At 27.2% G+C, this 57,671-nt stretch carries 46 protein-coding genes, 1 tRNA gene and 1 other RNA gene (1 of these 48 running past the window's edge); 7 read left to right on the top strand and 41 right to left on the bottom strand.

Annotation, left to right across the window (positions count from 1 at the left end; genetic code table 4):
- A protein-coding gene (locus CJJ23_RS01760; RefSeq protein ID WP_084232842.1) for a chromate transporter crosses the window boundary here: on the top strand, positions 1 to 251 show its 3' end. The gene continues 424 nt to the left of window position 1, outside the view; the window shows 251 of its 675 coding nt (coding positions 425-675); its start codon lies beyond the left edge, outside the window; the stop codon is at positions 249 to 251.
- Positions 252 to 617: 366 nt separating this feature from the next.
- On the opposite strand, the gene CJJ23_RS01755 is transcribed toward CJJ23_RS01760, so the two are convergent.
- From CJJ23_RS01755 to CJJ23_RS01725, 7 genes are all read right to left on the bottom strand, one after another.
- A complete protein-coding gene (locus CJJ23_RS01755) occupies positions 618 to 3,122 on the bottom strand; it encodes a PTS transporter subunit IIABC (RefSeq protein ID WP_095334666.1) in 2,505 nt (834 codons plus the stop codon).
- 546 nt (positions 3,123 to 3,668) lie between these two features.
- Complete coding sequence (locus CJJ23_RS01750) at positions 3,669 to 6,191, bottom strand: PTS transporter subunit IIABC (RefSeq protein ID WP_234805543.1); 2,523 nt, start codon at positions 6,189 to 6,191, stop codon at positions 3,669 to 3,671.
- Positions 6,192 to 6,357: 166 nt separating this feature from the next.
- Entirely contained in the window at positions 6,358 to 6,801 is a 444-nt protein-coding gene (locus CJJ23_RS01745) for a hypothetical protein (RefSeq protein ID WP_095334665.1), read from the bottom strand.
- 143 nt (positions 6,802 to 6,944) lie between these two features.
- The gene (locus CJJ23_RS01740) at positions 6,945 to 7,763 is read right to left on the bottom strand and encodes a carbohydrate ABC transporter permease (protein ID WP_095334664.1); all 819 of its coding nucleotides are present in this window, start codon (positions 7,761 to 7,763) and stop codon (positions 6,945 to 6,947) included.
- Positions 7,756 to 8,751 (bottom strand): sugar ABC transporter permease, encoded by a 996-nt coding sequence (locus tag CJJ23_RS01735; protein WP_095334663.1) that lies wholly within the window; start codon positions 8,749 to 8,751, stop codon positions 7,756 to 7,758. The genes CJJ23_RS01740 and CJJ23_RS01735 overlap by 8 nt, the downstream gene beginning before the upstream one ends.
- Positions 8,744 to 9,937, bottom strand: a complete 1,194-nt coding sequence (locus tag CJJ23_RS01730; RefSeq protein ID WP_095334662.1) for an ABC transporter ATP-binding protein — start codon at positions 9,935 to 9,937, stop codon at positions 8,744 to 8,746. Before CJJ23_RS01730 ends, CJJ23_RS01735 begins: the two co-directional genes overlap by 8 nt.
- Positions 9,937 to 10,488 carry a hypothetical protein gene (locus CJJ23_RS01725; RefSeq protein WP_095334661.1) on the bottom strand — a complete coding sequence of 184 codons (552 nt, stop codon included), beginning with the start codon at positions 10,486 to 10,488 and terminating at the stop codon, positions 9,937 to 9,939. The genes CJJ23_RS01730 and CJJ23_RS01725 overlap by 1 nt, the downstream gene beginning before the upstream one ends.
- Positions 10,489 to 10,543: 55 nt before the next feature.
- On the opposite strand from CJJ23_RS01725, the gene coaD reads away from it, so the two are divergent.
- Entirely contained in the window at positions 10,544 to 11,002 is a 459-nt protein-coding gene (coaD, locus tag CJJ23_RS01720) for a pantetheine-phosphate adenylyltransferase (RefSeq protein ID WP_095334660.1), read from the top strand.
- Between the two features lie 28 nt (positions 11,003 to 11,030).
- On the opposite strand, the gene CJJ23_RS01715 is transcribed toward coaD, so the two are convergent.
- Both CJJ23_RS01715 and secA read right to left on the bottom strand, forming a co-directional pair.
- A complete protein-coding gene (locus tag CJJ23_RS01715; RefSeq protein ID WP_095334659.1) occupies positions 11,031 to 11,729 on the bottom strand; it encodes a hypothetical protein in 699 nt (232 codons plus the stop codon).
- 70 nt (positions 11,730 to 11,799) lie between these two features.
- Positions 11,800 to 14,373, bottom strand: a complete 2,574-nt coding sequence (gene secA, locus CJJ23_RS01710; RefSeq protein WP_095334658.1) for a preprotein translocase subunit SecA — start codon at positions 14,371 to 14,373, stop codon at positions 11,800 to 11,802.
- A gap of 59 nt (positions 14,374 to 14,432) precedes the next feature.
- On the opposite strand from secA, the gene CJJ23_RS01705 reads away from it, so the two are divergent.
- Positions 14,433 to 14,744 (top strand): hypothetical protein, encoded by a 312-nt coding sequence (locus tag CJJ23_RS01705; RefSeq protein ID WP_095334657.1) that lies wholly within the window; start codon positions 14,433 to 14,435, stop codon positions 14,742 to 14,744.
- Positions 14,745 to 14,813: 69 nt separating this feature from the next.
- Here CJJ23_RS01705 and tig read toward each other — a convergent pair whose 3' ends face one another.
- The 12 genes from tig to ffs all read right to left on the bottom strand — a co-directional run bounded on the left by tig (position 14,814) and on the right by ffs (position 25,474).
- Positions 14,814 to 16,268 (bottom strand): trigger factor, encoded by a 1,455-nt coding sequence (tig, locus tag CJJ23_RS01700; RefSeq protein WP_180738005.1) that lies wholly within the window; start codon positions 16,266 to 16,268, stop codon positions 14,814 to 14,816.
- 69 nt (positions 16,269 to 16,337) lie between these two features.
- Complete coding sequence (locus tag CJJ23_RS01695) at positions 16,338 to 16,949, bottom strand: hypothetical protein (RefSeq protein ID WP_095334655.1); 612 nt, start codon at positions 16,947 to 16,949, stop codon at positions 16,338 to 16,340.
- 21 nt (positions 16,950 to 16,970) lie between these two features.
- Positions 16,971 to 17,047 (bottom strand) — tRNA-Arg (locus CJJ23_RS01690).
- Positions 17,048 to 17,257: 210 nt separating this feature from the next.
- The gene (locus CJJ23_RS01685) at positions 17,258 to 18,016 is read right to left on the bottom strand and encodes a hypothetical protein (RefSeq protein WP_180738004.1); all 759 of its coding nucleotides are present in this window, start codon (positions 18,014 to 18,016) and stop codon (positions 17,258 to 17,260) included.
- Positions 18,017 to 18,255: 239 nt separating this feature from the next.
- Positions 18,256 to 19,233, bottom strand: a complete 978-nt coding sequence (locus tag CJJ23_RS01680) for an IS30 family transposase (RefSeq protein WP_095334653.1) — start codon at positions 19,231 to 19,233, stop codon at positions 18,256 to 18,258.
- A 471-nt stretch (positions 19,234 to 19,704) separates the two neighbouring features.
- Entirely contained in the window at positions 19,705 to 20,157 is a 453-nt protein-coding gene (locus CJJ23_RS01675) for a hypothetical protein (RefSeq protein WP_095334652.1), read from the bottom strand.
- A gap of 341 nt (positions 20,158 to 20,498) precedes the next feature.
- On the bottom strand, positions 20,499 to 21,248 hold the full coding sequence (locus CJJ23_RS01670; protein WP_095334651.1) for a hypothetical protein: 750 nt from the start codon (positions 21,246 to 21,248) through the stop codon (positions 20,499 to 20,501).
- A 97-nt stretch (positions 21,249 to 21,345) separates the two neighbouring features.
- A complete protein-coding gene (locus CJJ23_RS01665) occupies positions 21,346 to 22,107 on the bottom strand; it encodes a hypothetical protein (RefSeq protein ID WP_095334650.1) in 762 nt (253 codons plus the stop codon).
- A complete protein-coding gene (locus CJJ23_RS01660) occupies positions 22,108 to 23,280 on the bottom strand; it encodes a hypothetical protein (RefSeq protein WP_095334649.1) in 1,173 nt (390 codons plus the stop codon).
- A gap of 505 nt (positions 23,281 to 23,785) precedes the next feature.
- Positions 23,786 to 24,271: a hypothetical protein gene (locus CJJ23_RS01655; protein WP_143823607.1), complete on the bottom strand. Its 486-nt coding sequence runs from the start codon at positions 24,269 to 24,271 to the stop codon at positions 23,786 to 23,788.
- Between the two features lie 158 nt (positions 24,272 to 24,429).
- Entirely contained in the window at positions 24,430 to 25,242 is an 813-nt protein-coding gene (locus CJJ23_RS01650; protein ID WP_095334647.1) for a hypothetical protein, read from the bottom strand.
- A 147-nt stretch (positions 25,243 to 25,389) separates the two neighbouring features.
- Positions 25,390 to 25,474, bottom strand: an RNA gene (ffs, locus tag CJJ23_RS01645) — signal recognition particle sRNA small type.
- Between the two features lie 137 nt (positions 25,475 to 25,611).
- Here ffs and CJJ23_RS01640 point away from each other — a divergent pair.
- Together CJJ23_RS01640 and CJJ23_RS01635 are read left to right on the top strand one after the other, a co-directional pair.
- Positions 25,612 to 25,953, top strand: coding sequence for a S1 RNA-binding domain-containing protein (locus tag CJJ23_RS01640; RefSeq protein WP_143823606.1), 342 nt, complete (start codon positions 25,612 to 25,614; stop codon positions 25,951 to 25,953).
- On the top strand, positions 25,935 to 27,218 hold the full coding sequence (locus CJJ23_RS01635) for a glucose-6-phosphate isomerase (RefSeq protein ID WP_095334645.1): 1,284 nt from the start codon (positions 25,935 to 25,937) through the stop codon (positions 27,216 to 27,218). The genes CJJ23_RS01640 and CJJ23_RS01635 overlap by 19 nt, the downstream gene beginning before the upstream one ends.
- A 28-nt stretch (positions 27,219 to 27,246) precedes the next feature.
- Here CJJ23_RS01635 and CJJ23_RS01630 read toward each other — a convergent pair whose 3' ends face one another.
- From CJJ23_RS01630 to CJJ23_RS01595, 8 genes are read right to left on the bottom strand one after another with little or no spacing between them, the layout of a single operon-like run.
- A complete protein-coding gene (locus CJJ23_RS01630) occupies positions 27,247 to 28,167 on the bottom strand; it encodes a hypothetical protein (protein WP_095334644.1) in 921 nt (306 codons plus the stop codon).
- A gap of 2 nt (positions 28,168 to 28,169) precedes the next feature.
- Entirely contained in the window at positions 28,170 to 29,159 is a 990-nt protein-coding gene (locus CJJ23_RS01625) for a DnaD domain protein (protein ID WP_095334643.1), read from the bottom strand.
- A gap of 54 nt (positions 29,160 to 29,213) precedes the next feature.
- Entirely contained in the window at positions 29,214 to 29,750 is a 537-nt protein-coding gene (gene coaE, locus CJJ23_RS01620; RefSeq protein ID WP_095334642.1) for a dephospho-CoA kinase, read from the bottom strand.
- The gene (locus CJJ23_RS01615) at positions 29,731 to 30,603 is read right to left on the bottom strand and encodes a 5'-3' exonuclease (RefSeq protein ID WP_180738003.1); all 873 of its coding nucleotides are present in this window, start codon (positions 30,601 to 30,603) and stop codon (positions 29,731 to 29,733) included. Before CJJ23_RS01615 ends, coaE begins: the two co-directional genes overlap by 20 nt.
- Complete coding sequence (dnaE, locus tag CJJ23_RS01610) at positions 30,596 to 33,625, bottom strand: DNA polymerase III subunit alpha (protein ID WP_095334640.1); 3,030 nt, start codon at positions 33,623 to 33,625, stop codon at positions 30,596 to 30,598. Before dnaE ends, CJJ23_RS01615 begins: the two co-directional genes overlap by 8 nt.
- Before the next feature lie 25 nt (positions 33,626 to 33,650).
- The gene (locus tag CJJ23_RS01605) at positions 33,651 to 34,631 is read right to left on the bottom strand and encodes an MAGa3780 family membrane protein (RefSeq protein ID WP_095334639.1); all 981 of its coding nucleotides are present in this window, start codon (positions 34,629 to 34,631) and stop codon (positions 33,651 to 33,653) included.
- Between the two features lie 17 nt (positions 34,632 to 34,648).
- Positions 34,649 to 35,785 carry a tRNA uracil 4-sulfurtransferase ThiI gene (thiI, locus tag CJJ23_RS01600; RefSeq protein WP_095334638.1) on the bottom strand — a complete coding sequence of 379 codons (1,137 nt, stop codon included), beginning with the start codon at positions 35,783 to 35,785 and terminating at the stop codon, positions 34,649 to 34,651.
- Positions 35,785 to 37,542 (bottom strand): hypothetical protein, encoded by a 1,758-nt coding sequence (locus CJJ23_RS01595; protein ID WP_143823605.1) that lies wholly within the window; start codon positions 37,540 to 37,542, stop codon positions 35,785 to 35,787. The genes thiI and CJJ23_RS01595 overlap by 1 nt, the downstream gene beginning before the upstream one ends.
- Positions 37,543 to 37,818: 276 nt before the next feature.
- Here CJJ23_RS01595 and rpsD point away from each other — a divergent pair, with 276 nt between their 5' ends.
- Positions 37,819 to 38,418, top strand: a complete 600-nt coding sequence (gene rpsD / locus CJJ23_RS01590) for a 30S ribosomal protein S4 (RefSeq protein ID WP_095334636.1) — start codon at positions 37,819 to 37,821, stop codon at positions 38,416 to 38,418.
- Between the two features lie 15 nt (positions 38,419 to 38,433).
- On the opposite strand, the gene CJJ23_RS01585 is transcribed toward rpsD, so the two are convergent.
- The 7 genes from CJJ23_RS01585 to gyrB form a co-directional block, all read right to left on the bottom strand.
- Positions 38,434 to 39,441, bottom strand: a complete 1,008-nt coding sequence (locus CJJ23_RS01585) for a DHH family phosphoesterase (protein ID WP_180738002.1) — start codon at positions 39,439 to 39,441, stop codon at positions 38,434 to 38,436.
- An 823-nt stretch (positions 39,442 to 40,264) separates the two neighbouring features.
- Positions 40,265 to 42,976, bottom strand: a complete 2,712-nt coding sequence (locus CJJ23_RS01580; RefSeq protein ID WP_095334634.1) for a lipoprotein 17-related variable surface protein — start codon at positions 42,974 to 42,976, stop codon at positions 40,265 to 40,267.
- Between the two features lie 159 nt (positions 42,977 to 43,135).
- Positions 43,136 to 44,740, bottom strand: a complete 1,605-nt coding sequence (locus CJJ23_RS01575; RefSeq protein WP_095334633.1) for a hypothetical protein — start codon at positions 44,738 to 44,740, stop codon at positions 43,136 to 43,138.
- Positions 44,741 to 45,062: 322 nt separating this feature from the next.
- A complete protein-coding gene (locus CJJ23_RS01570; RefSeq protein WP_095334632.1) occupies positions 45,063 to 45,488 on the bottom strand; it encodes a PTS sugar transporter subunit IIA in 426 nt (141 codons plus the stop codon).
- 1 nt (position 45,489) lies between these two features.
- On the bottom strand, positions 45,490 to 46,602 hold the full coding sequence (locus tag CJJ23_RS01565; RefSeq protein ID WP_095334631.1) for a mannitol-1-phosphate 5-dehydrogenase: 1,113 nt from the start codon (positions 46,600 to 46,602) through the stop codon (positions 45,490 to 45,492).
- 2 nt (positions 46,603 to 46,604) lie between these two features.
- A complete protein-coding gene (locus CJJ23_RS01560) occupies positions 46,605 to 48,383 on the bottom strand; it encodes a PTS mannitol transporter subunit IICB (protein ID WP_095334630.1) in 1,779 nt (592 codons plus the stop codon).
- A gap of 254 nt (positions 48,384 to 48,637) precedes the next feature.
- Entirely contained in the window at positions 48,638 to 50,575 is a 1,938-nt protein-coding gene (gyrB, locus tag CJJ23_RS01555; RefSeq protein WP_084231958.1) for a DNA topoisomerase (ATP-hydrolyzing) subunit B, read from the bottom strand.
- A gap of 95 nt (positions 50,576 to 50,670) precedes the next feature.
- Between gyrB and CJJ23_RS01550 the strand changes: the two genes are divergently transcribed.
- Complete coding sequence (locus CJJ23_RS01550; protein ID WP_095334629.1) at positions 50,671 to 51,411, top strand: phosphotransferase; 741 nt, start codon at positions 50,671 to 50,673, stop codon at positions 51,409 to 51,411.
- A gap of 56 nt (positions 51,412 to 51,467) precedes the next feature.
- On the opposite strand, the gene CJJ23_RS01545 is transcribed toward CJJ23_RS01550, so the two are convergent.
- The 5 genes from CJJ23_RS01545 to CJJ23_RS01520 form a co-directional block, all read right to left on the bottom strand.
- Positions 51,468 to 52,613 (bottom strand): hypothetical protein, encoded by a 1,146-nt coding sequence (locus tag CJJ23_RS01545; protein WP_095334628.1) that lies wholly within the window; start codon positions 52,611 to 52,613, stop codon positions 51,468 to 51,470.
- A 131-nt stretch (positions 52,614 to 52,744) separates the two neighbouring features.
- A complete protein-coding gene (locus CJJ23_RS01540; RefSeq protein ID WP_095334627.1) occupies positions 52,745 to 53,863 on the bottom strand; it encodes a hypothetical protein in 1,119 nt (372 codons plus the stop codon).
- A gap of 81 nt (positions 53,864 to 53,944) precedes the next feature.
- Positions 53,945 to 55,057 (bottom strand): hypothetical protein, encoded by a 1,113-nt coding sequence (locus tag CJJ23_RS01535; RefSeq protein ID WP_180738001.1) that lies wholly within the window; start codon positions 55,055 to 55,057, stop codon positions 53,945 to 53,947.
- Positions 55,044 to 55,958, bottom strand: coding sequence for a hypothetical protein (locus CJJ23_RS01525; RefSeq protein WP_095334624.1), 915 nt, complete (start codon positions 55,956 to 55,958; stop codon positions 55,044 to 55,046). The genes CJJ23_RS01535 and CJJ23_RS01525 overlap by 14 nt, the downstream gene beginning before the upstream one ends.
- Before the next feature lie 708 nt (positions 55,959 to 56,666).
- Positions 56,667 to 57,491 carry a hypothetical protein gene (locus CJJ23_RS01520; RefSeq protein WP_095334623.1) on the bottom strand — a complete coding sequence of 275 codons (825 nt, stop codon included), beginning with the start codon at positions 57,489 to 57,491 and terminating at the stop codon, positions 56,667 to 56,669.
- Positions 57,492 to 57,671 lie beyond the last annotated feature (180 nt).

Below are 57,671 nucleotides of genomic sequence, written 5' to 3'. Positions count from 1 at the left end.
TCGGTTTATTATTACCATTTGTTTCATTCAACAAAAGCATTGATCAATATATAGTTTATAAAGATCCTAGCAATTTAAATAGTGATGCTAGTTTTTTTGTTGGTTGAAGACTTTATGTTTTACCTGTTTATTTAATCCTAGCAATTGGTGGTTCATTATTGATAAGTGGTAAATATAAAAAGCACTTATTAATTAGTATTTTTTATTCACTAGCATTAGCCTTTTTATTTTTCCAACCATGGCTCGCCTAGTTATTGAAATCGGTTTTCATTTTAATAAGTATAATTTTTAGTTAGCATTTTAAATTTTAAATTTCAAAATTTGGTATAATTATATAGCATAGGTTATTTTAAACAAAACTTATTTCTTAACTATATGCAAAAAATTTGATCCCCCGCATTAGTGTTAAAGCTATCACCTAGTACGCCCCATTGCAGTGATAGAAGTTGCTAAAGGCATAAGATATGAGAAAGAGTTAAATTTAATTTAACTGTCTAACTAGTATGTCCTCAAGTGATCGGATTGGGCTGTCAGTAAGCGGCAGAGAAAAAGACCCTTCGGGGTCTTTTTTATTTGATTATAAACTGAAATTTTTAAAAACTATGCACACTTATTTTTTAATCAACTTTAAAAATTTGATCTTTGGGATTAACAAATTTATATTCTAAATCCAAAATATTTTTGTATTTTGACTCATCAAGTAAGATTAAAATTAAATCAGTTTTTTCAACTTTAGATTTTAAATAATCTAAACTATATGCACCAAGTAGTTGACCTTGTTTAACACGATCTCCTTGCTTTACAATAGTTTTAAAGCCTTTACCTTTTAAATTAACTGTGTCAATTCCAATGTGTAATAAAAATTTAATTTCATCTTTCGTAGTAATTCCATAAGCATGTTTTGAATCCATAACTGTTTCTAAAATTCCATTTACAGGTGAATAAATTTTTACCACTCCACTTTTTTCTGAAGGTGTAATTACAATTCCTTGACCAAGTAAACCCTTTGAAAAAACACCATCATTAATTTCATTTAAGTGTCGAATATGCCCTAAAATAGGGCTTTTTACTACTAATGGAGTTTCTAATTTTTCAATTTTATTTAATTGATTTTCTGATTTAGTAATTTCGATTTTTTCACTAATTTCTGACTTTTGGAATTTATCAGGATTAGTTTTATATTCATCTTTATATTTAGATATTTGTGCATTCAGTGGCGCAGCACTAGGTCCAAAAATTGCTTGCACATGATTATCACCAATTATTTGAACACCAAATGCTCCTGCCTCTTTTAATTTATCTTGTGAAATTTTTGATGTATCTTTAACATCATAACGAAGTCTTGAAGCACAATTTTCATAAACCAAAATATTTTCAAAACCACCCATACCATCAATTATTTTCATTAATTTAGGATCTAATTTTTCAGAATCATTTTTAGATTTTTTATTCTTGAAATCAACCTTAGAAAATAATTTAATGTTATCTCCTCTTCCTGGAGTTGCAAGGTCTTTTCATTTTATATAATAATAGAAAATGAAATAATATAAAGGACCATAACATAAACCAACAACATATGCTCATCAAAAATTTGTACCCTTTTGAACAGGTATAATTCCATAAACAATCATGTCAATTATGCCACCTGAAAATGATCTAGCTAAATGAACTGATAAGACATTCATTAATAAAAATGATAAGCCTTCTAAGAAGGCATGTACACCTCAAAATAGGAATGAACTTAAGAATAAAAAGGTGAATTCAATTGATTCAGTTATACCTGTTAAAAAACTTGTAAAAGCTGCAGGTAATGTTGCTGAAATAGCAATTTTACGTTTATCTTTTGGAGCAGCCATTACCATGGCAAAAGCTGCTGCAGGTAAGCCTACTTGCATAACTGTAAAACTACCTTGCAAAAATCTTCCGACCCTTGTATTAAAATGATTTTGAATAAAAGCATAAATTTCTAAGGTCTGATTTTCACCATTTGCTCCTATTCTAAAAGTAACATCATTAAATGTTTGCTTAACAACTTGCAAGGAAATAGTTGAATCACCTTGTCAAACATTTTGCTCATTTTCTAATGATCAAATTCAATGTTGAACGCCACTACCATTTTGTTGAGAAATCACAGGAGCATTAGTTAAAGGGTCAATAATGACATTGCCTGCATTAAGAAAATTAGCATATTGAGCTGATAAGTCACCACCAACTTGTGTATATCAAAGTGCTGAATAGAAAACGTGATGAAGTCCAAAAGGAACTAACGATCGAGCAACATATCCATAGATAAAACTATCGATATAAACAGCTTTTGATAATGCATCTCCAAAAACTGCTAACCCTTGACCTAGTCAAGGTCAAAAAATCAAAAATAAGAATGCTAAAGGCACCATTGCTAGAACAGAAATAATTGGTATAAATCTTTTTCCTGCAAAAAAATTAAAGACTGCTCAAAATTTAATTGCATTGAATTTACGATATAAAAATGCAACAATTAGACCTACAATAATTCCACCAAAAACTGAAGTTTGAAGTGACTTAAATCCTAGCGAATCTCCAACAATTCCCTTCATTGCAGAAGGGTCTCTTCCTGATAAAGCTCCATTAGTTCATAAGATGTCGTAACCAATTAAAGTTTTAATTGTATGAGTTTTAATTGTGCCATCTGTTAATGTTTCAATCGCTTTTGTTTCCGTATTTATAGGATAAATAAACGCCTGCTGAATATTGACAAAAACTAGATAAGCAATGATCACACTAAAGACAGCAACGCCTGCATCATCTGCAAAAGCAATTACAAAACCTGCAGCAAATAATAATGGTAATGCACCAAAAACAGGATTACCAATTGCTTGTAAAAAATTACCGAAAATTTTTAATCCATTAATGCCATTTGCATTAGATGCAATTGCTGCTCCTATTCCTAAAAATAGTCCTGCAACAGACATGATTGCAATAGGTAATAAAAAAGCTCCCGAAAGTTTAGATAATAGTCTGCGACCTTTGCCACTATTATGATTCGCCTTGCCTTTTGGTCTTGCAAATAGTTTTCACTTATGATCTTTTAATTTACTTTTTAGTGAAAGCAAATTAATTTTATTAACTTGTAAAAATTGCAATTTTTACTCCTTTCTAAATTAGATAGAAAATGAAAATTAGATTTTAAGTCATGTTAAAACTACCATTTTTAGTAAACAGAAAACCAATTTGTAGAGTAAGTTTTTTAAAGTTAAAAGTAATGAAATTCCCTATCATAATAATTATATTAATTTGTCAAAAATTAATGAAGTAATTACTGTTTTTTTAGTGGCTAAATTTGTTCAATGAATTAAAATAATATTTACAATTTAACTGATTAATTTTCAAAATTAAAACATCCTTAATTTTGAAAAGATGACTTCATGTTTTACAAATACTAACATATTTAATACCTAGTTTCTATTTAATAAAATAACGTTCAAAAATATATTCGCACGATCTGTAAATGACCCAAAACGGGCGTTTTTAGGGCTTTCTAGACACTATTTTAAAATACAAAGCATTTCATTATTAGCTTTAATTTATTCCTTCAAAATTTTAAAAAATTAAAAAGATAATTACCTAATCTGAAAATAAAAAAAACGAACCCTATTAAAAAGATTCGTTTTATGTTTTAAAATTAAAATTTATTCCACTTTAAAAATTTCATCATTTTGGTTTACGTTTTCAAGTTTTAAATCTTTCATTTCTTTGTGTTGTGATTCATCAAGCAGAATCATGATTAAATCAGTTTTTGCAACTTTAGTTTTTAAAAAGTCAACATTGTAAGCACCAAGCAATTGGCCTTGTTTAACTTGATCACCTTGTTTTACAACTGTTTTAAATCCTTGCCCTTTTAAGTTGACTGTATCAATACCAACATGTAGCAAGAATTTAACTCCATCTTTTGTAGTAATTCCATAAGCATGTAATGAATCCATAACAGTTTCTAAAGTACCATCAACTGGTGAATAAAGTTTAATTACACCCTTATCTTCACTAGGGGTAATTACAACTCCATTACCAAGAAGACCTGCAGAAAAGACACCATCATCAATATATCCTAGATCATGAATAGTTCCTGAAATAGGTGCTTTAACTGATAAAGCAGGCACTAATTTATTAGTAGTTGCACTTGGTGTTTCTGCTTTAGTTTCTTCAACAACTGGAGCAGATTCTGCTGCATAGTTTTTGAATTTATCAGGGTTAGTTGTGTATTCTTCTTTGTATTTATGAATTTGTGCATTAATAGGTGAAGCGCTAGGTCCAAAGATCGCTTGTACGTGAGTTGAGCCTGTAATTTGGACTCCAAAAGCTCCTGCTGCCTTAAGTTTTTCTTGTGAAACTTTAGATGTATCTTTAACATCATAACGTAGTCTTGAAGCACAGTTTTCATAAACCATGATGTTTTCAAAACCACCCATTCCTTCGATGATTAACATCAATTTAGGATCTAAATCACCTTTAGCAACTTTTGCTCCTTTTGCTTTGTAATCATCTTTTGAGAATAACTTAACAGTATCTCCACGACCTGGTGTTGCTAGATTTTTTCATTTAATGTAGTAGTAGAAAATGAAGAAGTAAGCAGGAGCATAACCTAAACCAACAACATATGCTCATCAGAAGTTAGTTCCTTTTTGTACAGGTAACATTCCGTAAATAATCATGTCGATTAATCCACCTGAAAATGACATCGCTAAGTGAACTGATAAAACATTTAGTAGTAAGAAGGCAACAGCACATAAGAAAGCATGCACACCTCAGAATAAGAACGGACTTAAAAATAAGAAAGTAAATTCAATTGGTTCTGTTATTCCTGTTAAAAAACTTGTGAAAGCAGCAGGTAAAACTGCTGACATTGCTAATTTACGTTTATCTTTGGGAGCAGCCATTACCATCGCTAAGGCTGCAAAAGGAAGCCCCATCTGCATGAAGGTATATTTACCTTGCATAAACCTTCCGACCCTTGTTGCGAATTGGTCCTGAATGAAGGCATATAGCGGCAATGTCTGATTCTCAGTGTTTCCACTTAATCTGAAAGTTACATCATTAAATGTTTGTTTGACGACTTGCAAGGAAATAGTTGAATCACCTTGTCAAATATCTTGTTTGTTCAGTAGTGAATAAACTCAATTTGCCACTCCACTTGCTGTGTTTGCTTCTGAAGCAACAACAGCTGCATTAGTTGCAGGGTCAATAATTATATGACCTGCATTTGTAAAGTTAGTGTAAGCAGATGATAAGTCTCCACCAACTTGTGTATATCAAAGTGCTGAATAGAAAACGTGGTGTAATCCAAAAGGCACTAATGATCTTTCAACATAACCAAAGATAAAACTATCTCCATATGTTGCTTTACCTAGGGCTTCTCCAAAAGCGGCAAGCCCTTGACCTACTCATGGTCAAAATATTAGAAACAGAAACGCTAAAGGTACCATTGCTAATACTGAAATAATTGGAATAAATCTTTTTCCTGCGAAGAAGTTAAAGACAGATCAGAATTTAATTGCATTAAACTTACGATAAAGAAAAGCAACAATTAATCCGATAATAATACCTCCAAAAACAGAGGTTTGTAGTGATTTAAAACCTAATGAATCTCCTACTAACCCTTTCATGGCGACAGGGTCACGACCACTAAGTCCCCCGTTATATCATAAGATATCGTAACCCGTTAAGGTTTTGATTGTATGTTCTTTGGTTGTGCCATCTGCTAGTGTTTCAATTGCTTTTGCTTCAGTATTTATTGGGTAAATAAAAGCTTGTTGTATATTGACAAATACTAAATAAGCAATGATGACACTAAAGACGGCGACACCAGCTTCATCCGTGAAGGCGATGACAAAACCAGCTGCGAATAATAGTGGTAAAGCACCAAAAACTGGGTTACCTATAGCCTGAATAAAGTTACCAAATGTTTTTAAACCAGCGTTATCACCAGCATTTGAAGCAATCGCTGCTCCAACACCTAGAAAAATTCCTGCAACTGACATAATGGCAATAGGTAGTAAAAAAGCACCTGATAATTTAGACAAAATCTTACGACCACGACCACTATTATGGTTTGCCTTGCCTTTAGGACGTGAAAATCATTTTCGTTTTTCTTTAGCAGGTTTTTCTGCTTGAGAAATCGAAGTTGACTTCATTCTTAAAGTTTGCATAATTTGCATTTTAATCCTTTCGTTTTTATTAAAAAACTTCTAAGTTGTTAGAAGTGAATCCATTTTATCATAAATTCAGACCTTTTGTCACTGGTTCTTGACAATGTGAAAAATTTTGCAGAAATTTTTAATAAAAAAAATAGAGAAAAACAGCAAGTGAAACACCTGCTGTTTATTATGCTATTTTTTTAGCTTTAAAGGTCGTCTTATCAATGGCAATTCGAATATTTTCGATCGTGTCTTGATCCTTCAATTTGTGATGCAAATTGATGATCAAGGTTTCACTATTATCGTCAACAATTGTTGCTAGACTGTTGTGACTAACAAGGTATTGTTGATTCAAGAAAGTTACTCACTGTTCATCAATAAGACTATTTTTATTAACCAATATTTTTTGCAGAGTTTTAGAATGCAATGCGTTGTTGATTAATGCTAAAAGGTCATCTTCTTGCGAAAATGAAGCATCGCTTTGACTGCTTTTAATAATTGCATATTGATTCTGACTAGCAGTTATTTCTTTATCAAAGTGGTCGCTAATTGCAACCGATGAAGCTACTAGTGAAGCAGAAGCAACTACTATGACAGCAAGTGTTATAAATAATTTTGTTCTGGCTCGCATGTTAATTTCTTGGTTAATTAGCTCTCGCCTTTTTCTCTTATCTTAATTATCTTAACACTAAAAAAGCACTCTTTTTTGAAATATATTAAATATCTTTTTAGCCTATTTAAAAACTGTTAAAAAAGCAACTTTTTATTTTACTTTTATCTACCAGAAATTGCTCGATTAATTTTTTTAGAAAAAATTAAGTAAATTCCAAGGGGAATGATTGTAGCAATAACTGAACCTGCTGCTTGTAAGTTGATTAATTTAGAAAAACCTGTATCACCTAGGCTAAGAAATCAAATTGAAATGGTCTGATTATCAAAACTGCTTAGTACAAATCTAGGCCATAAATAGTCATTTCAGGATTGCACTGAAGTAAAAACTGCGATTAAAAATCAAGCAAATTTTATTGAAGGAAAATAAACATAGGCAAATGATTCATATCATTTTAAGTTATCCATTTTGGCTAACTTAATTTTTTTCTCTGAAATATTTTTGACTGCTGAATATAAATAATTAATTAAAAAGAAAGAAAAAAAGCCGTTAATCATTAATGAAAAAATAAAGGGAAAGTTAATCAGATTAAACTGATTAGCAAAAGTTTTTAAAGATAAATAAATTGTTATATCAGGGACTAAACTGATAAATATTAAAATCATAATAAAAGATTTTCTAGTAAGGTTTGTTACATTATTTAAACCAAAAGCAGCCAAAGTATAAATCAATAATCTTACTAAAACTAAGGAAACCAAAACAGCCACTGATAAACCAAAAGCATCTAAAAATTCTTGGTTCATTATGTCTGCAAAATTTCTCCAATTTGCACCATCAGGAGTTAAAGAAACTATGCCACTAGTAACAAATGAATTACTTGATAAAGCTAGCACGATTAAATAATAAAGTGGGAACAAAATTAGAATTACGATTGCAATTATTAAAATATATTTAATAATTTCTTTTGAATAAAACTTAAACATGTTTCATGCCTTTTTTATTCGTATTTCATTTATGTTTTAAAAACATAAATGATTTTTTTAATAAAATAAAAATAAATTTTTTACGAATTATATAAATCAAAAAGATGATCATTAAAATATAAACAAAAGCAATAAATGAAGCAGCATAAGCAATTTCAAAATTTATATTTATACTCCCATTCATAGGTAAAAATAAATTATAAATAAAACTTGTAATCGTATGACCTCTAACAAGATCTAGATCACTAAAATCAACAATTGCAGCAGGATACATTAAAGCTGCAAAAATAAAATTAGTGTAAATAATATTGAAAAAATTCTTCTTAATTTGAAAAATATAAACATTGAAAAATTTATCCACGATAGTTAGTTTATCGTTTTTAAAATTCTTAAAATGAATTTCATTGACACGGTTAAAAGTGAAAGTAAATAAAACAATATTAAATGGCAATGACCTTCATATTTGAAAAATTAAATACACTCAAAGAATTGAAACTGAATTATCAGCAGTTCCAAAAGAGATATCTAAATTTAAAATGCTTGCAAGCACATTTTTCTCTCCAAAAAGCATAATAAATGATGCGCCGATTGCAAACGAAGAAATAAAAAATTGTGAATATATAATAGTTGTAAAAACATTAATTGCAATTTTAATAATTATCGAAGATAAAACTAGAGCAAAGACAATTCCTAAAAAAAGTGATATAGGTGTCGCAACAAACATTAAAAATGTTGAATTTTTAATGGCATCATTAAAACTTTGACTTTCAACTACATCTTGAAAATTTTCTATTCCAACAAATGATTCTAATCTTGTGTGTGGTGGGTAAACATTAAAAGAATTTGAAAAAGTTACAAAAATTGGAACTATTGTAAAAACAATTAAAAGAATAAGTAAGGGTGCTAATAAAATAAAACCTTTTCAATTGTTTAAAAAGTAATTTTTAATTGCTTGCTTAAAAAAATTAGAATTAAATTTTTTAAGCATACACTCTATCACCTTTTTCATCAAAAACTAAAATTGCTTCATTATCAATAAATAAATTTACCTTCTCACCTGCATTAAATAGTCTTTTTTTATCAAGAACGACTAGTGGCTTTTTATATTGATTTGAAAAAACTTCATAGTAAACATTTTCACCAATTTCTTTTTTAATAGTTACTAAATCACTAGGATTTTCGCTATTTGAAATATGAATATTGTTTGATCGGATGAAATATTTTTTATCTCTTTCTTCCTTTAAGAAATTAATTTCTGGATATCCAATAAATTTAGCAACGAATAAATTTAACGGGTTTGAATATAAATTTTGTGGTGTATCAAATTGTTGAACAACACCATCTTTTAAAACTAAAACATAATCTCCAACTATCATTGCATCTTGCTGGTCGTGAGTTACAAGCACAATACTTAAGTTAAATTGTTTTTGAATTTTAGTTAATCAGATTCTTGTTTTTTCTTTAATCTTAGCATCAAGTGCAGCGAAAGGTTCATCCATTAAAATAATGGATGAATTTTTTATAATTGCTTTTGCAAATGCAACTCTTTGTCTTTGGCCACCTGAAAGTTGCCCTGCATTTTTATTTAAGAATTCATCTATTTCTAACTTTTCAGTAATTTTCTTAATTTCTTTTTTAGCTACATTCTTGATTGAAAATTGTTTATAAATCGGTCTAAACTTTTTTATATCTTTGAAGAAAATTAAAATTCATAATGCCTTATAAATTAATCCTAATTTATAGGTTGTTCTTGACATTTGTTTTTTGTTCAAATTAGTAATATTTACTAAATTATCATATAAACTTTTTAAAAAATGATTTAGATATTGTTTGTGTGTTTCAATAAAGTTCTTATACTTTGAAATTAATCATGATTCAGAGTTTTTAGCTGATAAAAAAATATTTCTGAAAGTGCTAACTTGATCATATAAAACTGACTCTTGAGTTATAAAACTTAGGTCTTGATTACTGTTTAAATTTATGTCACCATTTTTATTTTTTAGAAAACCTGCAATTAGATTTAGAAGGGTGGTTTTTCCTGATCCAGAAGGACCAAGCATTACTGAAATTTTATTTTTTGGAAATTTCAATTTATTGATTTTCAAAACAATTTCCTTCTTGTAAGAAAATTCCAGATTTTGAATTTCAATAATTGAATCAGAAATATTTTTCATTATTTAATTATGCTACTAAAATCGTTTTTATGGATTATAAAATTTGCAAATTGACCTATCGATAAATCAATTCCAGTAAGTGATAATTTTTTGTCTGAATTAAGTATATTTTTAATTTCATGGTTGTAAAAACCATCTTCAAAATTTAAAAAAATTGTTGTTGATTTTTTTATTAAATGTTGAGTTAAAGATAACTTAATTTCAAATTCAATATCAACAAAAGCATAATCAATATTCACGTTTTTATACTTTTCAAGGTCACTGATTTGACTTAAATAAAAAATATTTTTGAAATCATTTTGATTTAAAAAAACATTATCTAGTTTCTTTGAATTGGAATTACTATCATCAACAAAAATATTGAATTTACCTCAATCTAAACTTTCTTCATTAGATAATATATTTAGAAAAAAATATAAATCTTGAAGATTATCAGTTGATGATATTAATAAATTACCTGTACCTTTTACTCTTAAAATATTTAAAACTGATTGCGCAGTTTTAATGTAAGCTTCTTTTTTGTCATCATAAATACTTAAATTAAAAAACATATAAACACCTCACAATAATATTTTTAATTTGCACTTTTTGAATTATAATTCAGCAATGACAGAAAAAAGAAAAATAGCTATTTTTCCTGGTTCCTTTAATCCCTTTCATAGGGGTCACTTTTTGATTTTAAAAAAGGCATTAAAACTTTTTGATTTCATTTATGTAGTTATAACTCAAAATCCAGATAAAACTAATTCTGATTATTTTGATCAAGCACAAAAAAATATTAAAAAACTAATTACTGATCAAAATCTTGAAAACGTAAAAGTTCTAATAAATAAAAATAAATTTACAGCACATTTAGCAAAAGAGTTAGGCGCAACTTTTTTAATTAGAAGTGCACGAAATGTAATCGATTATAATTATGAAACAGAGTTAGCTGCTGGAAATAAAATGCTTAATAATGATTTAGAAACAATTATTATTTTTCCTGATTTTGAAGGAATTACTTTTTCTTCGACACTTGAGAGACACCAAAAATATTTAGACAAAAAAAATACGAAAAAGCCCTAAAACAGGCTCTTTTCGTATCATTTATTAATTATTTTTGTGGAGAAAATTCTTCATATTTTCTTTTGAAAAAGTCTTGAACATCTTCCATAGATAAAACTTCTTCAACTAAATAATCATCAAGTGGAACTAGTTTTTCAGCTTCAAGGGAAACACTAATCAAAGTTTTTTTACTCCTGTCTGAAAAACGCAATTTAACGCTTTTTGAATCAAAAGGAATGGATAGTTTTTTAAAAACATCTTTAACAAAACTTAGGGCACTATTGTCTTTTTCCCCAACAATAAAGCCACCGTTATATTGCTCTTTTATTAAATAATTAGCATATTGAACTGCTAGTCATTTTATTTGATAATAGTCAAGCGCTCTTTCAAGGTCTTCAATTCAGTCAATTCTTTGTACTAAAAGAACAAGTAAGAATTCTTTTAAATCTGCTCCTTGGCTAATAAATTCAATAAATTTTCTAGGTGAAAGAATTTCTTTCAAGGTGTCCATATTATTAATAAAGTCATTAATCTGCAGGTTTTCCTTAACTTGAGCAAGGTTTCAATATTGATAAAAATGATATAAAAACGATGAACATAAAAAATTGATTAGTTCATCCATATCAAAATTCTCATCTTCAGTATAGGTTGCCCACTCCATTAAAGAAATTCTTTGCATCGTATAAGTTGATGCGTGTAAAGCAAGAATTTTGACTTCTGCTTCATGGCTTAATTTATTTTTCTTCACTACTAGAATCTTTCTATCTTTAAAATAATTTTAAAAGTTTAAAACTTTTGACTTGGATAATTAAAAAAATCTAACTATCTTTTTTAGCATTAATTTCCGATGCTGCTTGTTCAATATTTTTGATTAATTGTTTCATCTGATCTTCATTTAAAAATGATAATGATTGTCTTACATTCTCATTTAATGATTCAAGATCGAATCTTTTTAAGGCTTCAAGATCTTCAACAGATAAAGTTAAAGTATTACCTGCTTGAATTTCTTGTGAAAGAACATTTCTTTCTCTATAAACTGCTTGCGGATTATTGAATAAATCGACACAAGCATTTAAAGCAATTTGAATGATTAATGCATCAAATTTCTTTGTCCCTTCTTGGGTGTAAATTTGATATGGATTTTTTTGAGCATATTGTGCTAGATTTGAATTTGTTCTCAATTTATCCATAGCATTTATATGGTTTTGTCATAGGTGATCAAGTTGTTTTAAGATCTTACTTCTTTCTTCAACTAGAACGTAACCTGCTCCATAATTTTCTGCAATATTAACTCTTAATTCTTCATATTCATCTTTTAAAATGTCGCTTAAATATTCAGCCATATCATCGATATGCATTGATCTTAATTTAGCTTCTTCAAATTTGAATTTACTTAAATTCAAAAATTGATTATTAATGTAATTAGTCAATTCAGAATAATTAATTTGACCTGTTTTTAAATAAAAAATAGGTAGCTTCAAAATGTGATTTACACTGCGATTAATCATTGCTTCAATTGTTTTTAATAAATCATCTTGAGAAAGAATTAAATCACGCTGCGAATAAATTAAATCACGTTGTTGTCTAATAACATCATCGTAGTTTAAAACTGTTTTTCGAGAGTCAAAATTGAATCCTTCAATTTTGCGTTGTGCACGTTGTACAACTTGTAAAAGTTGCTTGTCATCTATTGGCTTTGTACCTGCTTTTGCAAACATTGCTTTTCATTTATCTTGCACAGCAAAACGTAAAATTAATTGATCATCTAATGATAAGAAAAATCTTGAATAACCAACATCACCTTGGCGACCACTACGACCACGAAGCTGATTATCAATTCTTCTGCTTTCTGCCTTTTCAGTTCCTAAAACATAAAGCCCACCTGCTTGCAATGACTTTTCATCAGGCTTAATGTCAGTTCCTCTTCCTGCCATATTGGTTGCAATTGTGATTGCACCAAAGCGACCTGCTTGCGAAACAATGTCTGCTTCAGAAGCATTTTGTTTTGCATTTAAGACTGTATGAGGTAATCCTGCTTTTTTAAAAATTTCATGCAAAATTTCAGATTGCTCAATTTGTTGAGTACCAATTAAAAGTGGTTGTCCTGTTTTATGAACTCTTTGAACCTCTTCTAAAATACCTTGATTTTTACTTGCCATGTCAAGGTAAATTACATCATCATCATCCTTGCGGACAATTGGTTTATTAGTAGGAATTACATTAACACGCATGTTATAAATATCAATAAATTCTTGTTCTTCAGTTTTACCTGTTCCAGTCATACCTGATAATTTATTAAACATTCTGAAAAAGTTCTGATAAGTAATTGTTGCCAAAGTTTTAGTTTCGGGCTCAATTTCTATTCTTTCTTTGGCTTGGATTGCTTGCTGTAATCCTTCTGAATAAGCACGACCTTCCATCACACGACCTGTAAAAGCATCGACTAATTCGATTTTTTCATCACGAACAATGTATTCAACATTAAGTGACATAATTTTATGAGCACGCAAGGCATTTTGAATGCGATGCACAAGTTCTGAATTAGCAATGTCAAATAAATTATTTAAATTAAAAAATTTATTTGCTTTATCAATTCCTGATTCAGTTAACTTAATAGTTTTTGATTCTTCATCAATTTCATAATCTTCTTGAGAAATAGTTCTAACAAATTGATCAGTTGATAAATACATTGAAGATTGATTTTTTTCTCCACCTGAAATAATTAAAGGAGTTTTAGCTTCATCAATTAAAATTGAATCAACTTCATCAATTAAAATGTAGTTAAGCCCACGCTGTACTTTTTCTTCTAAACTACCAACCATGTTATCTCTTAAATAATCAAAACCTAGTTCAGAGTGAATTGAATAAGTAACATCACAAGCATAAGCCTGTCTTTTTAAAGTGGGATTCATTTGTGGTTTATTAACACAAACACTAATTCCTAAAAAGTTATGTACCTCACCCATTTCTAAAGCATCACGTTCTGCTAAGTATTCATTAACTGTTGAAACAATTACGCCTTTTTTAGAAAGGGCGTTTAAATAAACAGGTGCAATTGAAGTAATGGTTTTTCCTTCACCAGTTTTCATTTCAGCAACTGAACCTAGATCTAAAATAACTCCACCTAGCATTTGCACATCATAAGGGAATTTTCCTAAAATTCTTTTTGTTGCTTCACGAGCAGTTGCAAAAACTTCTGCTCTAATATGTTCTAGTGTTTCACCTTTTTCAAGGCGTTCTAGAAAAATAGCAGTTTGTCCTTTTAATTCATCGTCATTCATGGATGCAAATTTTTCTTTATATGAATTAATTCTCATTAATTCATTTTCAGCCACACGCATTTCGGTTGATTTAAAAATTTTGTTAAATGATTTTTTTAGATTTTCAAGCATATTAGTATTTTACTTTATAAAGAAAAAAGCAACCTGATTATTTCAGATAAAATTAAATTATGTATAACGCTGATTTAGAAAAATTAAAACTGGATTTTATTAATTATTTATACGAGAAAAAAATCGAGTATAAATTAAATGATAATGCCGACATAAAAGCAATTGATTTAACTTTTTGATTAAAAAATACCTTGTTTAAAATCATGTTTAAACAAGTAGAAAAATCTGATCAAGAAATCGATTTAGAAGCAATTGAAGAAGACATAATTTTTATGTCTAATTCAGTTTTAGATGATCAAGAATTATGATTAATTTCAAATCATGAACAACTTGAAGAAATTAAAAAATATCTTGATGAACTATTAAAATAGTTAATTCAAAGTATTTTTGAATTAACAAATAAAAAAATAGAACCTGTTAAATCAAGTTCTAAATTTAAATTATTTTTTGGTTGTTTTTTTAGCACTTGTTGACTTTTTAGGTTCTGCTTTAGTTTCAGAATCTTTTTCAGTTTTAGGTTTTTCTGCTTCTAAAGATTTAAGAATTTCATCGTATTTTTTAGATTGCTCTTCACGATATTTAGTTAATTCTTCAAAACCTTTTTTGTCATTTAATTCAATTAATTTATCTGCTACTAATAAGTTAACAATGGTTGCTTGAAGTTGTTCTTTTGTTAAAGCACCTGTAACAGTTTCTAATGACATTTTGTATGTTGCTGCTAATTTTTTATAGTGTGCATCATAATCTTTTTGTGCTGCATTAATTTTTTCACGACGTGAAATTTCAACATAAATTAATTGATCAGTTAAAGAATTTTTAGCTTCAGTTCTAATTTGTTCTGCTAGTTTTTCATCTGAAGATTTTAGGTATTCTAGATACTCTGCTCTAGTTAATCCTTGTTGTTTTAAAGTATCTTCAAAACGGTTATTAATTGCTGACATTTCACGTAAAACTAGGGCTCTTGGATATAAAATTTCACTACCTTTTTTGATTTCAGCAAATGCTTCTGCTCTGAATTTTTCAATTGCTTTATCAGCAATTTCTGATTCAAGATTTTTCTTTAAATATTCTTTTAAAGATTTTTCATCAGTTACATCTTTAAGACTAATTTTGTCAAAAAATTCTTTGTTTAATTCAATGGTACCTGGCTTTTTAACATCTTTAACATTAATAGCGAAAACTGCTTCTTTTCCTGCATATTCAGATACATAATAGTCAGTTGGGAAGCTAACTTTGATATCTTTTTTATCACCAGTTTTTAATCCAACAAGTTGCTCTTCAAAACCAGGGATAAATGTTTTACCGCCGATTTTTAATGAGTGATCTTCTGCAGATCCACCATCAAATTCAACTCCATCAATTGAACCCACAAAATCAAAAACCATTTCATCACCTTCACTAGCTTTTTCAGTTGTTGATTCTCATTTTGCATGTCTTCTAGTGAAGTCTTGTAATGCTTCTTCAATGTCTTTTTTATCAGGAGATAAGTGTCCTAATTTTACTTTTAAACCTGTGTAATTAAATTTCTCCATTTCAGGATAAATTGGATATAGAAATTTAATTTCTAATTGTTCATCACTAATTTTTGAAATTGTATAGTTAGGTGAATCTAAAATTGTATCTTTTGAAGGATCGATTTTTTCATTAGCAACTTGTAAATATTTATTTAAAAATTTTTCATTAATTGCTTTTTCTCATTTAGCCTGAGAAGAGATTCTTCTACTTGCTTGTTCTCTAAAAGCAGGGCTTTTTGAGCCAGGTCTAAAACCATCGATTCTTACACTTTTTAATAGTTCGTTGAATGCTTTTTCTTGTGCAGATTTTCATTCTGCAGAAGGTACAGAAACTTCAACAACGATTTCACTATTTTCTTTGTCTATAGTTCTTTTTGTCATGATTTCCTCTTTCATAATTTTTTGAAATTTTAAAAATTATTTATATTATATTAAATAACTGAATATTTTTTATTTAATCTTATCTAAAAAAATCATTGCTGTTTCAATGATTTTTTGTTGGTACTTTTCATCCAAAAAATAATCAACAATTAAAACCTTTTCATTAAAAATAATTTTTAATAAATCCTGAATATGTTCTTCACTTAAATTATTACTTTGCAGTAACTGACTAACCTTGACATATGCTAAAGATTTTTTAAAAGGTAAAATATCTTTTGTATTAAAGATTTTTTGATTATAAAAAAAATCAAAATTTTCTTCTAATCTGATCAGTTTATCTAGCGCATGAAATTTTAATGAAGGCTTGTGAGCTGAATAAAAAATTTGTTTGATTTTATCTATTTCAGATGTTTCATTTTTTAGTATTCCGTTAATTGAATCAATTACTAATTCATCTGGATAACTTTGAAAATTAGATAAAATTTCTTGATAGTTATAATAATTATCTTCCAACTTATCAAGTTTAACTTTTTCAATTGCTTCATCAATTAAATCTTGTTCATGTTGAAAAACAAATTGAAACTTTAATTTTTCAAGCAGAAAAATTTTAGTTTTTACTTCTTCATTAAGTCCTAAAATAGTTTCAATTTCAGACTGAAGTTCTTTTGATGAATTGTCCATATGTTTATTAAATAAAAAAAATGGCGATCGCGAGAGGATTCGAACCTCCGACCACAAGCTTAGAAGGCTCGTGCTCTATCCAACTGAGCTACGCAATCAACCGTTTTTTTATTATAGTAAATTTTTAGTATCTTTTGTTAAAAAATATCTAGAAAATTATACTAATTTTTAAAGTCAATTTTAGCTTACTTTGTGTTTTAAAAACTGACTAAAATATAATTTTGTTAGCATTAATTTCCTAAATAAAAAATATTGATGACTTTTAAATGGAACCAATATTCTAATAAGTAGTTAAAAATATTTTTAGATTAATCTAAGTAAATTTTTCAGTGTTTTATTTCATCTTCAAAAATATAATAAAACATTTTCTTTGAATAAGCACTTAAGTAATCTTTATTACTTACACCTGTATTTTTAAGTGGTGTTTGTAAAATCGCCTGAGTAGCATAATTCATTGACTGAAAATAAAAGTTGTACTTGTCATATATATTTTCATCTTTTCTTAAAAAAATTGACTTTGCAAATCTTAAATTTTGAATATCTAGGGCTCGATATTTTACACCTAACGATTTTGTATCTAATTGTATTGAACTTATAGTTTTAAATAGGTCTATTAGTTTTTGCTTTGTTAGCAAGTCAGCATTATCCATTATTGTCTTCTTATTAATTTTGTAATTTTTAGAAGTGTTTACTGATTCTAGAATTCAAAAAATAATTGTTGCTAAACCAGTTAATCCATAAATAATTTTTTCGGTGATGATTGAATTTTGATCCGAGATTAATTCTAGTGAAATAAAATAAGCTATTGAAAAATAGGATAATGGAATAGTAGAAAGAAAAATAGCTAAAAACATTTCTGTAAAAGCTCATGCTATGTTATTGCTTTTAGAAATTTTTCCATTAACAAAAGGCGTAATATATGAAATATTAAATCATTTTAAGCGTGTTTCAATCATTTTATTATTCTTTTGTGCTCTATTTCTAAACAATTTTAGGCTGGCTAAAATTGCTAGTAAGGGAAATAAAAAAGTAAATCCAAAAAATACTCATACAACTATTTCAATCATGCTTAATACTCTACTTTTAATGCCAAATTTATATCATTTATCTTGAATTGTAATATTTAATTCAATGTTTATAATGATATTATAATCAATTTTTATTCTTAAAATAAAACATTCATCAATTTTCAAATAAAAATTTTTTAAATTCATTTTTAGTGCTTATTTAAACAAATTATTTTAGATTTTGCATTATGAAAATAGTCTTTAGAGAACTAAAAACTGTTTGCTGCGCAATCATTAATTTACTTCATTAAATTCATATAATAGTCATAGACTTTGTTGCTAGATTTTCACCCTAAAATTTCTCTAGGCATGCTGTTGATTTCATCTTCAACAATCTTCAATTCATTTTTTGAAACAAAACTAAAATCTGTACCTTTTTTGTAAAACCTTCTAATTAATCCATTTCAATTTTCGTTGGAGCCTCTTTGAAAAGAAGCATACGGCCCACAATAATAAATCATTATTTTTAGTTCTTGAACTACTTCATTTAGCTTTGAAAATTCTAAGCCATTATCAACAGTAATTGATTTTACAAACAAATTTTCTTCATTTATAAGTATTGAGAGTTTTTCATTAATTTCTTGTGGTTTCTTAGAATCAACATGAATAACAAAAGATTTTCTACTTAATCTTTCTGTCAAATTCATTAAATTTTTGCTATTTGAGTCTTTTTTACCAATAATTAAATCAATTTCTCAATGACCGAATTTCCTTCTGTCATTGATATAATCAGGTCTTAACCATATGGGCAAAACTCATAAATGTTTAAATTTCGAGTAGTAAGAAATTTTAGGTTTTTTTCTATGTTTGTATTCATTTCTTAAGAGATTGTCTCTTTTAATGAACCAATTACCTGAGTTAGCTCAGTTGTAAACAGTCTTTCAGCATGGCACAGGTTCATTTGGCTGTTTATCTTTAAAACTATGAATAATGACTTTTATGCTCTTAGTCTCAGGTTTATAATTGTCTATTAAATATTTAGCAAACACCTTATACTTGCCCTCAAATGTTTGAAAATTTTTATGTTTTCTTTCATTGGCTTTTTGTTCAGCTTTAGCAGAATCATACTCACCGTGACTTGAATTTATTCTTATTTCTCTAGATATTGTAGATTTATCTTTATCTAGTTTTCTAGATATTTCTGTAATGTTATTTCCTTCTCTCAAAAGTATTTGAATTGCAAATCTTTCTTGAATACCTAATCGTTTATACAACATACTATATGATATTATAAAAAAATATCTTCCCAACCTTTCTGATTGAGCTAGATATTACAATTCAGCAGATATTTCTTTAATTATACATTTTTCACTAAATTTTAAACATGAAAATAAGGTAACATCATTGCTACCCTATTTTTGGTTAATTATTAATATTTCTAAAACACGGAAATTATTTCTGTCATTGATTAACTTCATTTTTAAAAACCTGTAAAAAAACATATTTTGCAAAACCTAATAAAAAGCCATCATCTTCAATATTAGAGTTTTTTAAAGCAAATAAATTGATCATTCTAGTCATTCGAAATACTGTTGAAAGATATAAATTATATTTGTCGTGAAGAGTCTTAAATTTACCTGATTGAACATTCCTTTTCAAAGCACTTTTGTGTATTTCATAGATACGAGAGTTAATTTTAAAGTTATCTAAATCATAGGTAATTTCTTTTATCTTATTATAAAATTCAATTAAATTAGCTCCATCAAAACTAAGGTATTAGTCCATAAATATGTTTCTCTTTCTCTATGATTTTTGATTATCTTAATTCAAGTTAAAACTAAAATTACAAATGAATAAACTCCTGTTAAACCATAAACTATTTTTTCAGATAGGATATCCTGATTATCAGAAATAAATTCAACATCTATTCAAAAATAAATAGATATAATCATCAATGGTGTTACTCATGTAAAAAATCAAATGAACATTTCTATAACGAATATCTGTCTTATCTTTGAGTTAATAAGAACCCCTTTTACAAAAAATGTAATTATAGGAATATCATTATCATGAAGTAAAGTTGTAATCCTGTTTTTTTGTCATAAAATTAGTTTATTCATGATAAATAAATAAAATATAGAAATTATGTTGTGAGAAAATCCTGCGACAAAAATAACTATTCAATCATATAAACTAAACATTTATATTTCCTTTTATGTTGATTACAATATTAAAAATCAAATTTACTTTCAAAAGAATATTTTTAAAAGTGAATAGTGATTTAATAGATAAATTATTATTGATCTTATTTTTGATAAATTGCATTTGCATTATTGCATCCCTTAAATTTCTATTTGTCAAGAAATTACCATCAATAAGAAAACAGAATCATAAATTTAAAATTTAGCTAAAATTGTAATAGCAATTAGATGACAATTAAATTATATAATTTTTGCAAAAAGAGTAAATTAAAAGATGTTCTTTTTATAGTTAATTAGTAGTTGAAGAATTTAAATCAAATCATTGAATGAATAAAAAATTTTTAGTTATATCATCTATGAATTTCGTATTCAAATATTTTCTTAAAAATATTTTTGGCATATGCAAGCACAAATATATCATAACTAAGTACAGAATTTTTCGAATAAAATCTAGATAGTACTCTTATCATACTGATAGTAGCCACAATGTATAAGTTATATTTATCATTAAAGGTTTTTATCTTTTTTGAATAGAGTTTTTTGTAAACAAGCTTTTGTTGCATCCCTAACATTCCATTACTTAAGTCTGGCTCTCCAAGTTCATGTTTTATATTTTTTATTTTTTCATAAAAAGCACTAAAATCAGCCTTCTTAAAAATATTTGTGTTGTTCAAAATATAACTAACTCTGAACTTATGATTACTTCTAGTTTTTAATAACAATAAACTAAATAAGATTATTGCATAAAGACCTGACAAGCCATAAACTAATTGTTCTACAAAGATATTTTGATCCTGAGATATGAATTTAATTTGTGTTCAATAAAAAAGTGACATATAAATAATTGGAAAAAGTGAAACTATAAATGAAAAGAACAACTCAATAAAAAAGAATTGCTTAATTATAGAATTTGAAAATTTACCACTTACATAGAGTGTTAAAAACGGAACACCAATCATAGTTAAATCATCTTTAATACGATTTAAAAATTTTAAAATAAATTTGTTAATTCAAAAAAGTTGAAGTATAAATAATACTTCTGGGAGCAGGCTAAAAACTACAAAAATAACTCATAGACTAGGTTTAAACATATTTATACGCCTTTACTTAACGATGATACAATATCCAAAAATGTGTTAAAGATTTTTATTTATAATTTCTAATTATAAAAATTACGAAATAAAATTTTTATTTTTCAGTAGGTTTTCAAATCATTATTTCTTTTTCAAAAATAGTATTAAATACTTTCTTTGCATATGAATTTAAAAATCTAGCATCACTTATTTCCCCCTTTTCAGGTGGATAAAATTTTATATTTGTTGCTATGTGGTTGACTGAAAAAATATACAAATTATATTTATTGTTCAAAGTATTTTCAGTTTCCAATTTTTTTATTATGCGCTTATCTCATCATACGATGATTTTGTAATATACGTTTAAATCATCATAATTATCTTGTATTGCATTCATTTCTAGATATAAATTTTTTAATTCGCTTTTTCTAAACTGATTTGTTGAAACATTTAAATTAATTAGTCTGAGTTTTTTATTTCTTTTAACCACCAAAGACATCAATAATCAATAGATTATTGTAAAAAATCCTGTTAAACCAAAAACTACTTTTTCAATAGTAATATTTATATTTTGCTTCATTTTAATATATAAAATATTTATATTTATTGAATAAGCAACTGATATAAAAACGAAGGGTATGAAAGAGAAGAAAATAATTAAAAATCATTCGCCTATAATTACATTTCGAAGGAGTTGATGACTATATTTTCCTGTAACATAACCAGTTATAAATGGAATTTTATTAGTTTTTAAAAGATTCATAATTCTGTTATTAACATTTGTAATTAAACCTTTAGTTATGAATAATGCTCCTAATGGAACTAAATAAATTAAGAAAGTAAAACCTAATATTAACCATATTAAAACTGAAAACATCTAAATATTCCTTCAATTATTAACGAAACTTAAAGCAAAACTTACGGTCGGAATAATCAAACTCACTCCTGCTACAAATGGTGCAGCAGCAACAGAAATCGCACTTGTTGCAGTTAAAATACCTGTTAATATTGTTGCTATAGAATGAGCAAATGAGAATCCATCTGTTATCATGTCGTATCCAAGTCTTAAGTTACTTATAGCTTGTTGATAATTATTTCTAATACCATTTTCCGCAGTAGATAATGTTGCAGCAGCAACAGAAAACAACCCTGCTGCAGCTGTGACAATTCCAAGAGGTATTGCTGCAAATCCAAGGGTTGGAGCAACTAATAGACCATAAAATGCTATTCCAGCAACAGCAACAGCAGATGCTCCTATAAATACATTTTTTGCTATGCTTAATTGATCAGCAATTTTTAGCATATAATCTTTTTCTCTAATTTTAGATTCTATTGATGAAGTACTAACACTATTGTTTTGACTTTCTACAATCTGAGATTCTCTAAGCTTTCTTTGTGATTCTGCCAAATCTGCTTTAGCTTTTTCTTCAAGCTTTTTTAATTCTAATTTTCGTTTTCTTAATTCCTCATCATGTATTTTCTGAAAGTGTTTTGTTTTCACATCGGTAATATATATTTGAAATGCTTTTTTGTTTAATGAAGGAAGCATTTTCCCATATTTAGTAAATATTTCAGATGTTTTTTCTTTGTCATATATATCACCAGCATCAATTAGTTCTTTTATAGCATCATTTAATACATCAAAAAATATTTCTTTTTCATGAGGAGTTAAATTATCTATATAAGCTCTAGATTCAAAAAGTTTAGGTAACTGTATTTCTTCGATGGGTTCCAAGGGTACTCCTGGATGAGCTCTGTTATATCCGGGTTTTTCAGTATCATAAGTTCCGTAAATAAAACTTTCTAAATATTTCGAAGCAAAAGAAATTATTTCTTTTTTAGGTTCATTTAAAAGAGGGTTTTCTTGAATATAATTTTGAATAACATAAGGTTTTTCTTTTAAGGTTTCATTTTGAATGATATAGGGTTTTTCTTTTAAAGTTATGCTTGGTTGAAATTGAGATGCACTAAGAAAACTGGTTGCACCTGCTGCAACCAAACTGATAAGTGAGATGGTGCTTATTGCACCTTTAATAATACTTTTTTTCATTATTATTCCTTTATGAATTTATTGTTTGTTAAGAAACAATTATTAGATAAGGTATAAAAAATAATGAGTACTAGATTTTCATTCAAAATTTAATAATGATTAGGTAACTGTTATATTATATTATTTTTGCAAAAAAGACTTGAAATAATCTTTTTATTTTTATATATTAAAATATCAGTGTTAAATCTTAATTTAGTGATAACTAAGTGTAAAAAAATGAAAGCAGTAAATGATTTGTGATTTAGAATAACTCATTAAATTTGACTATTTAACAAATAAATTAATTTGAAATTTCTAGAGTAAGCATATTTAAAATATTTAAATTCTCTTATATGCAAATTGAATAAGTTTATAAGATAAATTAATTGAATACTAAATTTTTTATGTCTTCTTCAAAAATTTTATTAAATACTTTCTTCGCATAGGAGTTTAATAATCCGATGTTATTAAGCACGTATAATTCTTCAAGTTGATACATTTTGACCTTTTCTCATACGTAAGTAATTTAAAAAATATACAAATTGTATTTATCACTTAATGTATTTTTAGATTTTAGTTTCTTTAATATTTTCTTATCTCATTTTACAATTTGTTTTAAATATATATTTTGAACACCATAATAATCTGGCATTACATTAATTTTTTCATATAAATCTTCTAATTCTTTTTTACTAAATCTAGATTTCAAATTATTAAAATCAATAACCCTAATTGTTTTATTTTTTTTAACTAAAAAAGACATTAAAAACCAATATAACAAAATTGAAAATCCTGTTAAACCAAAAATTATTTTTTCAGCAGTTGCATTTATATTTTGTCCAAAATATATTAGGTTTAAATGTACTGAATAACTAATTGAAATAAAAATTAACGGAATAAAAGAGAAAAAAATAATTAAAAATAATTCAAAAATAACTACATCTCTAAGTAATTTATTAGTATATTTACCTTTTACATATCCAGTTGTATAAGCAATTTTATTATTTTTCATAAATTTGGTAACTTTATCACTTAGGTAAGGAATTAATCCTCTTGTTAAATATAAAATGCCGAACGGAAATAGATGAAATAGAAAGGTAAAACCAAAGATTATTCATATTAAAACTGAAAACATTCCTATTTCTCCCTCTATTATTAATATAAAAAAATTTAAATTTGTTTCTTACACCAAAGTGTATGAACCAAAAATTTTTTTGAAAAGTAAGTATTTTTTCAATCCACTATTTCTTTTTTAAAAACAGTTTCAAAAATATTTCTTGAAAATGCTATATTGTAATTTTCTTTTTTAGATGTTTGTGAATTAGTGAAAGAATAATCCAATTTTTCAAGTGACTTATAAACCACTTTAAGATATAAATTATATTTATCTTCAATTGTCAAGTTGATAATATTTTTAAATTGTCCTTCTATTTGTTTCATGGCTGATAAATATTTCTTTGTATTCTTTTCTCAAGAATGAATGTTGTATGAATTATTTGAAATTCGTTCATATAAGGATTTTAATTCTTGAATTTCAAATTTCTTTAATTCATTAATTTGCAATTGTTGTATTTTCCTTGCTGTTTTCAAAATAATTCATATATAAAGGGCAAAAATTAGTGACGAAGAAATTCACATTGCAATATATAGTCCTAAAGGAAAATTTTCAAAATCAGGGTTATTTTCATCTATTACATTTGGGTCAATTAAAACAATTATTGTTGATATTATGGCTGGTAAAAAGGAACAAAAAAATAAAGGTAAAAGTTTAATTAAAAAATTTTTCTTATTTTCTTTTCTAGATAGTTTGCTATCAACATATGAAGTTAAAACAGGTAAATCATTATTTTTGAATCAATTTAAAATTTGATATTCTTGTATTGCAAAGTCTTTTTTTAAAAAGTATTTTCCGAAATAAAAAAGAGTAAATCATCCAACAACACCTGCACCTGTCAGAATTAAAAAAATATATGAAATGGTCATATTTAACACCTTAATAATTTTTTAAAAAATTATTTTCATATTATAAACTATTATCAAAATTAAGTTCTTTTGAATTTTAAAAATAACACCTAAAAATTAGTTTATAAAAACTAAATCAACTAGAAATCTGTAGGTTCTTTAGAAAATAAAAAACCTACAGACACGATACTTCTCGATGTGGCTGCTACATCTCTGTCCTGACCAGGTTACAAGGTTATCATTCTATAGGCAAAGTTATTATAAAGATTTTTTTGAAATTTAATAAAATTTTATGACTACTTTCGCCATTAAAAAAAGCAAAAAATTTTGATTTTGCTTTTTTATAATCAAAAATACAAATCGGCAATATTCTTATATAATAATCAAGTTATGAAAGTCGATCAGATTCTAAAAGTTAAAATTTATAAAATTAATGGTAAGGGTGTGCACATTAAATATGTAGGGCATTGAAGAGGAATAATTCAAGAAAATACTAAAGGGCAGAAATTAAGAGAAGATGTTAAAGATTTTTTGCTAATAGGTGAATTTATTGAAGTACAGATCACTAAGGTAGATGATGATCAGCAATATTTTGAAGCAAGTTTTAACAATCTGCGCCCTAATTTAGACACTAGTCCTTCACATTATCAACTAAAACAGACAGTTGGGGGCTTTCGTAATTTAAAAAAACACTTGGATAAGGAAATTAAAGAATGAAAAAAATCAAATTAGATTTAAGTAAAAGCACTATCAAAGATCACGACATCTTTGAATATGCTGAAAAAATTAAATATATCAATGATAAAATGAACAATTTTTCAGCACCTGGTTTTGAGATGCTAGGATGAAAAGATTTAGCTGAAAACTATAATATGGAAGAGTTTAGAGCAATGGAAGCTAAAGCCAAAGAACTTGTTGAAGAACAAGTAGAACTACTTGTAGTTATTGGTATTGGTGGTTCATTTTTAGGGGCTAAAGCAGCGATTGATTTTATTAAAGGTGAGTACCCTGTTAAAAATTCTATGGAAGTAATGTTTGCAGGAACCAATTTATCAAGTACCGATTTATATCAAAAACTGCAATATGCTGATAGCAAAAAATTTGCTATCTGTGTAATTTCAAAAAGTGGTAAAACACTAGAACCATCAATTGCTTTTCGTGAATTTAGACTCTTATTAGAACGTAAAATTGGTCCTAATAATGCTTCAAAATATATTGTGGCAATTACTGATGCAAATAACGGTTTATTAGCTGAATTTGTTAGAGAAAGAAAATATACAAAGTTCATTTTACCTGAAAATATTGGAGGTCGATTCTCAGTTTTAACACCCGTAGGGATTTTTCCAATGTTATGTGCAGGTATTGATGCTTTAAAAGTTATTAAAGGTGCTGCTGAAGCAAATCAATATTTTAAAAGTAGTGATCTAGATTTAAATGATGCTTATAAGTATGCTGTTGCTAGACACCTACTTCATAAACGCTACCCTGTTGAATTACTAGTTTCTTATGAAAATTCACACTTATATTTTTTAGAATGATGAAGACAATTATTTGGTGAATCAGAAGGTAAATTACGTAAAGGTGTTTTCCCTTCGACTGCACTTTTCACTAGAGATCTACATTCAATTGGGCAATTTATTCAAGATGGTTCAAAGGTGCTTTATGAAACAGTCATTTGAGTTGAAAGACCAAAAATTGATATTTCAATTGAAGATACAGTTGATGATTTAGACCAATTAAATTATTTAATTGATACTAGCGTTCATAATATTAATAGAGCTGCTTATGAAGCAACAGTGGATGCTCATTTTGCAGTTGGTTCAGTTCCAAATATTCAAGTTTTATTAAGTGATAATTCAGAAGAAAGTTTAGGAGCCTTGTTTATGTTTTTCGAACGAGCAGTTGCTATCAGTGCCTACTTATTAGATGTAAATCCTTTCGATCAACCCGGGGTTGAAGTTTACAAAAACAACATGAATCATAAACTTAAAAAATAAGAAAAATGTCAGTTTCAAAACTGACATTTTATTTTGCTTTTTTTGTTTCATTTAAAGGAAATGAATTAACAACTTTATCAAAAAAGTTTTGTAATATATGTTGCAGATATTGCTTATTAATCGTAGTTTTTTCTAAATATTTTTTAATAAAAGTTTCTTTGTCACTATTTAAAACTAGCAGCACCTTCAAATCAGAAACACTTGTTTTATGAAGAATTGGTACTAAAAAATTATCCAAATCTCAAGGATTAGTTGAAGGGTCTAAATTTTCAATTATTAGAAAATCGCTATTTAACGCTTCATGAAAACTTATCTGGCTTTGATCAACCTGTTGTTTATTTTTATTTTGAATTTGACTTATGAATAATCTAAAGTCAATATGTAAAACTTTATGAGATCGTCTAGTTAAGGATTCGCTTAAAATAAAAATTGATTCAACTGGATGCATAAAATAAAAGTTATTTTCATCGCCAAAACAAATTAAATAATTTTTCTTATTTTTAAAAAGTAATGGTGTTTTTTTGGGTGAAATAAATTGGTACAAATCATCAAAATCAAAATAGTAATTTGATACTGATTTAAAGTTCAATTCAAAACGTAATTTTCTGCCCTCTTTATTCTCTAAAAAAACAGGTACAATTTCAATTCTATTTTTGCTTGTAAAAATAAATTTTTTAGTAATTGCTTTTTTTACTAAATCATTTTTATCTAGTTCTTCATCCATTGTTGCATCAAGCATTTCAATAGCAAATTTTTCAATTTCTTTTTCAAAAATATCTATGGGGATTTTATTTTTATTAAGTGATTCATTTTCAAATTCTTTAAATCAATTACTTGATTTAATTTTTTTTCAAGTATCTTCTAGTGAATTTTTAAAACCTTCTGAGGAGATCTTTATTTTGTCGAATTCACCTGAAAAATAGGGCTTTTTAGTATCTTTTTTATTCATAATTATTTACTAAAGTTTTCTAAAAATCTTGTAAACGCCGCTTGTCTATCATCATCCAAAATATTTGATTTTCGATTTTTAATTTCTAAATCATCTGTATTAGAAACGTTGTGATTTAATTTGTAATTGCCATTTGATGAAAGGCTTTTTTCGCCCAAGTTTTTTGAAAGTGAACGTTTTGTATCAAACAGTATATTTGAAAAATGAGACTTAACATCTTCAAAAGTATTTAGTCCTCTATTAGCTAAATCATTAATAATTTTTTCTATTTTTCTTTCAATAATTTTTCCGTCCCTTTTTCATACATAATTGATTACTAAATTAATAATATTTTGACGACTTTTTAGCATTCATGTTTTAATTAATTTTATTAAATTTTGATCAGCAACATGACCTTGTAAATAGTATATAAATTGCTCTGTATTTAATTTAAAAGCTGCTTCTTCATTTGAATGAAAAATTTGATTATTTAGTTCAAGAGTTAATGTTTGTTCACTAGCAAATGCTTTCTCATTAATTGTAACTTTTCCAAAAACTTCTGAAAAACTTTTTGACTCAATTGTGAATTCACTTTCATCAAATAGTTCTTCTTTAATGAAATAACTTTTGATTTCATTAAATCTATTTTGACCAACTTTTTTTAGTAAATAAGAACTTAAAATCTTATTACTAAAAAATTCTTCTGAATTATTTATCTTTGCCAAATAAAAAAGAGTGAAGTGTTTTGCATCATTATTTTTAGCTACTACAAGACCACATGCTTGTAGTTGAGCAAGCATTTCTTCAAACTGATTAATACTTATGAAATTAGACATTAAAAAGCGATCTAGGCTGTAATTAAACTGTTTGCTAATCTTATGTTGATCAGCAAGTAATTGTAATAGCATAGCAGTTTCAAAACCGATAATAGGTAAATATAAAATACGTAGATTTCTAAAATCTTTTTCACTGTATTCTTCATACAGTTGAATTACAAAATTGTCATATTTCATACGCTCACCTCTTCAGTTCAAATCTCTCTACAGATTATTATGAGACCTAAAAGGCTATTTTTTTAAAAACTGTTTAAGAAATTCTGGATTTTGCCGTTCTTCATAGGATATATTAACAACGTTTTTGCTCGAAGAAGCCCTATTTATCGCCTTAAAAAGCTCAATTTGAGACTTATTAACATTGCGATTTTTAATATGTTTTTGTCTCTGTTGATCATTGACATTTAGAACATAAATATTAGAAAAAAGTTCAAAAAAATTAAAATTTTTATTATTTATGTCAGCAATTTCGACAAAATCATAGTAGTTTGACTTTAAGTGTTCATAAAAGAAGGGATGAACTACTTTGCTTAGTTTATCAAGGTTATTTAAATCAACTAGAATTCAATCTCTCAACTTTTGCCTATCAACCTCTGTTTCAGTCACAAATTCGCTACCCAATTGGCTCTTGATAGCATTATAACTAGGTTGATTTGCCATGTAGTCTGACTTATAAAATTCATCACCAACTAGGACTTTAAAACCTAAATCACGTAACTGATTCGCAAAATAACTTTTTCCACTAAAAGCCTTACCAGTTATCGCTTTCATATAGTTCCTCTAGTTCTCTACTAACAGTATTTAGTTTTTTTTCAGCAAAAGTCTCTCTTGCCTGCTGGTCAAAGTTGACCTTAAGGCGATAATCTTCATCATTTAAACCTAAATCAAGGTCTTTAGTTAGGGTGGCTAGTTTTTTGCATTGAAAGACTAGTTCTTTATTTTCAAAAAGTTTTTCTTTTTGCTTTTCAGAAACAGTTGAATCTGCTAGTTTTTCATAAAGGTTTTCTAAATTATTAAATTCTGTTAATAATTTAGCTGCAGTTTTTTTACCAATTCCTGGTACCCCTTTTAGGTTATCGCTTGAATCACCTGCTAGACCTTTTAGATCAGGAATTTGCGAAGGTAAAACTCCATATTCATCTAAAAAGTTATCGATTGTATACATTTTCTCTAGTTTTGTGTCGTGAGTGACAAAAATATTTTTTTCAACCAGCTGCAATAAATCATGGTCTTTCGAAAAAATGTAAACTAGGTCATTATCAGATTTATGCTGTGCTAAAGTTGCAATTACATCATCAGCTTCATGATTAGTTTTACCACCGAAAGCAAAATTAGCCGCTTTTAGTAAGTTAAAAATACTTTTTAAATCTTCACGAAACTGTTCAGGAGTTTCTGAACGTGTTGCTTTATAACCTTCATAAGCTTCGTGTCTTCATGTTTTTCCAGGAACATCAGTTGCTATATATAAGTGAGTTGGTGAAATACTTTTAATTAAACTTAATAAGGACATGAAGAAAAAATGCTCAGTACTAGTGATATATTTAGCACTTTGAGCAGCGTAAAAAGAGCGAAAGGCTAAATAAGAGCCATCAATTAATAAAATGCGTTTGTGTTGATTATTCATCATTTTCCTTTGTAGCCAAAACTTCTAAAACACTAAAGACGTTATTTGAAGTTTTAGCTTTGTTTTTTTGAATTTTAACTAGATATTTTTGATCTTTTTTAACCTGATCAAGAATATCTTGATTATTTTTTTTGAAAAACATCACTCCACTATTTTGATAAGCATCATTAAAGTTCATATAAATTAAGTTACCGCCTCGGTCAGTATCTTTTTGACCGATTCTAGTGATTGTGATTTCTAATTCAGCAATTTGTTCTTCTTTCATGTTGCCTAAATTAACTGATTCAGCAAAGTTAAAAACGCGACCTAGGTGTTTTTGCTCATTGATTTTTTCTTGCTCAACATCCCTTTCATTCTCATTAATGAAATCAGTTTCAGTTTCCAAATTATCAATATCGATAGTATCTTGCTTGTTCAGTTTAGCAAATGCTTCTAGTTCTTTATATAAAAGATTGGCATCAGTTAATTTTTCTTTAAGTTGATTTTGTGTTCCGAATTCTCTTAAAACACTTGATTCAATCAGTAATTCGATATTTTTTTGAGTTAAACCTGCCATTTTTGCACGAATTGCAAAGTTATAGAAGTTTGTGAACTTGTTTCTTGTTTTAAACTCAACTAATAGCTTATTAAGTGTTGATTCACCAAATGATTTAATCATGTCTAGTGGCAAGTAAATTGTTCTAGTTTTTAAATCAATTGTATCTGCTAAGGTCAAGCGATTAATAGTAGGTGAAGCCACTTTGATATTTTGAGTATCTTTGATTTCATCTAAAATAAGTTTTAATTTATCTTGATCACTTTTGACTTTTTCAATTTGTGCTGCATAAAAATATAAAGGAAATTTTGCTTTTAAATAGGCTGTGTAATAAGTCAAATATGCATAAGCAACGGCATGACTTTTATTAAAGCCATACTCTGCAAAAGACTGAATTTTTTCAAAAATATTTTCTGCTAAACTAGTTGGAAAACCATTATTTTTAGCACCTAATAAAAACTCACCTTTCATAGAATCAAGCATCACTTGATCTTTTTTACTAATTGCCCGTCTAAATAAGTCTGCTTTAGCAAAACTTAGTCCAGCAATTTTTTGAGCAATTTCCATAACTTGTTCTTGATAAATTAAAACACCATTTGTCTGTTTTAAAATTTCATCATACACAGGATGAATTCTTTCAATCTTGCTTGGGTTATGTTTATTTTCAATGTAAGCATTAATATATTCCATTGGACCAGGTCTATAAAGAGCAATGATATCGTAGATATCTTTAAAGCTATTTACTTTTGCTCTTTTGAAAACATTTGTCATATTACTTGATTCGATTTGAAATAATCCGATTGTTTTTCCTGATGAAATTAAGTCTTTAATATCATCTTGATATTGAATATTATTGGGGTCTAAATGTGCTAAATCTAAATGGTTTGAGACAACTTCTGCTTTAGCATTTTGGCTATGAGTTTTTATAAATTTGATAATTGATTTAACAACAGTTAATGCTTGTAAAGAAAGAAAATCAATTTTTAAAAACCCTAATTTTTCAAGATATTCTTTGTCATATTGAATCTTGAAAAAACCTTTATCTAAATCCTGGGTAACTGGTAAATAATTTATTAAATCTTCGTCTGAAATAATTAATCCTGCTGCATGGGTGCCACTTTGTCTTGGAGCGCCTTCAATTAATTTTGCTTTTTCGAAAAGGTTTAAATATATTTCTTTTAGCTTCAAAGTTCCTGATGAACCCTTATTCATAAAGCGTTGTAATTCTTTATTTGTTTCTAAATTTTCAGCTATAGTTTTTTTGTCTTTTAAGTACTTAGATAATTCATTAATTGCTGTCACTGTAAGTGATTTTTCAGGATCGTTTGTTTGGTAATATCTATTGATATCTTTTAGCGCACTTTTAGCTGCTAAATATGAATAAGTTGTAATGGAAGCTACTTTAGATTTACCATAATTAGGAGCAATATAAGCATTGATTAAATGGTCTCTTTCGCTTGCTTCAATATCAATATCTATATCTGGTAAAGTTACTCTTTCCTCATTTAAAAATCGCTCAAAAAGAAGGTTATATTTTAAAGGATTTACATCAGTTATTTTTAATAAATAAGCGACTAAAGAACCTGCTGCTGAACCACGCCCTGGACCTACTAAAACACCCGTGTTTTTCGCATATTTAATGATTTTTGAAATAATTAAAAAGTAGTCTTCAAAACCTAATTTTGTAATAATTCTTAATTCATTTTTAAGGCGATGTTTTGCTTCATCTAAATTGTTTTTAAATTCATTATTTTTTTGGTTAAATGCTTCTAATAATTGTGCTTTTAAAATCTCTTTTGAGTCTGTATTTTCTTTTGAAAATTTAGGAATGAAAGAAGAGGGTTTTTCAAAAGTTATATTTATATCTTTAACTAAATCATGAATTCTATTTATCATGATTTGGTTAACATTTTGACCATCTTCCAAAACATTAAAAACCATCTCTTTATTGCTCTCATCAGAGTTAATAAAATTCATTATTTTAATGGCTTCATTATCTTCAAAATTAATTATTTTATTTTCTTGAATAAATAATGATTTTGGATCATCTAAATTATTTTCTGAATTAAAAAAATCATGAATTTGATTTTCTAAAAATTCATTTTTAGTTACTCTAAATTTTTCTCTAGGGTGATTAATAATTATTAAATCTTCTTGAACCTTAGATAAATCTAAAAGTGTAGCATACCCTGTTGTCAATGCTTTAAATGATAGTCTTCTTAAATGGATTAATCCATTATTATTTTTAGCTATCAATATAATTCTTTTATGATTTTCTAAAAATAATTCTAAACCAAAAATTGGTTTTATATTATTTTCTAAACAAGCAAAATAAAATTCGGCATGTGCATACATATTATTTTGATCTGTTATTGCTAAATATTGCATCTGATTTTCAGTTGCAAATTTTATTAAATCTTTTATAGTTATTTTTGAATTTAGAAAACTAAATTCAGTGTTTAAGTGAAGGTTAACAAAGTTGTTCATTTCTTAATTATAAAGTGTAAATGAATTATTTATTTTCATATGTATCAATATTTTTATGCAGCTTTCCCCATGAAAAAAACTTATCTTTGATTACTGATTCAGATTTTTTGTTTAAACGAATTTTTCTGTATCATTTTTTTTCAAATGAAAAACAAAAAATTTCATAGAACTTAATTTTAAGTAAAACCATAGCAGCATAAATATAACTTCAGGAAATTAAATTTAGTAAAGCTAAAATAACTAACTGCATAAAAACTCTTAAGAAAATATTGGCTGCTGTAACTTCAGTTAAATCTAATGAAAATGGATTATAGGGGTCTGCGAAATGATAAATTAAAACATAGGTCGTATAATCTGCAATATCTGAAGCATTTTGGTTTTCCAAAATGTTGTTGATTAAAATATCTGATTCATAAGAAAGTAAAAATAAAATTGTTATTGAAATATAGTAAAGAATAATATAAATTGAAATTATTAATCTTGTTCTTCTTTTGATAATTAGATCTTTACGATTTAAAAAGAAAATTGCTACTGTAACAACTGGAAATAATCCATGACTCATGATTGAGTGAAAATTATCTTGTGCATTTGTTCATTCGACTGTGTAAGAAATTAGTGCTCAATAAATTGTAAAGGTAATTGTAATTAAAGCTGCTGCCGAAAAAATAAAATTTTTGGCTCAGTTAGTTTTAATAAATGCAATTACTAAAACGGCTACAGCAGCAATTAAATTAGTCTGAGTAGTAAAGTATAAAAAACCATAACCATGACCTACGAAAACGTATAAAGCATTTGAGTTGACATCTCATGTTGGACTCTTAATTAAGTTAATTGTCATCATCTCAATCAACATGAAAAGTCCAAAAATTAGAGTAAACAAATCAAGAATTTTAAATTCTTGATCTTTTAAAACAAATATATTTCTACCTCTAATTACAAATCCTTTAAAGTTGTACTTAAAAAGAATGAGGTTGAAAAAATTATTAATTTTATATCTCGTTTTCATTTTGCTTTCTTTTATATTTATTCTACTTCAAAAAACTCTGCCTTAAATGAAGAAATAACTTTTTTTTCAAACTCATTTATTTCATTTAGTTCATCTTCAAGTTGTTTTGCTCTTGTAATATTGGGTCTAATAACTGGCTGCTTTGGAGCAAATAATTCACAAGATTCACTGCACTGTTTTATAGATATATCATGAGTTAGATATTTTTTAGAGCGGTTAATAATATCGTTTTTATTTTCAGTTATTAATGGTCTAATAATTTCTAAATTACTTTCACTAGCAATTGTGTTTAAAGACTCTAAAGTTTGTGAAGCAACCTGTGCTAAATTTTCCCCAGTTGAAATTGCTAATGCTTTTTCATTTCTTGCTAACTTGTTTGCTAAGCGCATAAATGATCTTCTCATTAAAGTAATTTTATAACTTTGATCACTAGTTAAACCTATGTAATTCATTAAGTCTGTATATTCAGTAATATAGATTTTACTACGCCCTTGGTACTTAGTAAAAACCTTCATTAAATCTCTTAATTTTGCAACTGTATTTTCATCAGTATGAGGTGGAGTTATGAATGCTAAAAAAATAACCTTAACTCCTCTCTTCATTAAATCAATTGCTGCAACAGGAGAATCAAAACCACCTGATAAAAGATGAATAACTTTTCCAGAAACTGAAACAGGTAGTCCTGATAAGCCATTAATTATTTTATCAATAATATAAATTCCATCTTTTCTAACTTCAATAATTAAGTTTAAAACAGGATTATGTAAATCCACTTTTAAATTAAAATTTTGAATTATATAACTTCCTAAATTACGATTAATTTCATCACTACTAAATTCAAAAGTTTTGTCATTTCTTCTTGCACTTACTTTAAAAGTTTTATAAGATGGGTCAATTATTTTTTCTAAAATTTCTTTAACTTCATCTAGATTTTTTTCCACTTTTAAAACTGGCGAAATTGTACTAATTCCTGGAATATGAATTAATTTTTCTAAATAACTTCCATCATAATTAATAAACATTCTATCGTATTGTGCATCAACTTCAGTTTTTAAAATTGCTTCAATATTATCTTTTAATTGTCTTGTAAATAATTTTCTATTGTCACCTTTTAAAACTAGTTCACCGTATCTAATTAAGATTTTGTTATACATTAATTTACCTTTCTAATTTTCTTTAAAGCAGTTAATAAAAGTAAACAAGCCATCACATAATTATTTTTTTTGACAGCTTCTTTTACTTCTAAATATGCTAAATCTAATTCTTTTATTTTAAGTCTGTATGAAGCAAAATTATAGTTCAAAACATTATACATGTTGTAAGATTCTATCTGTTTTCAAAATTGTTGAAAAAACTTTGTAGTTGATTTTAAATAGTTTTCTATATCAACATAAATTGAGTTATTTATCTTATTATTATTCATTTCATATTCTTGAATAATTTTGGCAGTTCATGTACTTATTTTTAAAATATTTTTTTGAACATCTTCACTAACTTTGAAATTAATTTTATTTGCTAATGCAACGATTCAATCGAATATTTCATAATAATGTTTAAATCTACTAAAAATATTACTACGATTATAAATAGCAAAATTGACATTATAATTTAATGCATTTGCTCTTTTAGAAATTGAATGAATTGATTTAATTGCTTCTTGTAATTGAAAAAAATTATTCATTAATAAACTGATTGCAGGTGTTTCACTTTGTTCAATGTCTTCATCACTTGAAGAAATTAAATTTTTATTTAATTCTTCAATTGCCTTCATCAATTTAATATTTTCAATTATCTCTTTTACCTTTTTCATATCATCAGCAATGGCCTTAATTTCAAGAGAATAATTTTCATCTTCATAAGCAAGATCATTTACTAAAAGATTAATTTTCTTTTCTAATGTTTTTGAAAAATTTGTAAGTTCCTTATATTTTTCAACTATCTGTTCTGCGTAACCATGAATAAAAATAAGTTGCTGAGATGAGCGATTAAAAAAGTCTAAAGCACGATCATAAATATTTAAAATTTGATTTATTTTTTCATCAATTTCATCAAAATTTGAATCATCTAAATTCTCTTTAATTTCAGTAAAAAGTTCATTGATATCATTGATAGCATTATCCAATTTAAACTTAGGAATATTTTGCTTTTGAGCAAACAATAATTTATTTTCTAAGTCACTTAAAAAGATACGACACTTACCTAATTCAGCATCGCTAGCAAAGTATTCATAGAATAAAATTTTCTTTAAGAGCCTGTCTCATTTTTTGGTTTCATCATTTAATTTATTTAATTTTTTAGATGAATCTTTTTGGTTAACACCTGCGTTAACAATTCTTTTATGTTCTTCAACAAGGCTCTCATGTGTCTCTGATAAAAAATCTTTTGTATAAACTAAACGAAACTGATTTTCATTTAAAAATCTTTCAAAGGCTGTCAAGTTATTATCAACAATTAAGTTCATTTTATCAAAGCTTTCTTTACGATCGTTAATCGTATCAACGATTTTTTGTCATTCAATTCTTGATGACAAAATCTTGCTGTTAAAAGAAAGATTTTCGAGATAATTTTTAATCAATTTTTTAGGATTATATAGTTCTCATTTTGAGTCAAAATTATTAATTGTTTTACCTAAAAAGTGTTCATATTCTTTTAAGTTCTCATAATATTTATCGTAAATTTCTTCTAAGTTTTCACCAACTTCTAAAAATTCGGTGTTTTCCTTATCAGAATTTAAAAGGTATTGCATTGTATTATATTTATCCTCGACATCCTTGATGATGTCAGTATTTTTAGTTTGTTTTTTTCGTCTTGACCTGAAGTAAAGTGTCGCTGAAACAAAATAAATTGTAGCAAGCAATGCAAGCATAAAGGCAATACAAGAAACGATAATTAAAATGTGTCATCAGTGCATATTTAGTTATTATAAGTCTATAATTTTAAAGCCAGCTTAAATATTCAAAAAAACTATTTTGAGCCTAAAAAACCTAAAAAAATAAATAGTCAAGGTTTTGCATTTTTTTGCTAAAATAAAAAGACAAAGCAGCAGTAAGGTTTAACTGTCAACCTTAAAAAATTCTCTTGATTTGCGTGTAACTTGTAAGCTGACAAGCGAAAACATTAAATTTTTAAGAGCAGTTAGATACTTATTTTTCTTTGAAATCAAAACATACACTTAAAAGAGGTAAAAATGTCAAGAATTAGAGGCTCAGTTTTTAAACGAGCACGTCGTTATGGTTTTTCTATCTTAGAAACTGGTAAAGAATTTTCTAAAGGTAAAAAACGCCAATATGCTCCAGGGCAACACGGAAACAAACGTGTAAAACTATCAGATTATGGGAAACACTTATATGAAAAACAAAAAGTTCGTTTCTTATATGGAATTAATGAAAAACAATTCGCAAGAAGCTTTGAAAAAGCTTCAAAACGTAAAGGTGTTACAGGTACAAACTTTTTACAATACCTAGAGCAACGTTTAGATAATTTAGTTTATCGTGCAGGTTTTGCTGAAACAAGAAGACAAGCAAGACAATTTGTAAACCACGGTCACATCTTATTAAACGGCAAAAAAGTTGATATTCCTTCAGTAATTGTTGAAGTTGGTTCAACAATTAGCGTTAAAGATGGATTATTCAAGTCTGAACAAGTTAAACGTTCACTAGAAGTTAGAAGTGCAGCAGCTTGAATGGAAACAAAAGGTAATAGTTCAACTTTTACAAGACTTCCAGACCGTAAAGAGTTCTTAAAAGAAATCAATGATTCATTAATCGTTGAGTACTACTCAAAATAAAAAGAAAAACAAGGGTTATCCTTGTTTTTTTATTTCTTCTTGAAGTAGTTTAATTAATTCAGGTTTTTGATTTTCGATGTCATCTAGAGTTGCACCTGAAGCGTTTTTATGTCCTCCACCTTTAAAACGTTTAGCAATTTCATGAGTTGCAACATTTTTGGAACGCATTTCTAATTTTCATGTTTTTAAATCTTCGTTTTGAACAAGTGAAAATCAAACTTCATAATCATCGATATTAGCAACTGTGTTTGTAAAACGAATTGCAATATCAGAAGTTATGTCATATTTTTTTAAGGTTTCTTGATTAAGTTCAAAATAAATAATTTTGTCTAAAGTAATAGCGTTTTCTAAAATGTGACCTGAAAGTCTTGAACTTTTTAAAGTTTTCTTAGCTAAATTGTCATAAAGTTCTTTGACATTAAAATCTTGTCTAAGCAGTCAAGCACCTAGTTCCAAAGTTTCAAATCTATTGCCCGAATAAGCAAAACGATTTGAATCGGTTGTAATTGATAAATATAAATATTTAGCAGCTTTAGAATTAATTTTTCAATTTAATGTTTTTGCAATTAAAGTAATCTGTTCCCCTGCAGCAGCAGCATCAGGATCAATATAAGAAGCAATGAATTTTTCATCATGATTTACTTCATGATGATCAATTCTAGCAATTGCGTGAAAATAATCACTTGTGAAATATTCACCTAGTTCGATTCTTTCTTTTTGAGAAACATCGACAGTAATTGCTAATGCTTTTTTAGGATCTTTAATTTCACTAATATCATTAAATTTTCATTCCATTCAAGGATATGCATCATAAGCATTACCTATAATGTAAATTTTTTTATTCCGATAATTCAGTTTTAATAATTCAGCGAGTCCTGCTTGAGACCCTAGGCAATCGCCATCAGGGCGAATGTGATGAAAAATTGCAATTTCTTCATAGTTTTTAATAACTTGATCAATTTCTTGAATTGATCCAATAATTCTGGTTGAGTTGTTTTGATTCATGCTTATATGATATTGCAAAGAAGCCTATTTAGTCAAACTAATTTAAAAGGTGAAAAAAATTGCAGTTTTCAAGTCTTTTGAGGTTGAAAACTGCTTAATTTTTTTGAATAAATGATTTCTGGAAATGCTGATGAACAAAATGTTAGTTATAACATTAAAAAATATTGTTTGATTTTTCATCTTTAATATGTGGTCTGCATTTAATTTTGAAATTATTGTGCTAATGAGAAGGTCTAAAATTTAATAAAATTATGCATCTGCTGCATCTCATTTAAATCATAAAATTACTTATAAATATAGGTTGGTAATTTTAATCAGGAAAATTAAAGAATTAGAAAATATCTCATAACAAGATTAAAAAACTACTTTTGCTATTTTAAGGCGAAAATTCATGTATTTTAGTGACATTAATTGTAAAAAGTATATTAAAAATCAGGCTATTTATAAGCCTGATTTACAATAAAAAAAGGACGACATAATATGTCATAAATCAAAAAAATGATTATTATGTACAAAATTTATATCATTCGCCTAAATATTTACATACTATTTAGGCTTAAAAATTATACCATAAAACCATTCTAAGACATTAAAAAAGCCCCTTTGAAATCTTCAAAAGGCTTTTGTTCTGCTATCTAAAGGAGGGTTTTATTCAAATAGATTTTCGACAAAATTCAATTAAAAACACAACTTTAGAAGGTAATTTTACTAAGCATTTATACATATTTAGACTAATTATTAGAACAAAATAATGAATTAAATTTTAAAAACCACAACATATAACTGCTGTGGTTTTTAAAATATCTAGTAGAAATCTTTAGTTTCAGGTTGTTTGATTCGCCTATAAGGGTGTAGATGATACAGTTCCTGAACCTGTACTACCTGAAGGTTGTGCAGGTGAAGTACTTCTAACCATAGTGTCTTTTGTGATAATTGCTTCTAATAAAAATCTAATTGCAATTGCAGTATTATTTTTATATTTATGAGTATCACTAACTGTATGATCAGTATTTGCCACAGGTCTTACAAGTGAATCAAATAATGAACGCTTGATTCTTACAGCAGTTGTTCCATTTGCGGCAGTGGCATGACCAGGATCTTTTGCTTCAAATAGTCCATAGAAATACCATTTGACATTATCGTATTCAAAATAATTTCTTGAAACACCATTACCACCATTAGTCCATGGTTTTCCATTTTCTTTTACAGGTCCTGTAGTATAACCTGCTCAGCCACCCAATAGTAGAGTTTCCTGATTAGATCCAATACCGTTAACTTTTGTATTACCTGATTTGATGGTGACTTCAGAAGGTAATTGAGTGATTGGGTATGGATTTATATAGAATGTTGTGGTTTTTGAAGTTAATGTAGGATTTTTTAAAGCTGCTTCAACCATTTTTAGACCAAGTGCATTTGAAAATGCATCTAATTTTTCATCGCTAGTTTTAAATATATCAGCAACTTTTTGTATTAATCTTCTTCAGTTTGTATAGTTATCAAAGTTTTCGATTCCTATATGAACATTTTTGTCACTGCCTGCACTGACAATATCAGTGTCATTATTTGGCACTTTAACATTCATAAAATAAGGTGTGTACTGAGCAAAATCATTAGTTGATTTAATACCGATTTCTGCATCAGTTACTTCGTTTAAATCACTTTTGATTTTGAAACTTGCTTCAACTGAAGCAACTTTATCTTGATCATAAACTGATTTAACAGTTCACTTATTTTCATCTGCTATTGGACTTAAATGATAGCCAATAACAGCATTAGCATCGATATCTTTTGTTCCATCTGCTTTTAAAGCATTAAGTGATTCAACTAATTCTTTTAGTGGTTCACGTGTTTGAGAAGTAGTTGCTGGTGTTGTTGCAACTGGATTAAAGACATTTGATAATTTTTTAATATTTTCTTCATCAGCACTAGTAAATGAATTTTTATAGTAGAAACCTGATAAAATCGGTGTTAAATAAGCTCTTCCAGTTAAAAAGCCTGTTGCAACGGCTTCACGACCCGTTGCATTTTGTTTAGAATCTTGAGCAGTAACTGTAATATTAGTTTCATCATGATTAACATCTGTATATTTTCAGTACTTAGTTACACCATTATTTGTGCTTGAAAGTAGTAATTCTACTTGCAAGTTTCCTTTAGTGTTATCTCAATTAATGTTGTTATTTGCAGCTGTATGTTTAATAATTTCAAATTTAAAACCTGCATTTTTTAATGGATTATTAAGTTTATCTAAACTATTTTTTTCAGGGTAACCATTTGTTTTTAAGATTGAATTTAGAGAGTCAAAATCGCTATCTAAAACTTGTGAAGCCATCTTTTTAGTTATCTCATCTGAATTTTCAGTACCTGTAAATTCAAATAATAATTTAGAACTATCGTCACCTACTTTAAGTGCTTTATAAGCGGCTAAAGCAAATTTTTCTTCATTTAAAAATCCTGTAATAGTTACTTCTTTACCAGCTTTAGTGATGTCAGTTTCTTTAGAACCTGCTTCGCTAAAGTATTTATCATTAGATTTAAGAATAACTTTAACTTTTAAAGTGTCTTGGGTATCGTTAGCTTCTAAAATCTTTACTTCAACACTTGCGCCTGTGATTGAATTATCACCTTTTAGTAGTGGAAATAATTTTTCTAGATCAGTTTTATGAGTTGTTGCATCTACTTTTGAAGGTCTTAAACCTGCTAAAGAAGCACTATCTTCAACTTTTAGTTGATGCTCTTTCACTCTTTCTTTATAGAATTTTGCAGCCTTTTCAACATCAGGATCTGATGCTTTTAAGCCTGTTACATTAACTATTTTACCTGCATCAGTTGCACTAACATCAACTAATGTTCCATCTGTTTTATATAGTTTGCCATCACTTGATTTTAAGGTAACTTTAATGCTTAAAGTACCATTAAAATCACTTTTAGCAGGCTCATCTAAAAGTTTAATGTCAACTGTTGTATCTGTTAATTCTGTTGGAATTGTATAAAAACTTGCAAAGTCTGCACTAGTTACATCAGATGCTTTTTTAGTTGCTAAAGATGATAAAGCAATTAAAGATGTTCCCACTTTTTGGCTATATCATTCTTTTGCTAATTCTGATTTAGTTTTTCGAACTGTTTGAGTTGGAGTTGTAAATGAAACACTTATATCCACTTGTGATTCTGATTGATCTTTACCTCCGCCATAAGTCAGTGTTAAAGTTACGATTCCGATTGTTGCAGCAGATGCTTTATTAGCACTAGAGACTATTACATCTTTTAGATTTGCTTCTCCAAGTGCTATAGATGACTTAAGCAAAGCGTCAAAAGTTACCTTGTCAGTTTTCACGTTTGAAGCAGTCAAAGCAGAAATTAATTCTGCTTTATTTTTATATTTAGCTTTTGCTTCATAAGTTTTTGATTTAACTGAATCAACTATTTTAAGTAATGTTTTTTTATTATTTTCTTTAGTTGATGCTTGTTGTCCTGAACAAGCAATTGCTGTTGTAAGAATGCTTGCAGAAACTATCCCTGCTAAGATCAGGAACGATTTTTTAAATGATTTTTTCATATCTTTTTGATATCCTTCTTTTGTTTTAATTTTTGTTCGTGGTGATTATAGAACAAATGCAAAAAAAGCCTTTAATTTTACAAAAAAAGCTCTTTTTTATTTACTTTGATTTTTTAAAAATCAATCTTTAAATTAGCAATGAAATTAATTTAAAAAAACTTAGTTTTTAAATTTATTTTCATAATAAATTTTTACTGCAGCACTTAAAACATCGCTGATTGGATTAATGAAAGTTGGTACTTTTGTTGCGTAAGCGATGTTACCTATATTAGAAGCAATGTTTAAATATTTTGCAAAAATTGCTTGCTCTTCTTCACTTGCAGTTTCACCGTTAGGATAATAATCTTCTAAATATGAAGCCATATAATTTGATGAATAATCAATTCCTTCTTCTGTGGCTTCAGGTATTTCTGGAGAACCATATAGAATTAAATTATTTGCTAAATTTGTAACAGGATTAAAATTTACAAAGTCGTAATTTTTAAATCCTTCTTTAGTAAATGTACTATTTTCATCATCATACATTTGTGAAGTTTCACTAGAATTTTTATTTTGATATGTTCCATATAATTCATCAGGAATTGTTTGATAATCTTCAACAAATCAACCATCATATAAACCATCATGAGTTGTTTTTAAGACATCTCTCTTTTCATTTTCAGTTAAGTATGAAGGTAAAATTAAACCGTCGATTAAAACAATTTCTGTTTTTAATTTTTTAATTCTGACAGGAGTTATATCAATATTATTTTCTTCATCTTTATATTTTTGAAAATTATCTTTTGCAAAAAAAGCATCGATTGCATCACCATTATACATAACTGATGCGCCGACATTTAAATCGGGATTAATTAGGCTATTTAAAACAATGTCACTATCAGGTAACATCTGTAATTTCGCAACATCTGCAAAGGTTGAATTATTTGTCGCGTTTGAAATATCAGTGCTAAATTGATCTAAATATTTTTGATACTTGTCATCTTTTAAACTAAGAACAGGGTCAAAATTTTCGACTTCTTGATTTACAAATTTTGATGAACCAATTGCATAGTTATCTCTCATTTCATCGTGTACAACAATCATTTGATTATTACTAAATAATGAGTTAGTAATTTGCATAACATTACCTAATGAATTGTCTTGATTTTTTTCTGCTAATCTTGTGTCAAAATCGATCTCAAGATTTTCTTTTTCTTTATCAGTTAATTTAGATTTATCTAGATCATTTCAGTCATATGCAAAGATTTTTTCTTGTGCATAATATGGCACAAAAAAGTTTCAAAAATGTAGTGGCTGATTAGGATATTTGTTTTTTAATTTTTCATTACTATTTAAATATTTATCATATGACTTTAATTGCTGATAAACTACAGGTGTAAAAGTTTTTTGCGCTCAATCATCATCATAAAAATTTGCACCTCTTGGTGTTTCTAAATTAAAAAAAGCATCATAATCAATTGGCTGAATTAAGCCTTCTTTTATAAAAGAAGCAGCAGTGTATAAACTAGTAATTCCTGAAGCAATTTTTGATGCTAAAAGTTGGTCTTTAAATTCTTCAACATCGCTATATGTTCTATAGTTGAAATGCTTTTGCATTTTCTCTAAATTTGAATCAGAAGCATACTGTGAAAAGTTGAAAAACACCTTTTTTAGGGGGTTTGTGTCTTTATAAGCAAATGCGGCAGCAATTCCTGCAACAGTTAGTGCACCTACTGAAACTCCAAGAATTGCATTAAAAATTCTTTTATTAAATGGTTTTTTCAATCTTCATCCAATCAACTCAAAAACTTTAACTATTTAAAGTTAAATCCGAGTTTAAGTTTTATATATTTTGTAATTAATAATTATTGATTTGATGAAGGGAGGATATATGTAAAGAAAAATCAATAGAAGCTATTTTGCTCTAAAAACAGATTATCCTTTAACATACAAAACCTCCTTAAAAAATGATTAAATTAATAATATCACGATGCAAAAAAATACTCATTTAATTTTAAAAATTTTTGTATTTTTAAATGTACAAAAATTTGTTTAAAAATACTTTCTCAATCAGTGAGAAAGTATAAATTAAAAATTAATTTTGTAATTATTCTTGAGTTAGAAAATCAAAGATTTTTTGTGCTGTAACTTGCTCATCAAACATGACTTTTTCCACTTCATCTATGTCACTAAAAGCAATGCCTATTTTTTCAATATATTCCATTTGATTTGATGCTTTTAAAGCAAGTACAACAACAACTTTTATTTCGTTATCACCAATACTAATTACGTCTTTTAAGTGATAAACTAAAACCTCATTTTTAAGAATTAAATCTTGCGAACCATCTTCACCATGAGGTAAAAATAAATAATTACCAAGAGAAACTGAAACAGATTTATCACGATTAATCATTGCTTGTTGATAACCTTTTTTAACTGAATTTAGATTAATTAAATCTTCTTCAGCAACTCTAAAAATTTCATATTTATCTTTGAAATTTTTATTAATTTTAATGTTTTCTAATTTGATCATTTTACACCTTTTTAATATTTATAATTTGTTTAACTACTGAAATGGGTAGTTGTGTATATTTTAACAATGTTGCTTCTGCACCATTTAATTTGATTTCTTGATTTAGATCTTTTGATTGTAAATCATCTTCATTATTAAGATCTATTAATAACTTAAAAGGAATTAATAATTTGTCATAATTAAGATTATATTTTAATGCAGGTTCAAGTGCTAAATGATAGCGCTCCCCTGGACTAATTTTAGTAATAGGATTTCTTATAACACGATTATTTGTGTCATATAATTCTGCAACATTAATTCTTTTTAAAAAAATATTTGCATAATTTTTTAACTCATCTTTTTTAAATTTAGGAAATGATTTTAATAATGATTCAATAGCTTGGTTATGAAATTCATCAAGTAAAACTAAGTTATCTTCTACTTTCAAAGTTTCATCAATATACTTTAAAGATTGTTTATTTCCTAGTAAACCAACTAGTGTATGAGAACCATTAACTAAAATTATTTTGCGGTTAATATATGAATCTAAATCATCGCTATAGTCAACAAAATTAATCTTGGTTAAACTACTTTTATATTGAGTTTTATCAATTGTGATTTCATAAAATGATTCGCATAAAAGATAGTTATCATTTGAATTTTGCACAGGCACAATTCTGTCGACAACTGTATCGATAAAGACTAATTTATTATTAATAAATTTAGTCTCAATTAAACTTTTAAATTTTGAAGAAATACGATAGCCATTTTCAAAAAAGATAATTGCGATTTCATGATCTAATTCAAAATTTTTAAAAGCTTGTTCAAATATTTCAAGCAGATATTTTAAATTATTTGACCCAATTGAAGTCGAGATAAAATGAGCTGCTCTTAACTTTTTAATTAGTTCACTTTTTTCATTAGACCAAAGCGAATCAAAATTTGTAATTTCGAAAATTTGATTAGTGTCAAGGTATTTTATTAAATATTTTTTTTGACTATTTAATTTAGAAATTACTTCTTGATTGCTATCGACTAATGTAAAGTCAAAATTATTTTTGAAATATAATTCACCAATTAATGCTTTACCAATATTGCCTGCACCAAAATGAAGTGCTTTAATTTTTTTATCCATAATTACACCTTCATCTTTTCAGCTATTTTTAATAGTGAATCCGTATCTGATAAGTTATTGATTATTTCAAAATCATCTTTATTAATTTTTTCAACAACTTTATCTTTAAGATCAAAAGTAGTAATAATTAAGTTATCACTTGCAATTACTTGTTCAATTAAAACTAATTGAACATTAATATTTTTAAAATTATTAGCGATTAAAATACCTTGAAGAATAGCTGAAATTTTTTCACTTTCATTGTCAATTTTATTGACAACTAAATCAATAATTTTGGTTTTTGATTTAGTTTTACCATCTTCACTTTTAATGCGATCAATAATTTCTTGATAAGCATTTTTATTAATCAAGTTATTAATTGATGTCACTTTTTCAGAATCTGTTTTTTTAAGCACGCGACCTTTAAGGGCATCAACTGTGATGATATATTCTTCTTTACCAGTGACATCAGCAATTGATTTATGTTCAACCTTGATATCGTTTAAGCCGTTTGTTGCGAGTAATTTTTTCAATATTCCTGTACCCATAACTGATGAACCCATTCCTGCATCGCAAGCAATTGTTAATGTTTTGACTTCTTTTATGTTAAATGAAGTTACTGAAGGTTTAATTTCAGTTTTACCTTTTGCTTTCATATCAGCAACTTTTTGTTTTGCTTCGCTGATACTAATTTCTTCTTTATAGTGTTGCTTACGAATTTTTCGCACAATTTTTTCAAATCAAAAAATCACAAGCCCTACACCAAAACTAACTACTACACTACCAAACATTCCGATAGTTAAACCTGCAACTGAATTAGCATCTTTAGCTACTTGTGTATATTGAGCAATAACTGAACCGGGGCTAACTGGTGCAATTGCTCCTGCATTAAATAGCATAAACATTCCATTTCCAAAAATACCTGCTGAAATTAAAGCAATAATTAGCATTGGTTTAACTAGTACGAATGGAAAATAGACCTCATGAATTCCACCAAAAAAGTGAATGATTGAAGCAGAACCTGCTTCACCTTTGACTTTTTTATTATTTCCAAAAATAATATATAAAAGCAAAATTCCAAGCCCTGGACCAGGGTTTGATTCAAGTAAGTAAAGAATTGATTTACCACTTGTTAAGACTTCCTGAGTTGCTAACGGTGTGAAAACACCATGATTAATTGCGTTGTTTAAAAATAACACTTTAGCAGGTTCAACAATAATTGCTGCTAAAGGATAGAGCGAATAATTTGACATTCCTTGCACAATTTTACCTAGTGCAAAAATGATGTAACCAATTACATAAGCAGCAACAAAAAAGCCAAAAACTGCTAGTAAAAAGCCTAAAATTCCTAGGTAGAAATTATTGATTAACATTTCAAAACCAGGTTTAATTTTATGGATCCAAAACTTCTCGCTATGTTTTAAAATCGCAGCAGATAAAGGTCCATAAATCATCGCACCAAGTAGCATTGGTGCTTGACCTCCTGTAATATTTACGAAAATACTACTTTGTCCAGCAGCAATTGCTGAAATAGTTACTAAAGCACCCATCACACCACCACGTAGTTGATAGATTTTTTGCCCACCCATGAATCCTATTAAGATAGGAATTAGGTAATTAATTCCAATCCCGACTAAATTATTTAAGTCAACATTAGGAATTCATCCTGTGGGGATAAAAAATGCAGTCAGCAGTCCTCAAGCAATAAAAATACCAATAATCGGCATTACCATACCACTTATAAAACCACCAAAACGTTGTAGTTGTGCTCTTGCTTCAGAAAGAAACACTTTTGTTGTCATTTAAAACCTTTCATATTTTTTAACCATATTTAACTGTTTTTGAGATTTTCAAAAAGAGCAAGACAGGTTAGAGCATTATAATTAAAATGCGATTTATTCGGGTTTTCAAAGCACTTTATTTATGTTTTAATGATTTTGTTTCACAAAAATTTCCACATTTTCTGATAAACGGCATGTTTTAAGATTCTAACAGTCATTAAAAATAAAAAACCAGCAGAATTAACTGCTGGTTTAAGATTTGATTAGATTAATTTTTAAACATCTAAATCAACAACGTAACGTGCATTTTCTTCAATAAATTCACGGCGCGGTAAGACATCATCACCCATTAAAGTTGTAAATGTTCAGTCTGCTTTAGCAGCATCATCAATTTGTACTTGATACATTGCTCGCGCTGCAGGATCCATTGTTGTTTCTCAAAGTTGTTCAGGATTCATTTCCCCTAGCCCTTTATAACGTTGCATACTTGCATTAACTGTTGGTGCTAGTGATGCAAGATATTGATTTTTTTCTTCTTCAGTATAAGCGTATTTTAGCGTTTTACCATGAGTTATTTTGAATAAAGGAGGTTGAGCAATGTAGACAAAACCGTATTCAATTAAAGGTTTAAAATATCTGTATAAGAATGTTAATAATAAGGTTCTAATGTGAGCACCATCGACATCGGCATCGGTCATGATAATAATTTTATGGTATCTTAATTTATTGATATTGAAATTATCACCAATTCCTGTTCCAAAAGCAACGATTAATGATCTAATTTCTTCGTTACCTAGAACTTTATCGATCGCATTTTTTTCTGAGTTAATAACCTTACCTCTTAGTGGTAAAATTGCCTGCACTTCTCGGTCACGCCCCATTTTGGCACTTCCGCCCGCTGAATTCCCTTCGACTATGTACAATTCACGTCTTTCAGGGTTTTTGCTTGAACAATCTGCTAGTTTTCCGGGTAGTGATGAATTATCAAAAACTGCTTTTTTACGCTCAGCATCACGTGCTGAGTTAGAAGCAATTCTTGCTTTACGTGCTGAAATAACTTTTTGGACAATTAGTAATGCTTGAGCAGGGTTTTCATTTAAATATCTTTCAAAAACTTCGCTAAAAACTTTATTAACTGCTACACGAGCATCTTTATTACCTAGTTTTCCTTTAGTTTGTCCTTCAAAAATCGGGTCTGCATGTTTGATTGAAATAATTGCACTTGCACCTTCTTTAACATCATCACGAGAGAATTTTTCTTCTTCTTTTTCCTTACGAATGATATTTTTTTCCATGGCATAGTTATTGATTAATCTTCAAAGTGCATCATTAAAACCTTGTTCATGAGTACCACCTTCAATAGTAGTAATGTTGTTTGCATAGGAAACAACATTTGAAGTATAGCCTTCGGTATATTGCAGGGCAACTTCTACATAAACATCGTATTCACTACCTTGTGAGTGACTTCCTTCGGCATAAATAATTTCTTCATGAAGATGTTTTTTTGATTTATTAAGTTCTTTAATAAAATCAACGATACCACCTTCAAAAAAGAAGGTTCTTGAATCATTAATGCGATTATCATTTACCTGAACAGTAATTCCACGATTTAAATATGCAAGTTGTTTAGCACGGTCTAAAATGATTGATAGTTCAAAATCATTTTTTTCCATGATTGAATAATCAGGGCGAAACTTAATAATTGTTCCACTTCTTTCACCTTCATATTCACCTACTACTTTTAAAGGTTCGCTGTTTTTTCCACCATCAACAAATTCAACGTAATAAATCTTATTATTACGATAAACTGTTGCACTTAAATTAGTACTCAAGGCATTAACAACACTGGCTCCAACACCGTGTAAACCACCTGAAACCTTGTAGGAATTTTTATCGAATTTTCCACCCGCATGTAAAACTGTTAAAACAGTTTCGACAGTTGATAAGTTAGTTTTAGGGTGAATATCTACAGGAATTCCACGACCATCATCTTCAACTGTAATTCAGTTATCGTGATCAATTGTGATTGTGATATTTTTAGCATGACCTGCAATTGCTTCATCGACTGAGTTATCAACGATTTCTCAAATTAAGTGATGTAGTCCTTTTTTTGAGGTTGTTCCAATGTACATTCCAGGTCTCTTTCTTACGGCTTCTAAACCTTCAAGCACCTGAATATTGCTTGAACTATATGATGAATTGTTATCTGACATTTATTACTCCAAAATTCTTACTTTTATTTAAAAAAATAATTTAATATAATTATAGCAAAATAAAAGTTAATCATTTAATAGATATTGAGGTAAATATGGAAAAAATTAATAAAGGTATGACGAACAATTCTTACCGTGATGGTAACACTTTTTACCAAGTTAAAACTAATAATTCACTTAACCATCGCATTGACTATCAAGTCCTAGGTGAACTAGATTTTGTACCTAAATTGATAGAAAATACATCTACTTATACTAGGTGAGATTTTGTTGTGGGTCAAGAATTTACTAAGAGTGAAGAAAACTTAAAAAAACTAGCAAAAATGCTGGCACAAATTCATAATTCAAAATTAGAGTTTCCTAAATTCAATCACCGTGATCGAGTTAATACTTATCGCAAAAAACTTGCTGAAAAAAACTTAAAAATCGATGTGATCGACGCTTACTTTAAGAGAATAAATTTAATCTTAAGAAACATGGATACAACTACACCAGTACATAATGATTTATTTCCTTTTAATTTAATCGTTGATAAAGATCAAAAAATTTGAATTGTTGATTGAGAATATGCTTCACTAGGTGACAAACATTTTGATTTAGCTTATTTTATTGAAAGTGGAAAATTAACTGATCAAGAAGAAGATATCTTGCTTGATAATTATGGTTCATATGATTATGAAAAAATTATTCAACATAAAATTTTTGTCAATTATTTAGTTGTACTTTGAGTGAATGTGCAACCTGTAAAATATTTTGATGATCAAGAATATATTAATCGTATTTATGAACTTGATAAGTTTTTGAACGAGTATCGAACTAAACATAATTTGAAATAAAATTTTGATTGATATAAAAAAGTCTGCCTTAGGTTGCAGACTTTTTTAAACTTTTTTTACTTATTTGTGTTTTGGGAATAGTTTCTTAAATATGCTTTTTGAGCAATTCTAATTGCATATTTTTTTACATAACTATTTCTAATTAAAGAAACTATGGTGTAACCAAAAGTAAAAATAAAGGCATATACAAAATATAAAATTACACCAACTAATTCATACTTTGCACCACTAGAAACAAAGACAGCAAGTTTTGCATTTTCAGGATTTTGCAAACTAGTTAAATATGAATAACTTGAAAAAATAGAGCATAAAAAAACTAATAAAGATACAGTAAATAAAATGTCTAAAGCTCAATTTAAAATAATTATTTTAGTTAGTCTTTTTGACAATAAAAGCATCTTATCATTAATTGCTTTTTGTGTAATTAATCCTATAAATGTAAAGTAATTAAATAGCCAAGAAAATAAAAGATTCTTTTTATAATATTTTTCGTAATTTTGATTACGAGTGTAATAAATAGTTTTTATAGGGATACTAACAAATCTACCAAGGTAAATAGTATAATGTTCAATTCTATCAATTAACTCTGAATTAAAATAATTTGTTGTGATTTCCTTTTGATTAATACTTTTTAATTCTTCACTAAAAAAATACTTACCTGTTCTTTTATTCGAAACTTTTTCAAGGTTTTTTAATCAATTAAAGTTGTTATTTATTTTACTATTGTAGTAAGGAATGAAATCGTGGTTGAAAGTTATATTCTTATCTACGCTTAAAATCTTATCAATATTTTTTATTACAATGTAATTGTTTATTGGTGTAATAATAAGATTGGCTAAAAACGGTGAAAATGTTATTAATAATTTGGTATCTATTAAATAAGGATCCTCTTTTTTTAGCAATGCAAAAATAAATAGAAATGTTGCAGTTACACCTGATATAGGTATTGGCAAACCCATTAAAGCACCAACAGATAAGTTAAAGCGAAGACTGATTTTATATCTAACTCATCGATCAGCTAAATTAGCTAAGACTATTTTTTTAAATAAGTGGAAAATCAAAAATGTTCCTATAACAGGAACATAAATTAATTTTGTAAATTTCATATTTGCAAAATTTACTAAATGATATGTGTCTGATATTTTGAAATAAAAGACATTTGATGGTCAATTATTTTGATTTTCTAAATCTCTATTATTCATGAAATTATTTTAATATATTTCAGTTTATTAATATAAACAAAATCATGTAAATCAATGGTGTTAAAATAGAGAATAATTAGTTATTTAATAAACAAAATAGCCAACTTTTGAGCTGGCTATTTTTTATGTTATTACTTTTTAAAATTTCTTAGATATTCTTGTTGGCATCATTTTACTGCAAGTGTTTTAACATATCAATTACGAACAATTGATAAACCTGCAAATGATATAACAAAAATTAAACAATACACATAATGTAAAATTATGTTTTTAACTTCATATAAAACACCTGTGGATACTAATGAAATATTTTCAGTTGTATTAGTAATGCTTGGTAAATATGAAAAACTTGTGTATATGCTTGACAAAAAGATAAACAAACCTAATGATATAAGTACATCAATTATTCAATTGATTGTAACTAATTTAACTATTTTTTTAGATAAATTTATCATCTGATCATTTATCGCTTTTTGATTAAGATTAGATAAAAAGTTAAAGTAATTAAATAAATTAGAAAGTGGAAAAGATTTATTTAAAGATTTTTCTAATTGCTGATTTCCACTTGTTTTATATTTTACATAGCTAAGAGGATTAAGTGGACCACCAATATATGGCGTTACTTCTATGACATCATCTACTTTAGAATATGTATAGTTCACACTTACTTCATTTTCGTTTTTACTTTCTAGGCTTTCGCTTAAAAAGTACATTGTTTGTTTTTTATTTATAGATTTAGCAAGAATTTTAAAATAATTTTCATTATTTAAGATTTGACTATTTCTATATGGTTTGAAGTCGCTTGCAAACTTTATGTTCTTGTCAACCTCTAAAATTTTTGCAATGTTTTTGACAACATATAAAACAAGAAAAGGTGATGATACAATAGCAACTAAAAAGGGTATCGATATGTATAAGAGTTTTCATTCGAATAGCATTTCAAATCTAGTTACTGGTCAAATAAATAAAAGAAGAGTGATTGCTATAGTGATAGGGATAAATAAAATTCAGTGAATTAATAATCTTAATGACATCCCTCTTGCATATTTATATCTCAAACCCCTGTCAACAAGGTTTACAACCACTATTCTTTTAAACAGTGAAAGAAACAATATAGTTCCTATTAAAGGTATGTAAATAAGTTTAGTAAATTTTGTGTCTGCAAAACTTAATAAATGGTATTGATCTGACATTTTATAGAATAAATATTTGTCATCTTGAGGTGGTGCTGATAAAAAATCTTTTTTCATAATTAATATATTTTACTAATTAAAACACAAAACATATTCAAACAATCAGAGTTTTTAAAATCAAATTTGAAGTTAAAAATTTTACTTTTCATTCAAATATTCTTTTTCGCATCATTTAACTGCTACACTTTTTACTATGATATTTCTAAAAAGTGACACAGCTGAAAATGATAAAACGAATAAAAGAAAGTAAACCCAATGCAAGATGACATCATTTATATTATAGACAAAATCATTTGACACTAATACCGTATTATTTAAATCAGATGCACCAGATAAATTTTGAAGATAAGAAAATCCTGTATAAATGCTTGATAAAAATACAAATAGAGAAATAGTTACAAGAATATCAAAAGTCCAATTTATCAAAATTAGATTAGTTAGTTTTTTTGATAGTGAAATCTTTTTATCATTAATTGCTTTTTGATTAAGTGTTCCAACAAAACTAAAATAATTAAAAAATCATGAAAATGGAATTGATAAATCTTTCTTTTTATTGCTTTTAGTAAATCTACTTAAAGCAGCTTCATTTTCATCTCATAACTTGTATTCTTTTTTATCTGCAAAAAGTGATTTTCTATAATCAGAATTTGTTTCTACTTCATGGATACTTTTTAAATTTTCACTTAGTGAATATCTATTTAATCTTTTATTTCTAGATCTGTAAAGATTTTTAAAATAATTACCATTGTCAATGATTTGACTATTGCGATAAGGTTTAAAATCATCAGGAAAAACAATTGTTTCATCGATATTTAAAATCGATGATAAGTTCTGAATAACTATTCTATTAGTAACTGATGATCAAAATAGTAAAAATAAATCTACAAAAATTAAAATCCATATTTTAGATTCTATTGTTCAGATATTTAAACCAGGATGCAAAAATAAAATAGAAGCAAGAATCATGGTAATTAATGCAAAAACAATAAATGGTGATGAAAGAAAAATCATAAACTTAGTTTTTCCTTTTGATATAAGTTTTCGATCTATGAGATTAACTAGAACTTGTTTTTGAAAAAGCGAAATCAGTAAAAATGTTCCAACAATTGGAAGATATATTAACCAACTAAATTTTGTTTTTAAAAATTTATTTAGATGGTATTGGTCAGACAATCTATAGAATATATCTTTTTCTAAATTTTCTTTTTTATTTAATAAATTTGTCTTTACATTAATATTAATACTGTCCATAAGTATCTAATAATGTTTCAAGTATAAACGTAGCAATTGCAATAACAGGTGATGCTCAGGAAGTTGCATAAGTTACTGTTTTAATTATTTTAGCAGCAGAAACTACATTACGAATGGTGCTAACAATATCATAGAATCGATTTAAAGTGCTATATACTTCTTTAAGAGAGTACAATGTTGAAGCAAGAACATATGAAGGTTGTGATAAAATTCACTGTTCTGCTCCTAGAAATATAAGTCCTTGTGCAGTATAAGTCGCAGCTTGTGTTGTTGCTGCAACAGCTCAAGGAACGGTTGCTCCAAAAGTTCAGAATGATGCTGCTCAGAAACCTGCTGCAGTTGCACCAGCAACACCAGCAACAATTAATGAAGTTTTGTAACTTTTATTAAAATCTGCAGCAATAGATCTAACTGTCTGATAATTGCTTGATGAATAATAACTTTTGTGAGATTCTAATTCTTCACTAGTTTCAGCAACTTGGCTAGTTAAATTTGCACCTGAAGTATCGTATTGTGAAATATCGATATTTTTATCTTTTAAGAAATTATCAAGAGCCGATTTAACATCTTGATGATTTTCTAAATTAGTTAGATAGTTATCAATGAATTCATTTGCAACTGATTGCATTTTTGAAATTGTTGATGCATCTAAATCAGGTAGCGTAACACTACTTTCACCATTTGTATTTAGTGAAAAAAATGATTTTGCAGATTCACTGCTATTTTGTTTTCCAAAATTTTCAAAAACATTGGCAACACCCTTTTTAACATCTATAATAAATGCATTTTCTTGTGCATTTGTATTACTAGTTTGAGAAACAATAACTGGAGTAATTAAACCAACTGCTAAACCTGTAGTTGCTAATCCTCCTAAGATTATTGTTTTCTTTTTAATTTTCATATTATCCTCGTTCTGGGAGATATGTTGTGTAATTTTATATCGTTTATGTTGTTATGTTTTATCTCCCTAAAATAATTTACCATAATTATTCATAAATTTTTAAAAAAAAACTATTAGTAAATTAATATTTAACAATTACTTACATATACACAAAAATTATTAACTATTTTTTAGGGGAAATAAACTTATAAAATGTTGATTCAATTATAGAAAATATAATGTGAAAATAAACGATTTTACATTATATTATTTCACAAATTTAAAAATTATTATTCTGTGAATTATCTATTTCATAATTTCAAAATAATTTAGTTTTTTTATAAGATCAAAATCAATTTAAACGTAAATGATACTTTAATTATTTCGGAAATAATAATAATTGTAAAAAGTCAAAATTTAATTTTAATTTTGAGGTTTTAAAAGACAGTAAATTAGTAAAGCATGTAAAACATAATGAGAAATAAAATATAAAATTTTAATTAATTTACTAGTTTAAAAATGTTTGAGACTAGATACTCAAATTTTTATTATAGTGAAGGGTAGAAAAAGAAAGACACTTTAATTTGATCTTGATTAGATAGTTTGTTTTAATCATGGTTTAAATAATTTTTAAATATAAATATTTACTAAAATTATTTTTTACAAAAAAATGAACTTTCTTTTTTGAAAGTTCATTAAAATAATATTTATTACACTATTTATAAAGTCTTAAAAACTTGTAGTGCTTATGCTTTTGGCTTCTGATAAATCTTGATGATAATTTCTAAAATTCTCAATTTTATATAGAATCATTTTCATCTTTGCTTTTATAAGTTCATTTCTAATTTGCTTATTCATTAAAGCTGTTGCAACTCATAAAGAAACTACATATTGAGATAGTTCAATATAAATTTTAAATTCTAAATTAAAATTTTCTTTTGATTCTATAATTCTTTGTATGTTTTTCTCTGCTCTAGTTTGTAATTTTTTGATTATAATTCTTCTTCTTCTTAAATTGTGATCCAATTCAAGATTTGAAGTTTTAGGTAAAATTGAATATTCTGAGTAGTTTATCAATTCATCGTTATCGACCCTAGGATGTACATTGCCAGTTTTAGATCTCGCGATTAATTTGGTTAGGTATGATGCAAAAATAAAAATTAAATCAACACCAAGATTTGCACTAATAGAAATGCCTAGTCATTTATACCCTTCATTTCTAAAAGTGTCTATTGCTAAATCATCTGTTAAAGAAGTGAAACTTAAAAATCTTCCTTTTGCAAAGGATACTAAGCCACCTATAAAAAGAGCAATTTGAATAACTAAAACCGATAATAATATTCAACAATAAATGAAAAAATATATTTTAGGGTTTTCTTTACGTGATGCATAAACAAAATTTTTGGATAAACCTGTTTTGCTGATTAGAGAGTCATTTGTCTTTCTATAAAAATAAGATCAAAACACTAAGTACAAGATTAAATTTACTGTTGCAAAGATTGCAATAGGAATTATAAACACAATTAATTTTGATATAAAAAGTGTATTTTCCATTTATCCCTCCTTATGAAGCATTATTTTATTAATTATATAATTATAATAAATATTTTAAATGTTCAATAAAAAAATGTTATTGGAAATTTTTTTTCATTTTTAAATTAAGGAGTAAAGCATTAGTAGAGTTTTTTAAATTTGTCTGTATTTGAATGGTGATTGTCAACCTAAAATTTTTTG

The sequence above is a fragment of the Mycoplasmopsis agassizii genome, assembly GCF_002276225.1.
GTDB lineage: Bacteria > Bacillota_I > Bacilli_A > Mycoplasmatales > Metamycoplasmataceae > Mycoplasmopsis_B > Mycoplasmopsis_B agassizii_A.
Note: the sequence above shows the minus strand (reverse complement) of the source record. Positions and strands in the feature narration are given on the sequence as shown.